Genomic DNA, 56,060 nt, shown 5'->3' on the forward strand with positions numbered 1-56,060 from the left:
CTTCCAGGCGTCCTTATCCTTGCCCAAGGTCACGTTCAATACCTGGCTGTTGTCTTGCGTGGTGCCCAGCACCACGTTTTCCTGTGCGGTGGCGCCCTTGGTGGCGGTTTCGGTGACCTGGATGTGCGTCAGCCAGCTGTCATCGATGTCCTGGGACTTGATGAAGTAGTCCTCATCCAGCCCGTCCTCGCTCTTGGCCTGCTTGTCGATCGCCTTGATCAGGCTGTCGGCCACGTACTGCTGCATTTGCTGGGGGTTGTCATTCAGGGGCACCTTGTCGTCGCTCAGGCGCTTGAGGTACCAGGCGTAGAACGCCTGGGTGGTTTGCTGGGCGGAAGGCGCATCGGCCGCCGCGATGGAAAGATGTAAACCAGCCAGTACACACAACAGCGAAAGCAGACGCTTCATGATCAGTTACCCAATAGATGGACAAGGGTTTGACGCAGCAAGGCGCGATAGACGGCGTTCATAGTACAGAGAGCGGGCAGGGTACGACCAGTTGCACGTCCACCGCCGCGCCACGGCGCCTTAGCGCAATGGGTTGCTGACCCCCTCGATCTGGCGCTTCACCTGCAGCGGGTCATCAATGCCCTTGAGCACCAGGTCACTGATCCCGCGCCCGGTGATGCGCACCGTACCGAAGCCCAACAAGCGCCCCATCACACTCTGGTCCAGGTCCACCGTCTCGATGGACGATAGCTTCATTTCCTCGGTGGTACGGCTGATGATGCCGCGCTTGTGGATAACCCGCTTGTTGGTCACCCCGTTTTCCTGGCAGCGCAGGCTCAGCCACTTGTAGATGGCCACTGGCGACAGAATGCCCACGGTCACCACCGCCAGCAGCACCCACAGCCACACATGTACCCAGTTCAGCCAATGCAGCTTGAACACGGCCTCGATCTGTTCGCCGGCGGAAAGGGAGCTCTGGATGTAGGATTTGTTTGCCACGGGGTAAGCCTCTTGCGGTTGATGGGCGCGACTTTAGCACTCTCCCTGCACGGCAGGGGCACCACGCCCCGTCGGGCAGGCGGTTGCCCCCCACGAACCTGTGCCATGATGGCTACAGGCCTTTATTCAGGGTGACGAGCGTGGACGCTGACTCCGAACAGCCCCCCAAGCCAGACTTGGCAGGTGACGAACGCCAGGTGCTGCATGAACTGGCCCGCCGCCTTCGTCAGGCCGAGCAGCGCGAACAGGCTTTGCTGCAACAGTTGGCCGAACTGCGCGAAAGCCAGAACCGTCTTGCCCTGGCCATCGACAACAGTGGCACCGGCGTGTGGGACCGCGACGTACTGAACGACACGATTCACTACTCCGCCGGCTGGAAAGCCCTGCTGGGCTACGAACCCCACGAGCTCACCCCTGAACTCAAGGACAGCTACAAGCGCGTCCACCCCGAAGACCTGCCCTTCGTGCAAGCGACCATTCAGGCACACTTCCAGCAGCGCACCAGCGCCTACGAGGTAGAGCACCGCGTACGCTGCAAGGACGGCAGCTACAAATGGATCAACAGCCGCGGCCGGGTCGTCACCCGCGACGCCCAGGGCAACCCGCTGCGCATGATCGGCACCACCACCGACATCACCGAGCGCAAGCGCCTGGAAGCCGACCTGCAGGCTCATGCCAGCATGGACTTCCTCACCCAACTGCCCAACCGTCGGCATTTCATGCAACAGCTGGGTGCCCAGCGAAGCCGGGCCTGCGTGCTGATGCTCGACCTGGACCACTTCAAGCACATCAACGACCGCTGGGGCCACGCCACCGGCGACCTGGCACTCAAGCACTTCGCTGGCATCCTCAGTGCCCAATTGCGCAAGACCGACGCGGCGGGCCGCATTGGCGGGGAGGAATTCGCCGTACTGCTGCGCGGCACCGACAGCCGCGAAGCCTGCGCCTTCGCCATGCGGTTGCAGGAAATGCTCGCGGTAACCCCGCTGATGCATGGCGGCCGGGTCATCGGCCTGACGGTCAGCATCGGCGTCAGCGACCTGCGCGAGGGTGATGACAATGCAGAGGCGGCGCTTGGCCGCAGTGACAGGGCGCTATACCGGGCGAAAGCGGGTGGCCGAAACTGCGTAGTGGCTGAGTAGCCCCTCGCACCCAGGCAACCCTGTGGGACCGGGCGAAGCTCGGGAAGAAGCCCCCACACTCCCATCCTCTTACCTTGGGAAATTTCCTACAGCAATCAGCCCCACCCCACCCGAATATCCCTTCCAGCGGACCCAATTCCGCACAGGCGCCGCCCAAATCCTGGGGTCAGGCGCAACTCCACAACCCTGCAATACCCCTGGGAGTATTGGATGCAAATCACCTTCGACCTTACCTTGACCCCTCAAGAGATCGCCGAAATCGCCCAGATCATCGGCTGCCCGACCGGCAACGTCCCCGCAGCCCTGGGCGACTACGGCAAAGCCGCACTACGCGAATACCTGGCCATGATGCGCGGCCAGAAGGCCCTCAAGCGCGGCACCGATATCCATGAGTACCGCCTGTTCCTGCTGGTGGAAACCGTCTTCGCCGGCCATATTCCTGACGAGCAGACCATCAGCAAGATCTTCCAGACCACCGCCACCGAAAGCCGCGGCCTGCTGCGCTCCATCATCTCCAAATACCAATACCTGCTGCGCGACGCCATCGACCAGACCCTCAAGGACATGCTCGAAGGCGCCACCGCCGAAGCCGTCACCGGCCCTTTCCTGGTAACCATGAACAGCGTCAACGTCATCGAAGAGCTGAACAAGAAACTCGCGGCCATCGACGGCACACTCCCCTCCATCGCCAAAAAGCGCGGCAGCGTCGCCACCTACGAAATCCTCAAGTCCTCCTATGACCACCTGTGCACCCAACTGGGAGCAACGCCAGTGGCGTACGTGCCGTGATGGGGGACGCGATATCGGCAGCGAGCCTGCTGATGGCCGTCGTAGCGATTCTCTACGGCGCCTGGTACCAGGAAATCAGCTGTGCCACTCGGGTTACCGTGCCGTTGCATGACAGGTACAAGGAATTGGCCATTGTGCAGCCAGCCTTGTTCGCCCGTTGCCTGCCGCTGGCCTGCATGGCCACCTTGGTGGTGCTGGTGTTTCTACCGGTGATGGTCGGCGTCATATGGCACGCCGTGACCGTGCTGCACGACGCGGGGCTTCAGGCCTACAGCCTGTATAACCCCGCGCGCACCGCCTTCTGCCTGGTGGTAATGGTGGCAGGCGCCATGGCCGCGCACCTGTGGCGCATGACCGCGAAGCTGGTGGGCCTGTGGCGCAAGCTGAAGGCATGAACACGCCTACGCGCAGAGCTGCATTTTCAGATGTTTCCTACAGCAATTCGTCGCGCCCTGTTCGACCATGGTGGTCGCGGGCCCAGAAGCCTGGGCTCGCGACAACCATGGCCCACACGGGAAATATGAATGCCCAACCCTTCCAACCTTGCCTTGACCCCGCAAGAGCAGACCAACGCCGCCAATGGCGAAACCTTCCAACCCCATGCAGGGAGGTCACCCCATGATGGTCGATGACCTGCCGGCGGCGAACCTGCTGATGGCGCTGGTGGCAGTTCTCTATGGGTTCTGGTCCCAGGGCATCAGCAGAGCGACCCGGGTCGTGGTACCGGTGCTCGACAAGAAACAGGCATTGGCCAAGGTAGACCGGATCTTGTTCACCCGTTGCCTGCCACTGGCGTGCATGGCCGCGATAGTCTTCCTGCCGCACATGGTGGACATGCTCTGGAGCGGTGCCAAGGCACTGCAGCAGACAGGGCTTGCGGCCTACGCCCCGCTGGACTCGGCGCGTACCGCCTTCAGCCTGGTCGTGCTGGTGGGCGTCGCCATTGCCTGGCACCTGTGGCGAATGGCCTGGGCGCTGATCCGCCTGCGGCGGAGGCTGAAAGCGTAACCACAACCCCGCGCCCGCAAAAACCAGTGTGGATAAATGCCGCCTTGTAGGACCGGGCGCAAGCTCGGGAAGCAGACGGCGCGGTGTCCCGGCCATCCCGCCAAGCGTCACCTAACCCTCAGCAGCGGACCTGGCCGGGCTCCAGGCGCTGCGGTATCTGATGTAAACATCACCAGCTCAAGCCATGTCCCATGGCGGCCCACCGCAAGGCAATTGTGGGAGCCGCCTGGCTAGCGAGCTTTTCGATGCCATCCCGAACCTGAGACGAGATTTCCACAGGCCATCGATGCATGGTGGTAGGGCATAAGCAAGAACAGATTCCCGCCTACAATACCGGTAACCCAGTCATCCACAAACGGCACGTATCCTACGCAAAGCCATAGTGCTCACATCCATAAAATCTATGTAAATCAGCAATTTATACATGTGGATAACTTATTTATGTCCCAGTTTAAGGGGCTTTTGAGCTGTGAGTAAAATTACCCACAGCCCGAGCCGCCCTTATCCACAACCGGCATAACACACTCGAACAACTGCGAGGCAGCCAGTTATCCACAGCCCTCTACGAGCTCAAAACGATTCCCGGACGTCCTCCACAGTTACCCACAGCCGTTCCCGCAACGGTTCGATCAGGCATCTAACCTGATCGGCATTCAGTCGCTCAGTGTGTGCAGAATCCAACAGCCTAGCCATCAACGCCATCCCGTCATGAACATCCGCAACACCCTGCACAGCCCCTCGTAGCCCCTCCAGAGAGGTCAGCAAAATCCCATGCATGGATTGCCACTCTTTCAGCATTTCAACGCCCACTGGCTCCCCCGATACGATGAAACGTTGCAGCTCGTATTGGAAATCACGCACGTATTTTTCGATATTCACAGCAGCTAATCCTTGCGAAAGCCCGGCATGACCCCGCCACGCTCCTCGTCCTAACAGCGTTGATCGCAGCCGTCCCTTTTCACTGCGCAGGAGTGCCCCAGTAAAGAAAGCACAGATTCAGCCGAATACTAAGTAAGTCTTAGTACATGGTCAACGCGAATCTAAGAATCTCTTAGCCTTTTAGTGGCTAAAAAATGAGCACGTTCAGCAAGCGGTTGAAGGAAGCCAGGAAGGCGGCTGGGATCTCACAGCAGCAACTGGGGATAGAGGCGGGGATCGAGCCTGCGTCGGCGAGTGCGCGAATGAACCAGTATGAAAAGGACAAGCATGCGCCGAACCCGGCGACGGTGCTGCAGATTGCGCAGGTGCTGAAGCTGCCTGCTGCTTACTTTTATAGCGAGGATGATGATGAGGCGCGGTTGCTGGTGGCGTTTCATCGGCTATCGCAGGAGGAGAGGGCGCGGGTGATGGCGGTGGTTGTGGGTAATATGGGGTGACGTTGTACTCGTTAGCCCAAGGGGGAGATGTTGTGTGATCTGTGGGTTGCTCCTTTTCAAATCCCGCAGGCTGCATCCTCCTACTCGAGGCCTGATACTATGCGCACTCACCCGCAACGCTCTGGCGGCATGGTCATGGGGTCATGCGATAAGCAGCGTCCGGGGGAGAAGGTCGAGTATGGTCATCAGGGGCTGCTGGGGCCGCGTCTCTAGCAGGACGGTGTCGGCGCTGATCTGAAAGCCTCCCTGGCCACTCGACCGCCCAGCCTGCATCCCCAATGCGGAGCCCTGAAAAAATCTGACCATTGGCGAGAGGTTTCGCTAAGGGGTAGGGCGGACGGGCGCCGGTTAGCGACCCTGCGTTGACGTCGCGTCCTCGATTAGCCACGGCAACGCGGGTCAAAGCCTCCCCCGAGACACTCGAAACAGCAAATTGACCTGCCATCTTGCTTGGCGGATATTTTCTTGGCCGTTCGAATTTTTCTTTGAGTGGTGCGGGCTGGCCGCGCCTCGGTAACAAAACTAAGAGCCTGTGTTGACTCGACGAGCTTTCAACAGTTTCGGCGAACTTCGTTTTTGCCTCCGGGCCGCGCCAATCATGCAAGTGGGGCGCTGCTATTTTCTGTATCGGCGGCTGAAAGAAGTACTACCGTTGTATAGTCGTTTACACGCTTTCCACGAAAGAACAGAACTCACCGCAAGCACCCCGCCAAACACCCACCATAAAAATGTGGGATTAGTCGATAAGTGATCATGCGCGAATTTTGCGGAAAACCAGGCTGCACCGACGGAAAGAACTGTAAAAACCACAACTGCAGAGAATGGGGTGCCGTAAGAAATCTCAGCATGGCATCCGCGGCAAACCCGAGCGCCCCATGGGACATTGTTGAGACAGTGGGGACAGGTAACGGTATGATCATGTGCCATCGGTTCACTCCATTGAAAAATCCTTGATTTTGAAGTTTACGGTGTGAAACCGCATACGAAAAGGTCGACATAGTCACTATGATTGGCGTTCGGTAAGCTTGATCGGGCGGAATGTGCTTAGCGCCATAGTGTATCCAAGGCCACTACAGCTTGAGCTAGCGCCTCCAAAAACGCCCAGCCGATTGTAACCGGCATAATCATCGGTCATGACGTAGCCACGATAACCATCGAGCAGGCGTGTAGGCCCCCCCTGCGCCCGATTGGTGGCGTAATCAAAAAGGATGAACGGTCTATGGGTCGGCCGCCGGTTTGCACCCTCATCCACGACTGGCTGCCTAGCTCGCGGTCAGGCTCTTTCAACGCCTGTACCTGCGTTTCATCGCAGTGGATGACGCGACTCCCCAACAGGCTATCGCGCATAAAATTCGGCAGCGGCTGGAAGCGCTCACCGCATTGGATAACCCAGCTTGCCAAGGTCTGACGCGGGATATTGATGCCATAGCGGCGCAGTACTTTTTCAAAAGCGGTGAAGCGGCAAACCGTCCACATATTTGGTGGTCAGCAGCATCGCCAGAACGCTGGGCCGGGCCATGCTCTTTTCAATCAATTGAGCGGGTTTGTCTGCACTGACCGGGCGGACTCACAGTTCGTATAGTTCAATGTCGTGTTTGACGGAGTGTAATTATGGGCGCCTACACAATCACGAAATCAAAAAAATTTACCCCGGCGAACAGAACGCTTATTTACAGCATGTCGTCAATGCTGTCTCGCAGGTAGTTCCATGCTTGAAAAGCACGGTTTGCTAACCACAAGAAGCTCAGTACGTTTCGGATTACCTTCCACATACCTTGGCCTCCTTAGCGGTGGCCAAGCCTCCAGCATGCTTACCGGAACACGCATGCCTTCGGACAGTCTGCTGACATGCCCAGTGAAGCGGCCGGGCGGGTAACCCACTGCGCGAGTCCGGCACGGATTAAGAGCCCGTGGAAGTGGGGCTTGAAATCGGGGCGGGATCCGGTCGCCTCATTGAGTGTCAGCACTGAGAGCGGGCAGATAATAATATTTTTTGGAATAGCTGCGGGAAGGATTTCCGTATCAAATATATCTGGTTATTTCGTTCGCTGAGGTTTGGAATTGATGGAATGGTTCGTTAACATATAGCGTTGAGATAAAGAAACATTGTGTTAGATATTTGTGTTGACAGTGAAGTTTATCGAGTCGTAGCATTTGCCTTCTGCTGACGTGCCCAGTGATGAACGTAAATCAGGATTACGACCTGAGTTTACCAGCTAAAAAGTTATCGACAGAACCCGCCGCCAAAGCGGGTTTTTTCGTTTTTGGGGTTCGAGGGTGTACCAGGTGGGTGCGTAGGCGGGCAGAGTTGATGCCTTCAAAACAATGGAAGCGCTCCATCACATCTTTGTATTCGGCTGGATCGTCCAGAGAGGTCCACGCGAAAGGCCCATCTTTGTCTATGCCGCCGAACCGCCAGGAAAAATAGTTGGTTGGCTGGGCGTCTTTGGAGTGCGGCTGCTTCACCGGCCTGTCGGAAGCAAGTGCGGTTCTATGCTTGGCGACCTTCGGCTGTCCTTTAGCCATGGTTTCCTCACAGTGCGCTGTAGTACTCGGCCATGGCGGGGAGGTTATGATTGTTGTTCCGCGAGCTCCATCGGGCAGGCCCGCCTTTTGACGCGCCAACTTCCATGGATCTTCGGCGTGGGTCAAATCGCTGAGCCATTGCGAATGCTTGTCGCCGTAGTGGTTCAGAATGGCCTCCACTGTTTCGACTTCCTCACTGCTCAGTGCTGCTGGATTACCTGCGATCTGCCCTGGGGCGACGCTATAAAGGCCTTTATGTGCGGCATAGAGTTCGGGAACAACCGGACCATTCGCCCATGCCTGCACGTGTTCCTGAAAGAGCGGCGCTTCGTCCCAAACCAGCGACCAAGCCTGGCTGTAGTAAACGAGCTTCTGCAATTTCATCGCCGTCAACTCACCCTGCTTTTCCAGGATGAAGCGGCGACGTCGACCGCACGAACGGGAGTTTTCTGGGCTGGCACGGAGCACCCTCACGAGTAGAGGCGCGACTCTACGCTCGGAGATTTTCGCTGGGAACCTGAAAAGGCCGTGTGGTTACGTCTGGAAAATAAATAGGCACTTAGCCACTGATCACACGTTTTCTGCACAAACAAAAAAGGCCCACCTTTCGGTGAGCCTTCTTCGATACTACGTATGGTGCGGCACCATGAGTCGAAAAATCTTTTAACTATCTAATATATATGTTCTTTACTAATGTGTTTTTAGCTATGTATCTCCAAAAATATCCTTATCTCAGGGTGCTCTTAAGCGTTGATAGAGGGATAAAGCCTAAAAAGGACCGATTTCCCTCAGTGCATAGCTGCCTCTCATCCTTTCCTGAATCTGGGGGGCATGGTATGCGACAGCCAACTACAAAAGGCACCGTCGCTAGGTGGCCGCTACCGGCCAGAACCAGTCATTCGGTCTCTGAGAATCTAGGAGCGATTCAAAGGGGAGCCGGGAAAAACGAATCCACCACATGATGCAAGTGTAATTCTATTAAAAATCATGTAGTTGCAGGTTATATGGCTATGCTTTTTACCTCTCTGCTTTTCCCAGATTGCCACTCTGACGCTTGGTAGGATGGCCAATATGGCCATTTAATGCTACGTATGCTTCTGCCGGATCCGGACACTCGGCGCGCAGATTGCTCTGGGCGCTTGCACCCAAACGCATGAAAGGAGTTGCTAGGCATGAGGGATACCTTTCCAGTAGAACACGGTCTGTCCGCATCTGTGGCCGATGGGTTGGTCTACCGATCCGAGGGGGCGATTTCCCTCACTGATGTTCAGTACCTCGCATTGGAGTCTGGCGTGGCGCATGGACAAAGCATGCTGGTGGTTTCCCCTACCTCCACGGGAAAGACTCAAATTGGGCTCTGGGCTATTGCTGAAGGACTGCTCGCAGGGAATAAAACAGTTTATTTGGTGACCCATCGCGCACTGGCCAAGCAGAAATTTGAAGACTTCAAAACGTTGTTGTTGGACAGATATTTGGAGAGCGATGGTGCCTCCATGGTTATTGCCACGGGGGACTACGTCGAAGATGCCACGGGGCAGTATTCTGCGGCACCTCTTAGTGCTCCCCTGGTAATTGCTACATATGAAAAATATTTAGCGCTACTGTCGGCATCTGGGGTGCCGAAAAGCATGCAAAATACGATTGTCGTATGCGATGAAATTCAGCTGATGGGAGACGAAAACCGCGGGCAAAATGTTGAAGTCCTTTTAACACTTATGCGGAATGCGGGTTGGAAGCAGTTTGTAGGATTGTCAGCAGTGCTAAAAAGCAAGGACGCCCAGGACTTAGCGAACTGGCTGCGGGTTCAGCTTATTTTCGAGCAAAAGCGCGAGAAACATTTACGGTATGAATGTTGGGTTGGCGATCAGGTTTATTCAGTAAGCAGTGCGAAGCCTGATGTGATGGAATCGGACAAGCGACTGCCTGCTGGAGTTAAAGCGGAAACGATTTCAGCTTTAACCTATTTACTTAAGCAAGATAATCCACCGCTTCCAATAATAGTTTTTTGCATGAAAAAGCAAGATACTTATGATCTTGCTGAGGCTTTTGTAGCTTCGTACCACAAGGGTAAGCAAGGACAGTTGTCGTTAGAGTTTGATACCTTGCCCGAAACTTCAGCTAGCACTATGCTGGCGAAAATACTGGATCTCCGAGTAGCGAGTCATAACGCGGACTTGACTGACGAGGAGCGAGGAGTAGTGGAACGTTACTTGTCAGAAAATAAGCTGGATGTTGTATTTGCTACAAGTACTTTAGCAGCAGGTGTGAATTTCCCTCTAGGGGCAGCAGTATTTGCTAATTGGGAGCGTTGGGACGGCCAGCAAAGGCAGTATGTCGCAATAGATAGCGCAGAGTTCCACAACATGTCCGGGCGGGTCGGGCGCATGGGGTTTGAACATGCAGAAGGGCGTGTAATATATTTTAGTACCGGGCCGCAACGCGCATTAGCTACAAGTTATCTATCAATTGAGCAGCTTCCTGAAATCAAAGCACGAATTGTGCCTGCTAGGTTTGGTCAGCTTTCACTGCAACTGATATCTTCAGGGTTGTGCAACAACAGAACCGAACTTGAAGAGCTTGTTTGTACAACGTTCAGTGCGTTAAGAGAAGAAGATAACAACTTAACTGCATTTAAGACGTGGCCGAGTAAAGTCGGTGTTGCTCTGGCCGGGTTGATTGATGCTGGCTTCGTCGTTGAAACATCTGGTGGGGACCTGAGCCCCACGCCAGTGGGGCGAGCGGTCGGGTTCAGTGGTTTGCTACCTGAAACTGGGGTGTTTTTAATCAACTTTCTGTCTAGGAAGTCACTTTATTTGGCAGAACTCATTGGGCATCTTGAATCGGCGGATCTCAAATCCAGGCTAGAGATGCTTATCTTTTCCGCATGCTTATCCAGCCCTGAGTTTCGCCCGAGAAATGGAGTTAAACCTACTCGGTTCCTGCCTCATCAGTTGAAAGATCCCATTTATGATGCGCAGCACCTCGCAGATGACCTAATGGAATCAATTTGGCAAGTTGACCCAGTACCTACTAATGCGGCATGGTTGTGCCAGAAGTGGACTAGCGGTGTTGAGATTAGGGCAATTGAGCGTGAAGTTAAATCTCTGAGTGCTGGCGCTGTTAAAGAAATGAACAGAAACCTATCCTGGGTCCTACAGGGGTTAGCTGGAATAGCTATGTCCGCCGCCGATAAGCGTGTGCCGCCAGTTCTACGTCCGCCACAGTTAAGAGTGGATGATACTTTGCTGCGCTCGATATCCAAGCTAACGCGCTACATTCGACGATTAGCATTCAGAGTCCAAGAGGGATTGCCGGACGACATTCTCTGGATGACAGGTGTATCTGCGGCGGGTAGTGCTTTAAAGCTGTATAGGCATGAAATTTTGCTCTTGAAGCAGCATGGAGTCACAACGCCGCAATTGCTTATGCTTGGCAGCCCTGAGGCGAACTCAGCAAGAATTTTAGCTTTTGTAAAATCTAAGCCTAATGCGCAAGCTAAAGCAAATTGGGTACGAGACGCTTGTCGAGATTGGAAAGTTGACCAGCGAAAGCGAATGTCTGTTAGGCATCTAAAACGAGCTAGCAGATGCGATAGTAAGGTTCTAATTGAGAACTATTATGAGGCAAAAGGTGATGCGTTTGAAGTGGCGTTTGAACAGGTGCTTGCTCAGCTAGGCGTAGCGTTTGAAAAATTAGATGACAAGACAAAAACTGGCGCGCCCGACTATCTAGTCAGATTCTTCGATTCGCCTACGTTTGTGGTCGAGCTAAAATCGAAAGAGGGAGATAAACTTGTCGACTACAATAAAGCGGTAGAGGTTTTAGCAGCTTCCGAAATTCATGGCTTTAGAGATTGTTTTTGCGTGACTCTTTGCCATCCCGGAGTAGATCCGAGTGTGCCACAACAAATTACATCCTGTGGCCGGTTAAGCGTAGTTGAAAGCGGGGATTTGGGTGAGGCTCTATTGCGATTGTGCGAGGGAAGCCTTACACAACAACAAGTGTGGCAGTGGCTCTGCACTCCTGGGCAAGCCGTCGCCGAAGACCTGCCATTTCGTTTATATAATTGATTAGTATCTAAGAGAAACTTGTGAGACCTATAGCCCTGCTATTTCTAGTAGGGCTGAAGGCTTTATATCTAGTGCTTCGGCGATCTTGATGACGCTCAAAATTTTGATGAATCGCCCATGGTTTCGTGGACATATCCGACTGACTGCTTATGGCCGATTCTGTTGAAAAAGTCGATTTTTCAAGAAACGTGACGTTGAGCTTGGCCTCATCGAAGAACCTATTCACCACTGTTAAGTGGCTTTTCGGTACTTCGTTGACCGCTGCTGATGTGTCAGTGGGTTGATTTGAGGGTTTTTGCTTGAAGCAGGCGCACCTATCCTGTGGTGGGCGGCCCTTGAGATGTAAGTTTGGCCAGTCGGCGCAGGTTCTGTACCGCAGCCGCTAACGTGAACTCATCATTCGCGCCACTCCTCCCTCGTAGTCGCAAGCTACCGAAGACTTGCCACATTCAGGATGGGCCATAGAAAGCTGCAACGCTTAGGGGCAAGGTTGGAGCGATATCCTCACGGAGTGCTTCGCCTAGGTGAGGTGGATTGAGCAGACTCATTCATAGGCTCTGAAAAGTTGGTCTAGTCGTGCCTTGGAAGTACTTGGCTTTGGTGCTGTCTGGGTTATTCCCTAGCTTCGCCCGGTGCCACAGGATGAAAGCGATCTACCGAATGAAACGCGCAAATCCAATTCCCTGGCTCGCTTGATCAGGTACTGCTGAAAGAGCGGATTGTTTCAATACTGGTTCGGCGGTCATAGGGTTGCGGACCTGCCCTGCAACAACTCTTGGTCAGCCGTGGTACCGCGTTTCTAGGCTTTAAGCACGAACGAAGCTCGTAGGGTGTGGTTGCCCAAAGTTAGTGTTCCTCCTAGCTCATGCCAAAGTATTCGTGCAGTTCCATTTCAGCACCTTCGCGCCAGTCCTCGACAAAAGGCTGATTAGATCCGTCCCTGCAGACCGGGGAGCTTGAGGGCAATGCCAGTCTCAGAGCGCAGACAACCTCAGGTGCCTTTCAATTTTGAGAGGCACACGCCATGCGCCGCGTCGTACCAGAGCACTCGCATCACGTTGCGTTCGCGGATGCAGAAAACTCGCTTTGGTCCTGTTATGCGGAAGGACATCAATTCATCCACGTCGTCTTGCTGGATATGCTCCAGACGTCGTTGAGCCTCGCGAGAAAGTGAGCTAATGGCTATGGGATGCGATCCGCTCATTTGCAGCTGCTTTTGATCCATGCCTTCAAAACAATGGAGGCGCTCCATCACATCCTTGTATTCGGCGGGATCGTCCAGGGAGGTCCACGCGAAAGGTCCATCTTTGTCTATGCCGCCGAACCGCCAGGAGAAATAGTGGGTTGGCTGGGCGTCTTTGGAGTGCGGCTGCTTCACCGGCCTGTCGGAAGCAAGTGCGGTTCTATGCTTGGCGACCTTCGGCTGTCCTTTAGCCATGGTTTCCTCACAGTGTGCTGTAGTACTCGGCCATGGCGGGGAGGGTTATGATCGTTGTTCCGCGAGCTCCATCGGGCAGGCCAGCCTTTTGACGCGCCAATTTCCACGGATCTTCGGCGTGGGTCAGATCGCTGAGCCATTGCGAATGCTTGTCGCCGTAGTGGTTCAGAACGGCCTCCACTGTTTCGACTTGCTCACTGCTCAGTGCTGCTGGGTCACCTGCGATCTGCCCCGGGGAGACGCTATAAAGGCCTTTATGGGCGGCATAGAGCTCGGGAACGACCGGACCATTCGCCCATGCCTGCACGTGTTCCTGAAAAAGCGGCGCTTCGTCCCAAACCAGCGACCAAGCCTGGCTGTAGTAAACGAGCTTCTGCAATTTCATCGCCGTCATCTCACCCTGCTTTTCCAGGATGAAAGCGGCGACGTCGACCGCACGAACGGGAGTTTTCTGGGCTGGCATGGAGCACCCTCACGAGTAGAGGCGCGACTATACGCTCGGAGATTTTAGCTGGAAACCTGAAAAGGCCGTGTGGTTACGTCTGGAAAATAAATAGGCACTTTGCCATCGATCACAAGTTTTCTACACAAACAAAAAAGGCCCACCTTTCGGTGAGCCTTCTTCGATACTGCGTATGGTGCCGGCACCAGGAATCGAACCCGGGACCTACTGATTACAAGTCAGTTGCTCTACCATCTGAGCTATACCGGCATCTGAGGGCGCTGATTATAGCGACTCAACGCCCCTAGGCAACCCCCAATTTGCACTATTTTATTGCCGTTACCACCCAACCGCAAAAACGCTTATGCACAATCCCCCGGTGAACAGACCAAAGGCCCGCCCAAGCGGCGACGATTTTGCACCCCCCACGCAAACCCCTGTTTTTCCAACCAAATAAATGATGGACAAAAAATAACCAGCCATTAAATCGCAGTGTACCCAGCGATTTTATTAGCTTGCTGGGCATTCTGCCCACAGAGTTATCCACAGGATGTGTTGCTGTCCTGAAACGGTTTGGCGCGTTCTGCCAGCACCATGAGGTTGCGCGGCGTGAGGTTGGCAGTGCAGAAAAGTCCCACTCGCACCTGGTAGCCGTTCTCTTGCAAATAAAGTGCGCGGTCCAGCACCAACCAAAGCTCCAACGGGCGGCGAAACAGGTTGCGGACCAGTTCGAGGTTGCGTACGTGGGCCAGGCGCTGCCAGCCGGCCTTTTCGGCTGCCTGCCAGTCGACCTGCGCGGGCAGGGCCACTTCCTTGAGGTCGGCCAAGCCGGTGCAGTAGTCGGAAAATGGCTTTGCCAGCCAGCCGCTCGGTAACGATGGGGTGGGCAGGTATTCGTCCGAGCCTTGGGCTTCACGCTGCAGCAGGTCAAATCCCAGGCGCCAGGCCATCGACTGGTCGCGCTGGCGGCGAACGCGGGCGCCGGCCGTGACGGTTTCGCTCAGCGGCAGGCCCAGGTCGTCGCGGGATAAATGCAGCGCGCTAGCGGCGGCTGCGCGGGAGAGTGGCTGGTAGTGGTCGGCGGCGGTGCGGTTGTAGCAGCAGGGGGCGATGGCCAGTTGTGGGCAGGCCGTGGCGGTGGCGCGCTGTAGCAGCCTTGTATGCAGGTCGCCGCAGGCATGCAGGGCGACTGCGGCTCGGCCTTCTGGCAGGTGGCAGTTGTCAGCCATGACGTCCTGTAACTGGTGCTCGGCGCTCAAATGGTGGTGCTGGCTGAGGGCTCGGCCTGCCGCGACCAGTTGCGGGTCGTATTCGTAGCAGGTGAGTTCCTGGCCAGGCTGTAGCAGGCGCCGGCCCAGGTGGCCTTTGCCGGCGCACCAGTCCAGCCAGCCGGACACGGGGTGCTGGAAGGTGAGGGCGTCGGCGAAGGCTTCTATCTGTTGCCATTTGCGGCCGGGTACGTCGACGTTCAGGCGGGGGCTGCAGGGGTGCAACCTGCCGGTGGGTAACGTGTCGACGGCGCTGAGGGCGGCGGCCTGGGCGGCGATGGCCGCGTAGGGCGCGGGGGCGGCGAGCAGTTCGGGGTGGTTGTGCTCGGCTTCGGCCTGGGCGAGGGTGCGGGCGCGTAGCCAGTGGGCCAGTTCGGGGTGGGTGGTTTCCCAGGGCAGGTGCAGGCGGGTGAAGGGTTTGGGGCGCCAGAGGGCTTGGTGGGCCAGCAGGAAGGCATCCAGGGCCTGGAAATGGGTGAGCAGGTCGGCTGGGGGTCGGCTCATGGGGTGTGCCCGGCTTGGGGTTGTGGCGCGCTGCGCGCCTTTGCAGCCTGCCGGCAGTGCCTATAGAAGCTGCCGGCAGGTTGGGGTGGGCTCAGCGGCCTTGGGTGGCGTCTACGCGCAGCCAGCGTTCCAGCAGCTTGAAGCCTTGCACCAGCACGAACGATATCAGCAGGTACAGTACGCCGGCGGCGAAGAAGATTTCCACCGGCAGGTAGGTGCGGGCGATGATGGTTCGGGCCATGCCGGTCAGGTCCAGCAGGGTGACGGTGCTGGCCAGGGCGCTGGCCTTGAGCATCAGGATCACCTCGTTGCTGTACGCGGGCAGGCCGATGCGCACGGCACGCGGCAGGATGATGTACACCAGCGCCTTGGTGCGCGACATGCCCAGGGCGCGCGCGGCTTCGATCTCGCCCTTGGGGATGGCCTGGATGGCGCCCCGCAGGATTTCCGCGATGTAGGCAGCGGTATGCAGGGTCATGGTGGCGGCGGCGCACCAGAATGGGTCGCGCAGGTAGGGCCACAGTACGCTGTGGCGTACGGCGTCGAACTGTGCGGCGCCGTAGTACACCAGGAACAGTTGCACCAGCAGCGGTGTGCCGCGGAAGAAGAAGATGTAGCCGTAGGGCAAGGCGCTGACGTACCACTTGCGCGAGCTGCGGGCGATGCCCAGCGGGATGGCCAGGATCAGCCCGGCCAGCACGGCGATAGCCACCAGCTCCAGGGTCACGGTGGCGCCCTGGGTCAGGCGCGGCAGCCATTTGAAGATGACTTCCCAATTCATTGCGCGGCCCTCGTGAAGCCGCGTGCGGCGTATTTTTCCATGAAGTGCATGCCCACCATGGCCAGTACCGTGAGGCCCAGGTACATGACGGCGGCCACCATGTAGAAGTTGAAGGCCAGCTTGGTGTCGGTGACGGCGTTCTGGGCGTTGCGCATGATCTCTTCAAGGCCGATGACCGACACCAGGGCGGTGTCTTTCATCAGGATCATGAACAGGTTGCCCAGGCCCGGCAGGGCGATGCGCCACATTTGCGGCAGGATCAACCGGGTGAAGATGCGCAGCTTCGACAGGCCCAGGGCCTGGCCGGCTTCGCGGTGGCCCTTGGGGATGGCGATGATCGCGCCGCGGAAGACTTCCGTGGCGTAGGAGCCGAAGCACAGGCCCAGGGCGATGACGCCAGCAGCGAAGGGGCTGAGGGTCAGGTCGGGCATGCCCAGCCATGCGCCCAGCGCGGCCATCATGTTGACGGTGCCGAAGTACAGCAGCAGTACCCACAGCAGTTCGGGCACGCCACGCACGATGGTCGAATAGGTACCGCCCAGGGCTTGCAGGGCCTTGTAGGGCGAGGTCTTGGCCAGTGCGCCGAGCAGGCCCAGGACCAGGCCCAGGCACAGGGCCGACAGCGCGAGTTTGACAGTCATCAGCGCGCCAGCCGCCAGGGCCGGGCCGAATCCGTGGAGATCAATGTTCATGGGCAGGCTTTATTGAGGGACCAGCCGCCGCGCACGGGGGCGCAGCGGCGGTCGGGCAGGTCATTCGATGCTGAACGGGAAGTACTTGTCGTTGATCTTCTTGTAGGTGCCGTCGGCCTTGATTTCCTTCAGGGCGGCGTTCAGCTTCTCGCGCAGGGCATCGCCCTTGCGCACGGCGATGCCGATCTTGTCGCTTTGCTCGACCGGGTCACCCTTGAACTCGTAGTCCTTGCCGGCCGGCGATTTCAGCCACTCGTAGTTGGCGTACTTGTCGGCCAGGATGCCGTCCAGGCGGCCCGAGGTCAGGTCCAGGTAGGCGTTTTCCTGGGTGTCGTACAGGCTGACCTGTACGCCAGGCATGTTGTCTTCCAGCCAGGTGCCCGACAGGGTCGAACGCTGGGTGCCGATGATCTTGCCGCTCAGCGCGTCCTTGTCCACCTTGAAGTCGACGTTCTTGGCGGCGATGAACTGCAGCTTGTTGGTGTAGTACGGGTCGGTGAAGTCGACGGCCTGCTTGCGCTCATCGGTGATCGACATGGACGACACCAGGAAGTCGAACTTGCGAGCGGTCAGGGCCGGGATGATGCCGTCCCAGTCGGAGGTGACCACTTCGCACTCGACTTTCATCTTGGCGCACAGGGCCTTGCCGATGTCGGCGTCGAAGCCCACGACGTTGCCGCTGGCGTCCTTGCTGTTGAACGGAGGGTAGGCGGCTTCGATGCCCATCTTCAGGGTGTCGGCCATCACGTTGGCGCTCATCGCCAGGCTGGCGGCAACGGCCAGGATCAATTTCTTGTAGGTCTGCATGCGTGATGCTCCGTTAACGGTTGCTGGACATGAATTGTTTGCATCGTGCCGACACCGGGTTGTCGAATACTTGATCCGGTGTGCCTTGTTCTTCCACCAGGCCCTGGTGCAGGAAGACCACTTCGCTGGACACCTGGCGGGCGAAGCCCATCTCGTGGGTCACCAGCAGCATGGTACGGCCTTCTTCGGCCAGGTTGCGGATGACGGTGAGCACTTCCTGGACCATTTCCGGGTCCAGCGCCGAGGTGGGCTCGTCGAACAGAATGACTTTAGGCTGCATGGCCAGGGTGCGCGCGATGGCGGCGCGTTGCTGTTGGCCACCGGACAGCTGGTTCGGGTACACGTGGCGCTTGTCGGCGATGCCAACCTTGGCCAGCAGGGCTTCGGCCACTTCGGTGGCTTCGGCCTTGCTCTGGCCCAGTACGCGGCGCGGCGCCTCGATGATGTTGTCGAGCACGGTCATGTGGGGCCAGAGGTTGAAGTTCTGGAACACGAAACCGATTTCGCTGCGCATGCGGTTGATCTGCCGGCTGTCGGCCGCCACCAGTTCACCATTGCGCGCGGCCTTGAGCTTGAGCGCTTCGCCCGCCACGATGATCTCGCCCTGTTGCGGGTTTTCCAGCAGATTGATGCAGCGCAGCAAGGTCGATTTGCCCGAGCCGGACGAGCCCAGGATCGAGATCACGGCGCCATCGTGGGCACTCAGGGAAACGCCCTTGAGCACTTCAAGCTGGCCGTAACGTTTGTGCAGGTTGCGGATTTCCAGCGCGGGCGTGGCCTGGGCCATGTGCGGTCCTCATCTATACGGTTGCGTTCCCGCCCCGGTGCGGTGCGCCAAACTAGCATGGCGCCGCCTTTATGGCAGTGGGCGCGGGCGCGAGGTGTCGCATGGTTGTAGCGGCGTGTCGCCGACCAGCGTCATGGGGCCCCGCGCGCAAGCGGGTGCGCGTGAAAAAAGGCGCGATGGTGCCAGTTTTGGCCGCCAATGGAAAGCAACCTTTCATTAAACCGACCGGTGTGCGCACTGCGCGCTCACGTCCGTTGGTTGCACGTTTTTGTCGCCAAACCTTGGTTACGGTTGCACCTTTGGTTGCACTGAATTTGTGCGTTGGTGTTACCAAAGTGAGTTTTTGGTGCGACATTTCGTCCTGTTATTGTGTAGGCCGGTAACCCTTGGTTACAGGTGTACTGAAAATGCATGTTGATCAAGGGCTTGACCTACAAGGCTCAAAAGGCCGTCCTAGCGCTTTGGCATCATTCCTGAAAGGTTTTGGCGCAATATTTGCGTAAAAAATCCGCAACGGCATGTTGCATTCCCACAACACGGGTAGGTGTAACGCCAAATGCTGGACCGAACGCTATTCTCTGCATAGGTAGTTTTATGAGCACTAAGCACAACCATAACGACCTTGGGTCGGGGCTCAAACAGCGTCACGTCACCATGCTGTCGATCGCAGGTGTGATCGGCGCGGGTCTGTTCGTAGGCTCCGGCCACGCCATCGCCGAAGCCGGCCCTGCCGTTCTGCTGGCCTATGCCGCCGCAGGTACCCTGGTGGTGCTGGTCATGCGCATGCTGGCCGAAATGGCCATTGCCCAGCCTGACACCGGGTCGTTCTCCACTTACGCCGACCGCGCCATCGGCCACTGGGCCGGTTTCACCATCGGCTGGCTGTACTGGTGGTTCTGGGTACTGGTTATTCCCCTGGAAGCCAACGCCGCCGCCGGCATTTTGCATGCCTGGTTCCCCGACATCGCCGTGTGGGTGTTCACCCTGGTGATTACCCTGGTGCTGACCGGTACCAACCTGCTCAACGTGAAGAACTACGGTGAATTCGAGTTCTGGTTCGCGCTGATCAAGGTGATCGCGATCGTGGGCTTCATCATTCTGGGCGCCGCCGCCGTGTTCGGTTTCGTGCCGGGCAGCCAGGTCAGCGGTGTCAGCCACATCGTCGACACCGTGGGCTTCATGCCAAACGGCCTGGGCGCCGTGGTTGCGGCCATGCTGACCACCATGTTCTCGTTCATGGGTACTGAGATCGTCACCATCGCCGCTGCCGAATCCAAGGATCCGGGCAAGCAGATCACCAAGGCCACCAACTCGGTGATCTGGCGGATATTCCTGTTCTACCTCGTGTCGATCTTCCTGGTCGTGGCCCTGGTGCCGTGGAACAACCCTGCGCTGCCGGCCATTGGTTCGTACCAGACCGTGCTGAACCTGATCGGCGTGCCTAACGCCAAGATGATCGTTGACGTGGTGGTGCTGGTTGCCGTGACCAGCTGCCTGAACTCGGCGCTGTACACCTCTTCGCGCATGCTCTACTCCCTGAGCAAGCGTGGCGACGCACCGAAAATGGCCCAGCGCACCAGTCAGGGCGGCACGCCTTACTGGGCTGTGCTGCTGTCGACCGCCGCTGCCTTCCTGGCCGTGTTCGCCAACTACGTGGCCCCTGCGCAGGTGTTCGACTTCCTGCTGGCCAGCTCCGGCGCCATTGCGCTGCTGGTGTACCTGGTGATCGCCGTTTCGCAGCTGCGCATGCGCAAGCAACGCGAACTGAAGGGCGAGAAGGTCGAGTTCAAGATGTGGGCTTTCCCGGTGCTGACCTGGGCCGTGATCGTGTTCATCGTTGCGGTGCTGACCGTGATGGCCATCCGTGTGGACCACCGCATCGAGATCGTCGCCACTGGCCTGCTGACCATTGCCGTGGTTGCGGCTGGCTTGCTGGTTGACCGTCGTCGCAAGGGGCAGCCGCAAGGCCGCACTGTGCTGGGTAACTGATACCCGCCTGCCTGCCCGGTCCTGCAGTGCAGGCAGGGCAGTGGGGAGCTGCATCGAGGCCGCTGTGGGCAACCACAGTGGCCTTTTTGTTCAGGAGAATTTCACCATCGGTTGTGCATACTGGCGGCATTCTCCCTGAACCGTGCCTGCGCCCGATGAAACAGATCACCACCACCCTGCTCGACGAACTCACCACCCGCGCCCAGCAATCTCCCCGCCTGCGCGCCCACCACAACATGCACCCTGAGCTGTCCGACCCCACCCAGCGCCTGGCCGTGGCCATGGAGCCGGGCACCTACGTGCGCGCCCACCGCCACCCGCATACCTTCGAGCTGCTGCATTCGCTGCGTGGGCGCTTCGTGGTGCTGCATTTCAACGATGCCGGCGAGGTAACCGACCGGGTGGTGCTGGGGGAAGAGGTGAAGATGGTCGAAACCCCTGCTGGGGTGTGGCACGCTGTTCTGTCGCTCGACGAAGGCGCGGTGATCTTCGAGGTCAAGGATGGCGTGTACACGCCCATTCCAGAGGAAGACTACATGCCCTGGACCGTCGCCGAGGGCGAGCCAGGCATGGAAGCGATCATCGCCTGGTACGCCACGGCGCAGGTCGGCGAGCGCTTCCCGGGCCTGTAGGGGGCGTCAGCGCTTTATCCGCAGTGGCGAGGTGGATACCTGCACCGTCGCATCGCTGAACGGCTTGTGGGGCAGGTTGGCCAGGGCGGCCAGGAACGCCTGCGGGTCTTCGGTGGGCAGTTGGGCCAATTCGCTCTGGTCGTGCTCCCACCAGCGGCTGGCCAGCAGTTGCTCGCGCAGCGGCTCATCGAAACGGTAGCGAATCATTTTCGCCGGTGAGCCGGCGACGATGGTGTAGGGCGGTACATCGCGGGTCACCAGGGACTGGGCGCCGATCACCGCGCCGGTGCCGATGGTGATGCCTTCCATGATGATCACATCGCGGCCCACCCACACGTCATGGCCGAGGGTGGTGGGTTTCACGTCCCAGTGCGCGGGCGGGTTCGGCATCGCTGCCGCGCGGCTTTCGATAAGCGCACCGTTGGTGGAGAGCCAGTCCATGGGGTGCTGCTTGCGGTTTTGGCCTATCACGCAGTTGGTACCGATGGAGCAGTAGCGGCCGATGCTGCTGACGTCGCGCAATTCGGTATTGCTGACGATGTCGGTGAAGGCACCGATGCGCAGGTCCTTGGAGAACACCTTCACTGTATGCAGTTTTACATGGCGTTCCAGGGTGAGCTTCACCTTGCCGCGCAGGCCGCGGGTGCCGCAGTCAACGCGGCAGCTGTGCTGGCGCAAGGCACGTTTGAGGGTGTGGTCCAGCCACATCCGTTTCAGCATGTTCATTGTTGTATGCGTTCTGTTACTTGGCAGAACGCGAATACTGGCGTGCCGGGGCGCACCGCGCAAGCGCTTGCGGCGTGCCAGGCCGGCACGAGATCGTTCCCGCCAGGGGTATCAGGCAGCCTGGGGCTGGATGTGCAGGTTGCCGTCTATGTCCTTGGCCAGGCCGCTGGCAAGGAACAGTGGTACCAGGCGCCGGTGCAGCTCTGGCTCGACGAAGCCTTTGATGGCGCCAAGGTCCAGGATCGCACCGTTGCCCAGTTCGGTCTTGGTGTACGACAGCCAGGCTTTTTTCAGTACCAGCAATACGTCGCTGCCCGCGGTCAGGGCGTAGCGGCGGTTCAGGGCTTGGCCGCCCAGCTCGAAGGTGTGCTGGAATTCATAGCCGGCTTCGTCGCCATTGCTGGTGATGCAGCGCACGCAGGTGCAGCGGCCGTCGCCGAAGGCGGCGCGCAGGTAGGCGTTGAAATCCACCACGGGTTTGAGTGACAGGCGTTTGTCGACTTCGAACAGGTCCCCGGTCATTTTTTCCTGTGTGCTCATTGTCGGCTCCTCGGCAGTCAGTATTCAGCGGTGCACGATACCAGCCGAGGGGGTGCAGCGCTCGCAATCGTTAATGCAGCAGGGTGAACAGCCCCAGGCCGCCAACCTTGTAGTCCAGGTCGCGGGGGCGCTCGCCCATGGGTTTGGCGCCGCTGCCACCGACTATCTTGTAGGGCGCGACATTTTTCGCCACCAGCGTATTGGCGGTCACCACCGCGCCGCGGCCGATGCGGGTGCTGTGGGCAATCAATGCGCGGGAGGCGATCCAGGCGTAGTCGTCGATGTAGATGGGGCCCGATACCGACCAGAACTCTTTCGCCGTGAGGTCGTGGGTGCCGGCGATGATCAGTACATGGGAGGCAATAGCGACATGATCGCCGATTATCAGACCTGCTCGCGCATCAATCTGGCAATGCCAGGCAATCACGCTGTCCTTGCCGATCACCAGGTTCTCCACACCCAGTACTTCGGTGTTGCGCCAGATGGTCGAGCCCTTGCCGATTTTCGCGCCGCCCAGGCGCAACCAGGTCAGGCGCAGGTGGTGGCTGGGTATCTTGTTGATGACGATGTTGTAGGTCTGCTCCCAGATCCGTAGCCAACGGTCCTTGAGGGTGGGCCAGTTTTTTCCGTAGCGGGGCACCAATGTGGTTGGAATGTCGGTGCGCAGGCGTTGGTACAGGCGTTTGGCGAGAGGGTCCGGGATGGTGGTCTCGATGTTGACCGAGCAGATGCTGTAGCGTGCCTGTTCGCCTTCGCCCTCGGCAAACCAGACGTTGTTGGTCATGCCCCAGGAATACACCGCGGTCAGGTCGTCCAGGGAGGCGTTCAGCTCCACGGCCAGCGCAGGCAAGCGTTCGGGCAGGTCGGTGGAGTGAAATATCCGATGCTTCATGCTTGGCAATCCTTGGCGGCCTCTGGGCGGCACGGGGCGAGTGATTGACGAGCACAGGCGGGCCTGCCTCGCGTTTGGTCCATCAACAACAGCCAGAGCAGAGCGTTTATGTGAAGGGAGGGCAGAGCCAAGCTTAGAACAGATCCGCCCATAGTGGCAGAGAGATGGCGACGAATTGCAGACAACAAAAAACCCGCACTAGGCGGGTTTCTTGATTGCTTTCAGGTGATGAAGACACCACCTGAAAACGGAAGGTGGTGCCCAGAGACGGAATCGAACCGCCGACACGGGGATTTTCAATCCCCTGCTCTACCGACTGAGCTATCTGGGCAACGGGGCGCATTAAAAGGCTTTTTCGACCTTGCGTCAAGCGAGATCGCAAAAAATTTTTAATTAATTCCTTCGGTTACGTTTTCTGCCGCTCATTCGCTAGGAGGCACGTAGCCTTCAGCCTGGGCGTAGTCCTCGCCGCTGAAGAACTTGTCCATCTCGCCCTGCAGGTATTTGCGGTCTTCGGCGTTCATCATGTTCAGGCGCTTTTCATTGATGAGCAGTGTCTGGTGCTTCTGCCAGTCGGCCCAGGCCTTCTGGGAAACATGTTCGAAAATGTCCTGGCCCTTGGCGCCCGGGTACGGCGGGCGCTCCAGGCCTGGCAGTTCTTCTTTGTACTTGCGGCACATCACGGTGCGGGTCATGACAACTCTCCTGCATTCAAGGCATCGGCCGCGCGTTTGAGCAGCTTCTTCACAGGGGCGGCTAGGCCCAGGCGCGGCGGGGTGGCGAGGTTATACCAGAGCCAGTCGGCCTCGGCCACGTGGTGGGCCGACTCCTTGACCGGCACCAGCCACGGCGCGATGGCCAGTTGGAAGTGGCTGAAGGTGTGGGTCAACGGCTCCAGGGCGCGGGGGGCGTCCATGGCCAGGGCGTGCTGTTGGGTCAGGTGCTCGATGTCTTCGTAGCGGTCCAGCTCAGGCAAGCTCCACAGGCCGCCCCACAGGCCACTGGACGGGCGTCGGTAAAGCAGAATGGCGCCCTCGCGGTTCATCAGCAGCGGCATCAGCGTGTGCTTGAGCGGTACCGCCTTTTTCGGCTTGGGTACCGGGTAGCGTATTTCCAGGCCGAGCATGTGTGCCTGGCAGCCCGATTCCAGCGGGCACAGCAGGCAGCTGGGCTTGGTACGGGTGCACAGGGTTGCGCCCAGGTCCATCATGGCCTGGGTGTAGTTGTTCACCCGGGTGTGGGGCGTGTAGCGCTCGGCGTTGGCCCACAGCTGTTTCGCCACCTTGGGTTCGCCGGGGTAGCCTTCCTGGGCGGTGTAGCGGGCCAGCACGCGCTTGACGTTGCCGTCCAGAATGGGTGCGCGCAGGCCCATGCTGATGCTGGCGATGGCACCGGCGGTGGAAAGGCCAATGCCTGGCAGTTCGGTAAGCTTTTCGACGTCGCGGGGGAATTCGCCGCCGTACTGCTCGACGACGATCTTCGCGGTTTTCTGCAGGTTGCGTGCACGGGTGTAGTACCCCAGCCCGGTCCACAGGTGCAGCACTTCGTCTTCCGGGGCGTCGGCCAGGGCCTGCACCGTGGGTAGCGAGGCCATGAAACGGTCGAAATAGTTGAGGACGGTGCTGACCTGGGTTTGCTGCAGCATGATCTCCGACACCCACACCCGGTAGGGGGTGATGCCCTGTTGCCAGGGCAGGTCGTGACGGCCGTTGCGGTCGAACCATTCCAGTACCGCGGTGGAAAATTGCTCTGGGTTCATCGTTTGAACAGACCTTTCAGCGTGTTTTTCAGCTCGGGGCTGACCTTGTCGCCGAATTTTTCTTCCAGTTTTTCGGTGATCCTGTCGCCGGCCACCTTGGCAGCTACCTTGCCTATGCCGTCGCGGTCGATACGGCAGGCCTTGGCCCCCAGTTCGATCGGGCCGCGGCAGCGCAGTGGCCATTCAATGCCGGCGAAACGTTCGTTGACCTGGCAGGCCGGGTCGGGCATGTCGCTCTTGTCGCCTTCGATGACCACGCCCACCTTGTAGTCCATGCCAAGCACGCGCAGGTCGATGTCGCCATCGCCGTTCACCGTCAGGCCCGGAATACGCACTTTCAGGTCTGGGTTGCTGGCGACGCCGTTGCGTACCACCACGCTGCCCTTGAGCTCCTGGAACGGCGTGTCCTTGCCGCGTGGGGTGCCGCTCAGGGTTTTGCGGTTGAGGGTGGCGATGCCCTGGCACAGCTGCTGTTCCAGGTTGGCGTTGACCAGCACTCCGTCGGTCAGGTCGAAGTTGGCGGTGCCGTTGAGGCTGTCGATCAGTGCCTTCTGGCTGGCCCCGGCGCCGGTCAGGTTGCTGTTCAGGGTCATCAGGCCGCGTACCGGGGGCGCGCTGCCGTTTTTGCCCTTGATGAAATGCTCCACCGGTACCTTGTTCAGCTGGGTCTGCAGGGCCACCAGCGGTTTGTCCGGGCGCGCATCGAGGCTGCCCTTGGTGTTGAAGGTGCCGTCATAGAGGCCACCCGCCAGGGTTTCCAGGGTGATCAGGCCATCCTGGCCCTGGGCCTTGAGAACAGCGTTGTCGATTGGCCACTGGTTGAGGGTCAGTTTGGCAAAGCTCAGGTCGGCCTGCAGGTTCAGTTTGCGCAGGCGCTCCACCGGCAGCAGGGCGTCGTTGCTCCAGGCGCCTTGGGTAGGGGCGTTGGGCAGCGGCGAGTCGCCAGCGCCGCCAATGGCAGTGGCTTCGGTGGTTTTTACCTCGGCGTCGCGGGCGGCACCGGCGCTGGATGCCTCGGCGCTTTTGGGTTTCATGTAGCGGTCGGCGTCGAAACTGTCGGCCCGCAGTTGAATGCGCAGTGCCTGTTTGGCGAAGTCAGTGATTGCCAGGTTGCCGGCAAAACTGCTGCCATCCAGTTTCACCGCCAGGTCGTTGAGCGCCAGGCTGTTGGGGGTACCCTCCAGGCGGGCGACCATTTCGAACTGGCCCAGGCTGCCGTCGGCCATGGCGGGCAGCGGCTGGTTGAGGCCGTCCATGAACGCTCGCAGGTTCATCTGGGCGATGGACAGGCCGCCAGCGACCTTCGGCTCGGTGTTCAGGTCGCGGGCATTGAGGTCACCCAGTGCACGCAACTGGTTGAACGACAGTTTCAGGTTCTCCCAGTTGGCGACATTGGCGGCCAGGTCGACACTGAGGTTGCCCTGGGCGGAGTAGGTCACGGTCTTGCCTTGCAGCGGGTCGCCGCTGGCTTCGCCTGACAATTTCATGTCGCTGAACTGATAGCGCTTGAGGGCGCGCTCCATGCGCAACTCGCCATTGAGCTCGGTGCGGGCGCGCAGGTTCGGCTGGTTGGTGCCCAGGAATGCGGTGAGCTTGACCGGAATATCGATACCGTCGTGCACGGCGCCGGTGCTCAGCTGGATACTCTCGGCAGTCAGCTCGCGGCCGGTCCTGGCATCGCTGAAATGCACGCTGGCGTTGTTCACGGTCAGGCTGTCGATGTCCAGCTTGACGGGGCGTTCGGCCTTGTCCGGCTTGCTGGCCGGTGCCGGCTCGGGATTGGCGATGTCAGGGGCTGTCACCTCCCCGGCGGCTGGCTCCTTGGGCAGCGGTTTGCCGATGTCTTCCCAGTTGCCATGGCCGTTCTCGTCGCGGGTCAGCGTCAGGTTCAGGCCTTCGACGCGTACGTCGCTCATCTGCACCTCACGGCGCAGCAGCGGCAGCACGCGCACGGAAAGGCCCAGCATCTGCAGGTCGGCAAACGGCGTCTTGGGGTTCTGCAAGGTCGCGATGCTGGCGTCATGCAGCTCCAGGCCCAGCCATGGGAACAGGCTCCAGCCGATGTCGCCATTGAGGGTCAGCTCGACGCGGGCCTTGTCGCGGGCCAGCTTGCGAATCTCGTCTTTGTAGTCGTTGGGATCGAAAAAGTGGGTCACGGCGAAGCCGAGCGCCACCAGGATCAGCAACAGCCCGAGAAAACACAGCCCCAGGATTTTGCCGAACGCTTTCATGGGCGAGTCCTTGTAGTGTTGGATTCAAATTCAGCCCGCGAGTATAGCGCCCCCAGGTGGCGGGTAGGGCACTCGCTGGCCAGCCAGCGGCTTCAGATCCTTGTTTCGTGATGTTTCTACCAATTGCATATGGCGAATAGCCTCCACTGTAACCCTCGGGTGATAATCTCTGTCGTCTCGATGAGCCGATAAGCGCCATCAATGGTCGCGAAAATCACGGTGGTGCCGATAAGACGACTGAAGGCCTGCGTGCTTCAAGGTCGCGAGTAGCCAACGGCGGCCATCGAGCAAAAAACATCCAAGGGGGAACTATAAAAATGAGCAGCACTATTACATCAGGGGGGATCGCCAGCGAACGGCCGGCCTTCTTCTCCAAGGAGCGCATCATCGCCCGGCCAGGTTTCAACCGTTGGCTGGTGCCACCGGCGGCCCTGGCCATTCACCTGTGCATCGGCATGGCCTATGGGTTCTCGGTGTTCTGGCTGCCATTGTCCAAGGCCATCGGCATCACCGCGGCTACCGCCTGCCCCACTGACATGGGCTTTTTCGAGCAGATGTTCGCCACCGGCTGCGACTGGCCGATTTCCATGCTGGGCTGGATCTACACCCTGTTCTTCATTTTCCTGGGCTGCTCGGCGGCTATCTGGGGTGGCTGGCTGGAACATGCCGGGCCACGCAAGGCCGGTACCGTGTCCGCGTTGTGCTGGTGCGGCGGCCTGCTGATTTCGGCGCTGGGGGTGTATACCCATCAGATCGTGCTGATGTGGCTGGGCTCGGGCGTGATCGGCGGTATCGGCCTGGGGCTGGGGTATATCTCGCCGGTGTCGACGCTGATCAAGTGGTTCCCGGACAAGCGCGGCATGGCTACCGGCATGGCGATCATGGGTTTCGGCGGCGGCGCCATGGTTGGTGCGCCGTTGGCGGCAGCGCTGATGAGCCATTTCGCCACCCCGGATAGCGTGGGGGTATGGCAAAGCTTCGTGGCCATGGCGGCGATCTACTTTGTGTTCATGCTCGGCGGCGCGTTGTCTTACCGGGTGCCACCGACCGGCTGGAAGCCCGAGGGCTGGACCCCGCCGGTGAAGAAAGCCAGCAATGCCATGATCACCCACCGCCACGTCCACGTGAGCGTGGCCTGGAAAACCCCGCAATTCGCCCTGGTGTGGCTGGTGCTGTGCCTGAACGTATCGGCGGGTATCGGCATCCTGGGCATGGCGTCGCCGCTGTTGCAGGAAGTGTTCGGCGGCAAGTTGCTGGGCGTCGACCTGACCTTCAGCCAGTTGAATGCCGCGCAGTTGGCGCAAATCGGCGCCATCGCCGCCGGGTTCACCGGCCTGCTAAGCCTGTTCAACATCGGGGGTCGGTTTTTCTGGGCGTCCTGCTCCGACATGATCGGCCGCAAGAACACCTACTTCGTGTTCTTCATTCTGGGCTGCGCGCTGTATGCACTGGTGCCGAGCCTGGGCCACCTGGGCAATGTCACCCTGTTCGTGGCGGCGTTCTGCGTGGTGCTGTCGATGTACGGTGGCGGTTTTGCCACGGTGCCTGCGTACCTCGCCGACCTGTTCGGCACGCAGATGGTCGGCGCCATTCACGGCCGCCTGCTGACGGCCTGGGCCGCAGCCGGGGTGCTGGGGCCAGTGCTGGTGAACTACCTGCGCGAGTACCAACTGAGCGTGGGCGTGCCGCGCGCCGCGGTGTACGACATCACCCTGTACATCCTCGCCGGCCTGCTGGTGCTGGGTTTTGTCTGCAACGCGCTGGTACGCCCGGTGGCCGACAAGCACTTCATGACCGAGGAGCAACTGGCTGCCGAGCAGGCGCTGGGCCATGACAAAGGGGCTGACAGCCGCACCGTGCTGGAGTGGAAAGCCGCCCCGGGCAGCAAGCCGCTGGCCCTGCTGGCCTGGCTGGTGGTGGGTATTCCACTGGCGTGGGGGGTAATCGTGACCCTGCAGAAGACTGCTGTGCTGTTCCACTGACACGCCAGCGTCGCCTGCACGCACCCTGTGTCACACAGGGTGTGCGCAGGCACCCTCGGCCGGTGAAGTGTTCTCACCGGTCAGTTCATGTAAGCCTTTTGTTTCTGTTTGCTGCCCGCACGGCCTATAATGTCTGCCTTTTTCGCCCAATGATTTTGCGGAGCTGGTGATGGCCGAACGTAAGGCGTCCGTCGAGCGCAACACTCTGGAAACCCAGATCAAAGCCTCGATCAACCTGGATGGCACCGGAAAGGCCCGATTCGATATCGGGGTTCCCTTCCTTGAACACATGCTCGACCAGATCGCCCGTCACGGGTTGATCGACCTGGATATCGAGTGCAAGGGCGACCTGCATATCGACGACCACCATACCGTGGAAGACGTCGGCATTACCCTGGGCCAGGCGTTCAACCAGGCCATCGGCGACAAGAAAGGCATCTTCCGCTACGGCCATGCCTACGTGCCGCTGGACGAAGCCCTGTCGCGCGTGGTCATCGACTTCTCCGGCCGCCCAGGCCTGCAGATGCACGTGCCCTACACCCGCGCCAGTGTCGGCGGCTTCGACGTGGACCTGTTCCAGGAGTTCTTCCAGGGCTTCGTCAACCACGCCAACGTTACCCTGCACATCGACAACCTGCGTGGCCACAACACCCACCACCAGATCGAGACCGTGTTCAAGGCATTCGGCCGCGCCCTGCGCATGGCCATCACCCTGGATGAACGCATGGCCGGGCAGATGCCTTCCACCAAAGGTTGCCTGTAATGCAGACAGTAGCGGTTATCGACTATGGCATGGGCAACCTGCACTCGGTGGCCAAGGCCCTGGAGCATGTGGGTGCCGGCAAGGTACTGATCACCAGCGACGCCGCCGTCATCCGCGAGGCCGACCGTGTGGTGTTCCCGGGTGTGGGCGCTATTCGCGATTGCATGGCCGAGATCAAGCGCCTGGGCTTCGACAGCCTGGTGCGTGAAGTGAGCCAGGACCGCCCGTTCCTGGGCATCTGCGTAGGCATGCAGGCGCTGCTGGACCACAGCGAAGAAAACGACGGCGTGGACTGCATTGGCCTGTTCCCCGGCGACGTGAAGTTCTTCGGCAAGGACCTGCACGAAGACGGTGCGCACCTGAAAGTGCCGCACATGGGCTGGAACGAGGTCAGCCAGGCGGTGAACCACCCGCTGTGGCATGACATCCCGGACCATGCGCGTTTCTACTTCGTGCACAGCTACTACATTGCCGCCGCCAAGGCCGGCCAGGTCGTGGGCCGCGGGCACTATGGCGTCGACTTCGCCGCCGCCCTGGCCGAAGGCTCGCGCTTTGCCGTGCAGTTCCACCCGGAGAAGAGCCATACCCATGGCCTGCAACTGCTGCAGAACTTCGCCGCCTGGGATGGCCGCTGGTAATGAGCAAGAAGAAACCGCCGATCCTCACGCTCACCCCCGAGCAGGAAAGCCAGGCCACCACGAAGATCAAACGCTTCATGGAGGACCGCTTCGAGCTGGACCTGGGGTCGTTCGAGGCGGCGGAAATTCTTGAGCTGTTTACCCGTGAAATTGCTCCGCACTATTACAACAGGGCGATTTTCGATGTTCAGGCGCACCTCAAGGAGCGTTTCGAGAGCATTGAAAGCGACCTGTGGGCGCTCGAGAAAAACTGATCTCGAGCATCGCTGAAAAATCGAATTGAAGGCTTGCCAGATGCTGATTATTCCCGCTATCGATCTTAAAGACGGTGCCTGCGTACGTCTGCGCCAGGGCCGCATGGAAGATTCCACGGTGTTCTCCGATGACCCGGTGAGCATGGCTGCCAAGTGGGTGGAGGGCGGCTGCCGCCGTCTGCATCTGGTCGACCTGAACGGCGCGTTCGAAGGTCAGCCGGTCAACGGCGAAGTGGTGACCGCCATCGCCAAGCGTTACCCCAACCTGCCGATCCAGATCGGCGGCGGCATTCGCTCGCTGGAAACCATCGAGCACTACGTCAAGGCCGGCGTCAGCTACGTCATCATCGGCACCAAGGCCGTGAAAGAGCCCGAGTTCGTCGCCGAGGCGTGCAAGGCCTTCCCGGGCAAGGTCATCGTTGGCCTGGACGCCAAGGACGGTTTCGTCGCCACCGACGGCTGGGCTGAAGTGAGCAGCGTGCAGGTCATCGACCTGGCCAAGCGTTTCGAAGCCGACGGCGTCAGCGCCATCGTCTACACCGACATCGCCAAAGACGGCATGATGCAAGGCTGCAACGTACCGTTCACCGCTGCCCTGGCCGCGGCCACCAGGATCCCGGTCATCGCTTCCGGCGGCATCCACAACCTGGGCGACATCCAGGCCCTGTTGGACGCCAAGGCACCTGGCATCATCGGCGCCATCACTGGCCGTGCCATCTACGAAGGCACCCTTGACGTCGCCGAAGCCCAGGCTTTCTGCGATTCCTACAAAGGCTGAGGACTGGACCATGGCGCTGGCCAAACGCATCATCCCTTGCCTGGACGTAGACAACGGCCGTGTAGTGAAGGGCGTGAAGTTCGAGAACATCCGCGACGCCGGTGACCCGGTGGAAATCGCCCGTCGCTACGACGAGCAGGGCGCGGACGAGATCACCTTCCTGGACATTACCGCCAGCGTCGATGGCCGTGATACCACCCTGCATACCGTCGAGCGCATGGCCAGCCAGGTGTTCATCCCGCTGACCGTGGGCGGTGGCGTGCGCACCGTTCAGGACATCCGCAACCTGCTCAACGCTGGCGCCGACAAGGTGTCGATCAACACCGCGGCGGTGTTCAACCCCGAGTTCGTGGGCGAGGCCGCCCAGCACTTCGGTTCCCAGTGCATCGTGGTCGCCATCGACGCCAAGAAGGTCTCCGGCCTGGGTGAAACCCCGCGCTGGGAAATCTTCACCCACGGCGGCCGCAAGCCCACGGGCCTGGATGCCGTGGAGTGGGCCAAGAAGATGGAGGCCCTGGGTGCTGGCGAGATCCTGCTGACCAGCATGGACCAGGACGGCATGAAGAACGGTTTCGACCTGGGCGTTACCCGGGCCATCAGCGATGCCCTGGGCATCCCGGTGATTGCCTCGGGCGGCGTCGGTAACCTGCAGCACTTGGCCGACGGCGTGCTTGAAGGCCATGCCAGCGCGGTGCTGGCTGCCAGCATCTTCCACTTCGGCGAATACACCGTGCCGGAAGCCAAGGCGTACATGGCACAGCGCGGTATCGTCGTTCGTTGACAAGGTTGTGAAGAAACAGGTGTAGGGGCTGGCTTGCCAGCAAGCCAGCCCCTACAGTCGGTAGTGCCATGGATTCGGGGCTCGACTGTCATGAAGCGTTGCGTGTTTGCCTTGTTCGCCGGTGTCTGTCTGTCGTTTGCCTTGGGTGCTCGTGCCGAAGTGCCAGCCGACTACTCCCTGGTCTTGCTCACCGAAAACTTCCCGCCTTACAACATGGCCGCCGACGGCAAGAATTTCGCCCGCGAGGAGAATATCCAGGGCATCGCCGCCGATGTGGTGCGTGAGATGTTCAAACGCGCCGATATTCATTACAGCATGACCCTGCGCTTTCCCTGGGACCGCATCTACAAACTCGCCATGCAGAACCCCGACTATGGGGTGTTCGTCACCGCGCGCCTGCCCGAGCGTGAGCAATCGTTCAAATGGGTGGGGCCCATCGGGCCGGATGACTGGATTCTGCTCGCCCGCCCCGACAGCAAGCTCAAGCTCGACAAGCTGGAACAGGCACGGCACCTCAGGATTGGCGCCTACAAAGGCGATGCCATTGCCGAAACCCTGAGCCGCCAAGGCCTGCACCCGGTCATTGCCTTGCGTGACCAGGACAACGCCCAGAAGCTCATGGATGGCGAGATCGACGTCTGGGCCACGGGTGACCCGGCTGGCCGCTATCTCGCGCGCCTGGAGGGGGTCAGCAACCTCAAGACCGTGTTGCGCTTCAGCAGCGCCGAGCTCTATCTGGCGTTGAACAAGGAGGTACCGGACGAGGTGGTCGCCAGACTGCAAAAGGCCCTCGACCAGTTGCGCGCCGAGGGCCGGGTCGACGATATCCTCAACCGTTATCTGTAGCGACTTCCAGCAGGTCTTCCCGGGGTGGCGATGGGTCGCCGGCCAGGTCCCATACGCGAGTACACAGCTTGGCGGGTAGTAAGTGGGCCGAAAGCGTGAAGTTGTAGAAAGCATGTTTGTAGCCACTGTTGTCACTGCAGTCGGTGCTTTCAGGGGGGCCATACTTGTAGGTGTAGTGGGGTAAGGCATGGCTGCGCTGGAACGCGACGTTCTGCTTGCCGTTGGGCAGGGGGGTGATGATCAGCTGGGAGCTCGGTGGCTGTGCTCCGTCGGGGACCACCTGAATGGGCAAGGTGAACACATTGCTGAGCAACGCGGCCGAAAGGCCGGCCTGAAGGTCGTCCAGGCCCAGTATGCACAGCAGATGAATACCCGCTTCAAGCGAGGCTGGCAGGGTAATCATGGCGGTCTGCCCCGAAGCCCCTGTGCTGTAGCCTTCAGTGTTCTGGCACTGCAATGGGTTTCGTACCAGTTTGTGGTAGACATACTCGGTGTTGGTGGTGAATGGCAGCCGCCAGTCATTGTTGCGCGCGTTGGCGGCTGCCGGCAGGTAGTGCGGGTTCTGCAGCGTCAGAGCAAAGCCAGGCGCCATGTCGCACCCCGGCAGGCTGTTGTCGAACCGGCCGTTGGCGAAGCAGGCCGGCAGCCGCTCGATGGAGCTGGCGTAGTTGGTATCTGCGTACCAGGTGCCTTCACCACTCTCGACCTCGCAGGGGGCATCCGTCAGGCATTGGTCCGCTTCGCGGCTACCTCGGGTGGTGGTTCCGGTAATGCCAAGAATACGGTTGTCTTCCCGGCTGAGCAGCGGGCTGCCCGAGGCGCCGGGTAACAGGTCCTGGCAACGGTTGGTGAGGTTCGCCCGCCATACATAGGGGTGCTCGACAATATCGGTCAGCCGCTCCACGGTGCAGGCCGAGGCGCGAAGGGTATAGCCACTGGTGGTCTCGGGGGCGCCCACGGCCAGGACCGGCATGTTGGGCGTCGCCGGACTGGCGGCCAGCCTCAGCGGCTGCACGCCGTCCTTGATCACCTGCTCCAGGCTGACGGCCAGCTCCACCACGGCCAGGTCAATGTTCTGCTGGCTGCTCCAGGCAAGCGTCTGCAGTGGGTAGACCCGCCGCTGGCCCGCGGTGTCCTTGAAATAATTGAACTCCACGTGCCCCTGAATGGGCAGGTCGTTGGCGATCATGCCCAGCGAGGTGTGGGTGCAATGGCCGCTGGTCAGCAAGTAAGCGGGGGCATGCACGGGGCTGTCCGGTGTACGAGTGTCCAGCAGTACCGCCGAGCAACGCCGGTTGCCCCGGCTTTCCAGGCGGCCGATGCCGGTCCAGTGGTCGTAGCGGCCATCCTTGTTTTCCAGCAGCACCGAGGGGCCCAGGTTGGTCAGGCCTTCGCCGAAGTCGCCTGCGTTGGCGGTAGTGGTCAGCAACAGCAGGCTGGCCAGGGTGGTCAGTGGTCTCATGGTGAAATCCTTACGGTGGAAAAAACCGCAGTAGATCCCATGAGCGAAGGGTGTTTGAGGTAGTTAGTTGTTCTGGGAAAACCGAGAGGCGTGCTCTGTTGCTTATGGGGCCGGGCGAAGCTCGGGCCTGCAGCAGGGGAGAGGGCGTGCGTGCGGCTGGGCTATTTCGGGGTGTAGGTGCCGTTCTTGCCATGGGCGGGCATGGCGCGGTTGGCCCGTTGGGCGATCATCTGGCGGATGGGAATCCAGTCGATGCCATTGGCCTTGAGGTTGGGCAGCTCGCGTTCCAGCATGTCCAGGGTAACCGGGTAGGGGTGGCCGATCACCACCACCGAGCCAAACTTTTTCGCATGGGTGATGGCTGTCTGCAATTGCTTGGCCACCGCTTCAGGGGTACGCACGTCATCCAGGAACACGTCACGCGAGACATGGGCCAGGCCGATGTCCTGGGCCTTGGCGGCCGCGACCGTGGCCGCGCTGGTGCGGCTGTCGACGAAGAACAGGCTGCGCGCCTGCAGCTCGCCCATGAGCATGGCCATCGCCTCTGGCTGCGACGTCATCTTGCTGCCCTCGTGGTTGTTCATGCCGGCGGCGTAGGGCACGGACTTCAGCGCCGCCTGCAGGCGCGCGCGCAGTTCATCCATGGGCAGGTCGGGGTGCCAGGCGAACGGGCCGGTGGCGGGGTCCATGGGCATGTGCACGATCACGGTCTTGCTGGCCTTGTGCGCTTCGCGGGCGAAGTCGGCGGCATGGGGGGTATCGGGCATCACCGCCAGGGTGACCGGGCCGGGCAGCGCCAGGGCGCGACGGTCCCGGGGCAGGTTCTGCCCCAAGTCGTCGATTATCAGCGTGAAGTAGGCTTTGCGCGGCTTGGCGTCACTGCTGTCCGGCGCGGCGTGGGCCAGGCCGGACAGGCAGCAGAGCAGGGCGAGCAGTACGGCGCGTAGAGGCATCACTTGTTGCGGGTGACGCTCAGGCCCTTGAGCAGCGACAGTGCCTGGCTCAGCTGGAAGTCCCCATCTTGCGGGCGGGCCTTGGCCTTGCCGATCGGGTTCTTGCCAGAAGGACGGTCGGCGCCACCGTTGCCGTTGCCCAGGTGGCCCTGCAGGTCGGCTTCCTTGAAGTTTTCGTCGTCCTGGTCGCGGGTCAGCTTGCCTTGGCGTACTTCCACGTCCGGAACGATGCCCTGGGCCTGGATGGAGCGGCCGTTAGGCGTGTAATACAGCGCCGTGGTGATCTTCAGCGCGCGGTCGTTGGCCAATGGCAGCACGGTCTGCACCGAGCCCTTGCCGAAGCTGTCGGTACCCATCAGCACGCCGCGCTTGTGGTCCTGCAGGGCGCCGGCGACGATTTCCGACGCCGAGGCGCTGCCGCCGTTGATCAGCACCACCAGCGGCACACCGTCGCTTTCGTCGTGGCCGGTGGCCGAGAAGCGCAGCTCGGAGTTGGCGATGCGGCCCTTGGTGTACACGATCAGGCCGCTGCTGATGAAGTGGTCCACCACTTCGACGGCGGCTTGCAGCACGCCGCCCGGGTTGTTGCGCAGGTCCAGTACCAGGCCGTTGAGTTTCTTGCCATTGTCCTTGCGCAGCTTGGCCAGGGCCTTGGAGACCTCTTCGCCGGTCTTGACCTGGAATTGGGTGATGCGGATGTAGCCGTAACCGTCTTCGAGCATCTGCGCCTTCACGCTTTTGACCTGCACGATGGCGCGGGCCAGGGTCACGTCAAACGGCGTGCCGCCGCTGCGCACCAGGGTCAGGGTGATCTTCTCGCCGACCTTGCCGCGCATCTTGTCCACGGCCTCGGTCATGGTCTGGCCACGGGTGGGCTGGCCGTTGATCTTGACGATCAGGTCGCCCGCCTCGATGCCCGCCTTGCTGGCCGGGGTGTCGTCGATGGGCGAGACCACCTTGATGAAGCCGTCTTCCACACCTACTTCGATGCCCAGCCCGCCGAATTCGCCACTGGTGCTTTCCTGCAGCTCCTGGAAGTCTTCCGGGCCCAGGTAGGCCGAGTGCGGGTCGAGGTTGCTGAGCATGCCTTTGATGGCGTTCTCCAGCAGGGTCTTGTCGTCCACCGGCTCCACGTAGGCGGCCTTGATGCGGTCCATCACCTCGGCGAATGTGCGCAGCTCGTCGAGCGGCAGCGGTGCTTTGCTCGGGTCCACGGGCGCGGTGGCAGGCGCGGGGGCGGTCGTGGTGGTGGCGGCCAGGCGCGCGGGCTCGGCCGCACGGGCCAGGGGGGCGCCGATCACCACGGCGATCGTCAGGGCCAGCGAGGTAAGGCGGGGCAAGTGCAGCATGACGAACGAACTCCTAATCCTGGTTTTGCGCCTTTCGGGGCATCGGCGTGCCGTCAGTCACGACGGCCATAACGCCCTTGTTGTCGGTGCCCGCGTCAGCCGCGGCACCATTGTGCAGGGTCGCTGGGGCGACCTTGCTGGCGAATGGCAAAATACAGCGCCGGCGTGTCCTGCCCACCACTACTGCCTACCGTCGAGATAGCCTCGCCGGCTTTCACTACATCTCCAGCGCCCTTGAGCAGGCTCTGGTTATGCCCATACAGGCTCAGATAGCCGTCCCCATGGTCGAGAATGACCAGAAGTCCCGCGCCGCGCAACCAGTCGGCGAACACTACGCGGCCACCGTGAACCGCCCGCACCTGGGTGCCGGCCGGTGCACTGATCATGACACCATCCCACTTGGTGCGGGCGTCGTCGCCGCGAGTTTCACCAAAACGCGCCAACAGTCGACCATCGACAGGCCATGGAAGTTTTCCTCGGCCCGCTGCAAATGGGCCGCCAAAATTGGCGCCGCCACTGGAGACTAGTGCACCTGGCACGGTTTTGGGCCGTTTCGGCTCATCATCCGCCTTGGCCTGGGCGTTTTCACGCTGGCGCTGACGTTCGGCTTCCTGCTGGGCCAGCAGGGCCTTCTGCCGCGCTTGCTCGGCCTCGCGCGCCTGGCGCGCCAGGGTTTCCTCGATGGTCTTGAGCACCTTCGCCAGGTCTTCCTGGTCCTGCTGGCGGGAGGCGAGCTTCTGGTCCTGCTGCTTGTAGCTGTCGTTGAGCTTGGCCAGGGCGGCCTGGCGTTCCTTGCGCACCTTGTCCAGGTCCTGGCGCTGGCTGTCCAGGCTGCTTTGCTGGGCAAGCAACTGGGCCTGCTGGCCGGCGATGTCTTTCTCGACATTGCCCAGCTGGCGCAAGGTCTCATTGAACTGCTTGAGCTGCGCCATGCGCGCGTTGCTCATGTAGTCGTAATAGGTCAGCGTCCGGGCGAATTTCTCCGGGTTCTGCTGGTTGAGCAACAGCTTGAGGTATTCCTGGCGGCCGCCCTGGTAGGCGGCGCGGGCCTGGATGGCGATCAGGCGCTGTTGTTCAGTTTTGCTGTGCTGGAGTTGATCTTTTTGCAGGGCCAGGCGATCCAGCTCGCCTTGGGTCTTTTTTAGTTCTTGTTGCAGGGCCTCCACCTGCTTCTCCAGCTTGCCCATTTGGGTTTCAGTTCCGCGCAGGTCTTTCTGCACGCCGTTCTTTTGTTCCTGCACCTGGCTGAGTTGTTTCTTCAGCTCGGCGATGTCCTGCTTCGTGGCATCCAACTGCTGTTGGGTTTGCTCACGGTCGTCGGCGTAGGCCGTACTCAGCAGGCAGGTCAGGGCTAGGGCTATCAGTGCGCGAAGCATGGGGGTGGGCGATACCAGTGTGGAGACGGGCCTAGTATGCCCGCCGCGAGCTGCAAAAAAAACGTCCAAGGGGCAACTGCCCGACGTTTCATCCAGGGCGGGGGCCAGGGCCCCCGCAATGAGCTTAGCCTTCGCTCAGGATCGAGTGGCCAGTCATTTCTTCCGGCTTGGGCAGGCCCATCAGGTACAGCATGGTGGGTGCCACGTCGGCCAGCACGCCGCCTTCGCGGACCTTGAGCTTGCGCTTGCCCACATAGATGAAGGGCACCGGCTCGGTGGTGTGCGCGGTGTGCGCCTGGCCAGTGGACTCGTCTTCCATCTGCTCGCAGTTGCCGTGGTCGGCGGTGATCAGCGCTTCGCCGCCCACTTTCTCCAGCGCGGCGGCGATGCGGCCCACGCAGGTATCCAGGCACTCCACGGCCTTGATCGCCGCGTCCATCACGCCGCTGTGGCCGACCATGTCGCCGTTGGCGTAGTTGACCACGATCACGTCGAAACGCTGGTTTTCGATGGCGTCGACGATCTTGTCGGTGACCTCGGGGGCGCTCATTTCCGGCTGCAGGTCATAGGTGGCGACCTTCGGCGATGGGATCAGGATGCGCTCTTCGCCCGGGAACGGCTCTTCGCGGCCACCGGAGAAGAAGAAGGTCACGTGGGCGTATTTTTCGGTCTCGGCAATGCGCAGCTGGGTCTTGCCGTTGTTGGCCAGGTACTCGCCCAGCACGTTGTGCAGGCTGCTGGGGCCGAAGGCGGCTGGTGCCGGGATCTTCGCAGAATACTGGGTCAGGCCGATGAAACCGGCGGTCTTAGGCTGACGCTTGCGCGGGAAGTCGGCGAAGTTGTCTTCGACGAACACGCGGCTCAGCTCGCGGGCACGGTCGGCGCGGAAGTTCATGAACACCACGGCGTCGCCATCCTCGACGCGCACTTTGTCGCCGATGCTGGTGGCCTTGACGAATTCGTCGCTTTCGCCGCGCTCGTAGGCGGCCTTCAGGCCGTCAACGGCGGTGGCCGCGTCGAATGCGCTGGTGCCGTCGACGATCAGCTCGTAAGCGGCGGCCACGCGGTCCCAGCGGTTGTCACGGTCCATGGCGAAATAGCGGCCGATGATGCTGGCGGTGCGGCCCTTGCCCAGGCGGGCGAAGGTCTTGTCCAGCAGTTCGAGCGGGGCTTCGGCGCTCCTGGGCGGGGTGTCACGGCCGTCGAGGAAGGCGTGCAGGTAGATCTTTTCGGCGCCACGCTTGGCGGCAAGCTCGGCCATGGCCACGATATGGTCCTGGTGGCTGTGTACGCCGCCGTCCGACAGCAGGCCGAGGATGTGCACGGCCTTGCCCGCCTTGACGGCCTTGTCCACGGCGCCGCAGATGATCGGGTTCTCGAAGAACTCGCCGTCGCGGATGGCCTTGGTTACCCGGGTGAAGTCCTGATACACCACGCGGCCGGCGCCCAGGTTCATGTGGCCGACCTCGGAGTTGCCCATCTGCCCGTCGGGCAGGCCCACGTCCATGCCAGAGCCGGAGATGAGGCCGTTGGGCATTTCCTTGGTCAGGCGGTCGAGCGTCGGCTTCCTGGCCGAATAGACAGCGTTGTAGTCGTGGCTTTCGCTGTGACCGAAACCATCCAGGATGATCAGGACCAAAGGTTTAGGCGTGGTTGTCATAGATCCACTCGCGGGTATGTCAGAGGGAAAAGGAGAAGCGTATTTTAGGGCATAGTGGCCGACGCTTGCGAATAACCTTCATCAATCGCACTCATGAACCACAGACAAGGCCCTGGGGGCCCGGTTCCATGAAGGTTGCGCCCGGCGGGCTTTGGCCCACTTTGACGGCTGTGTATACTGGCCGACATTTTAACGCCCTGGAATCCGCTGATGGTCGATCACCTGCTTCAATTCGCCACAAATCACTATCTGCTCGTCGGCGCTTTCGCCATCCTGCTGATCATGCTGCTTGCGCTGGAAGCGAGCCGTGGCGGCAAAAGCCTGAGCCCACGTGAGCTGACCGCACTGGTCAATGCCGAGCAGGGCGTGGTCATCGACATCCGCGCCAAGAAAGACTACGCCACCGGCCACATCGTCGGCGCCCTGAACATTCCGCAGGACAAGCTGGCCTCGCGCATGGCCGAGCTTGAAAAGCACAAGGGCAAGACCCTGATCATCGTCGACAGCATCGGCCAGCATGCTGGCACCACTGCCCGTGAGCTGCTGAAAGCGGGCTACAACGCGGCAAAACTGTCAGGTGGTGTTTCCAGCTGGCGTGCTGACAACCTCCCACTGGTAAAGTGAAATGAGCCACGTCGTCGTCTACTCCAGCGATTGGTGCCCCTACTGCATGCGGGCCAAGGCCCTGCTGGAAAGCAAGGGTGTCGCCTTCGAAGAAATCCGCGTCGACGGCCAGCCGCAGGTTCGCGCTGCCATGGCCCAGAAGGCCGGTCGCACCTCGGTACCACAGATCTGGATCGGCGAGCGCCATGTGGGCGGCTGTGACGATCTGTATGCACTGGAGCGCGCCGGCAAGCTCGACGCGCTGCTCCAGGCCTGAATTCAAACCACGTTACGACTTAATGTAAGAAGGATCTGCGATGACTGATCAACAGAACACCGGCGCGGCCAACGAAGCAGCCAACGCCCCGCAATTCTCCCTGCAGCGCATCTACGTGCGCGACCTGTCGTTCGAAGCGCCGAAAAGCCCGGCCATCTTCCGCCAGCAGTGGGAACCAAGCGTCGCCCTGGACCTGAACACCCGCCAGAAGGCGCTGGAAGAAGGTTTCCACGAGGTGGTGCTGACCCTGTCGGTTACCGTCAAGAACGGTGAAGAAGTGGCCTTCATCGCTGAAGTTCAGCAGGCCGGCATCTTCCTGATCCAGAACCTGGACGATGCGTCCATGAGCCACACCCTGGGTGCTTTCTGCCCGAACATCCTGTTCCCGTATGCCCGCGAAACCCTGGACAGCCTGGTGGTTCGTGGTTCGTTCCCGGCCCTGATGCTGGCCCCGGTGAACTTCGACGCCCTGTACGCGCAAGAGCTGCAGCGCATGCAGGAAGCTGGCGAAGCACCGAAGCCGTCGCTGCAGTAACCCTGCCGCCACGCAAAAAGCGCCCCACGGGGCGCTTTTTTTGTAGCCGCTGCCGCCAGGCTACAGCGCCTCAGGCGAAACCGAGTTGGCGCCAGGCTTCGTACACGGCGATGGCCACGGTGTTGGACAGGTTCAGGCTGCGACAGCCTTCGCGCATCGGCAAGCGCAGGCGCTGGTCGCTGCCCAGCGGGTCGAGCACCTCGGGTGGCAGCCCGCGGCTTTCCGGGCCGAACAGGAAAGCGTCGCCATCGGCGAAGCTGACCTCGTGGAACGGCTTGGAGCCCTTGGTGGTGAAAGCGAACAGCCGCGGGTTGCCCAGCGACTCCAGGCAGCTGGCAAGGTCGGCGTGGCGCTTGAGCGTGGCGTACTCGTGGTAGTCCAGCCCGGCACGGCGCAGGCGCTTGTCATCGAGCTCGAAGCCGATCGGTTCGATCAAGTGCAGGTGGCAGCCGCTGTTGGCGCATAGCCGTATAATGTTGCCTGTATTGGGCGGTATCTCTGGTTGAAAAAGGATGACGTGAAACATGCACGGCTCCGAACTGAAAGACGGGCAGCATTCTACCCCTGAACCGGACCCGCGTCCGAGCCTGTTCCCGCGCGTACTGTTTTCGCTGGCGATCATTGGCTTGATGGTGGGCCTGATGATCGGCAAATTGACCAACCCCGACACCCTGGAACTGATCAAGATCGAAGAACAGCCCGCGGCCCTGGTGCTGTGGTTCACCGGGGAGCCCAAGGTGCAGGCCACCACCGTGGACGGCGCCCTGGTGGTGCAGTTCCAGGCGCATGGCCTGACCCGTAACGGCCAGGTGGACATCGACGGCAAGAAGGCCAACTGGCGTACCCAGCCCGGTGACAATGGCCTGTTGCTGAACGTGATCGCGGCTCGCCCCTTGCAGGGTGATATCAGCGGTGAGAAAGAAGAAGGGCGCTGGAGGCTGAAGCTCAGCCTCCGGGAGGAATAAAAGAGGGAATCCCCGGCCTGCCTGTACCAAGGTCCCCAAAAGCGGGATGGGAACGCAGCGCTGGTCGCGTGCTGCGTGCCCCGTTGTAAAGAAGGGGAATCCCCGGCCTGCCTGTACCAAGGTCCCCAAAACGGGTGTGGGACCGCTGCGCTCGTCGAGTGCTGCGCGTCCCGGTGTAAAGAGGGGATACCCCGGCCTGCCTGTACCAAGGACCCCAAAACTGGGTTGTGTCGCTGTTCTTGCCTTTGCCCTTAGTACATTGCAGCGTGCGTGCCAGTTTTGAAAAAATGCGCTCATCAGGTTGCGGTTTTGTGATGCTCTGGCCTGTAGCCCTTGTATTACGCGGGTTGTGTGACGAAAGGTATTTTCCTGGCGGGTGCGAGGCAGGCCATTTTTCACCTCCAGCAGGGCAAAAATGCCTTCTGCCGGTGCACGAAAAATGCGCAGTGCACACTGTGGGAGCTGGCACGAAAAAGCCCGCCAGGGTCGCTGGCGGGCTCTTTTTCAACGGTCCGGCGGATCAGGCGTCGTCGCCCTCATCGTCATCCCCACCGTCGACCTTCATGCCCAGCTCCTTGATCTTGCGCGTCAAGGTATTGCGGCCCCAGCCCAGCAGCACGGCGGCGTCGCGGCGGCGGCCCGCGGTGTGCTTCAGGGCGGTTTCGATCATGATGCGCTCGAAGCTTGGCACCGCGCTATCCAGCAGGCTCGACTGGCCACGGGCCAGGGCCTGGTCAGCCCATTGGCGCAGGGCCTGTTCCCAGTTGGTCACCGGCGCGGCGTCTTGCGGCAGGCTGAGCAGCTCGGGCGGCAGGTCGCCGATGTGCACTTCGCGGCCCGAAGCCATCACCGTGATCCAGCGGCAGGTGTTCTCCAACTGGCGCACGTTGCCTGGCCAAGGCAGGTTTTTCAGGTATTCCTCGGTCTCGGCCTTGAGCAGCTTGGGCTCCACGGCCAGCTCCTGGGCGGCGCGGCTGAGGAAGTGCTTGGCCAGGGTCGGGATGTCTTCGCGGCGGTCCGACAGGCGCGGGATGTGGATACGGATCACGTTGAGGCGATGGAACAAGTCCTCACGAAACTTGCCCGCATGCACCAGGGTTTCCAGGTTCTGGTGGGTGGCGGCGATAATGCGCACGTCCACTTTCACCGGCGTGTGGCCGCCCACACGGTAAAACTCGCCGTCGGCCAGCACGCGCAGCAGCCGGGTCTGGGTGTCGGCCGGCATATCGCCGATCTCGTCCAGGAACAGGGTGCCGCCGTCGGCTTGCTCGAACCGCCCGCGGCGCAGGTTGGCCGCGCCCGTGAATGCCCCCTTCTCGTGGCCGAACAGCTCGGACTCCATCAAGTCCTTGGGAATCGCCGCCATGTTCAACGCAATGAACGGCGACGCAGCCCGCGGGCTATGGCGGTGCAGGGCATGGGCGACCAGCTCTTTACCCGTACCCGATTCACCGTTGATCAGCACGGTGATATTGGAGTGGCTGAGGCGGCCGATGGCGCGGAAGACTTCCTGCATCGCTGGCGCTTCGCCAATGATTTCCGGGGTGCGGGTCAGCGTCGGAACTTCGGTGAGGCCCTGCTGCTCCTGGGCGTGCTGGTTGGCACGCTTGACCAGGGCCACGGCCTCGTCCACGTCGAATGGCTTGGGCAGGTATTCGAACGCGCCACCCTGGTAAGACGCCACGGCGCTGTCCAGATCTGAATGGGCGGTCATGATGATCACCGGCAGGCGCGGGAACTGCTCGCGGATGCGCGCCAGCAGGTCCAGGCCGCTGGCACCCGGCATGCGAATATCGGAGATGATCACGTCGGGCTGCTGGCGGGCCAGCCGGCTCATCACGCCGTCGGCACTGTCGAAGCTTTGGGTGGTCATGCCTTCCTGTTGCAAGGCCTTTTCCAGTACCCAACGGATGGAACGGTCGTCATCGACGATCCAGACAGTTTCACTACGGCTCATGACGAAGCGGCTCCTTGTTCCAGCGGCAGGAAGATCGAGAAAGTGGTGTGGCCGGGGTGGCTTTCACACTCGATCAGCCCTTGGTGCTGGCTGATGATGTTCTGGGTAATGGCCAGGCCCAGGCCTGTACCGTCGGGGCGCCCACTGACCATCGGATAGAAGATGGTTTCCTGGAGCTCGGCGGGTATACCGGGTCCGTTATCGGTGATTTCAATCTTGGTCACCAGCCGGTGGCGAGTGTGGCCAATGGTGAACTGGCGCATGGTGCGGGTACGCAGGCTGATGCGGCCCAGGCGCAGCTCGTTTTGGCCACTGATGGCCTGCATGGCATTGCGCACGATATTGAGCACTGCCTGGATCATCTGTTCGCGGTCGATCAGTACGTCCGGGATGCTAGGGTCATAATCGCGCACCAGTGTGATACCGCCCTGGGCTTCGGCTTCCACCAGGCTGGACACGCGCTCGAGCACCTCGTGCACGTTGGTCATGGCCAGCGATGGCAGCTTGTTGGAACCGAGCATGCGGTCCACCAGGTTGCGCAGGCGGTCGGCCTCTTCAATGATGACGTTGGTGTAGTCCTTGAGGCTCTCCTCGGGCAGTTCGCGCGCCAGCAACTGCGCGGCGCCCCTGATGCCGCCCAAGGGGTTCTTGATCTCGTGGGCCAGGCCCCGCACCAGCATCTTGGTGGTTTCCTGCTTGGACAGCTGGGCCTCTTCCTTGGTGATGCGCAACAGTCGGTCGCGGGGGTGCACCTCAAGCAGCAGCAGGGTGGCGCCGTTGCTCAGGATGGGCGTTACCGCGTAGTCGACGGTCAGGGTCTGGCCGGTCAGCGCGGTCAGCATGGCTTCGCGCTTGGTGAACGGGTGTGCCTGCTCCACGGCCTGGCGCAGGGAGTTGAGCGCTTCGGCCGACTCCGTGAACAACTCGCTGATGAATTGCCCATGGCTGCGCTGGCCGCTGATGGCCAACAGCATCTCGGCGGCCGGGTTCATGTATTCCAGGCGCAGTTCGGCATTGAGCAGAATGGTGGCGGTGGTCAGGTTGTCCAGTAGCAGTCGGTGCAGTGCATCACTGATGGTCATTTGCTGTCGTTGACCTCTTTTGGCTCACGGCCGCCGGGTTTCGGTCCGAAGCGGCGCGGGCTGGTAATCCGCTGATACAACTAAAATGCAAGAACTAAACCAAGGCTCCGAAAAGAAGCGCGGCCAACGAAAAATAGCGCTTTCCCTGCTCATTAAGTGACGCAGCGGGGGCGCTCTCGTTCAGGTTTGACCCAAAATGGGCTGTTAGTGCGCAAATGCCAGCTTATTGCGCACCAAAATGATGCGCCATTCATCACTATAGCGCCTCTGTCACTCGTCGTCCTCGGGCTTGTCTGCCAGTGGGCATTCCGGGCGCACGCCGTAGTCGTCGGTGGTGCAGGGGTTGATGCGGCGCTTCTGGATCAGTGAAATGCGCTGCATGTGGAAAGGCTGCGCCGGCGTGCGTTCAATCACCGTTTCCTGGTTATCGATGACCTCCGCCGCGAGTTGGTGCGTGCCGCGGTCAATGTTCTGCAAGGGGAACACCGGGCTCACGGTGGGGCCGGCGATGACCTTGCCGTCCAGCAGCAGCCGGTAGCCGTGGTTGGGTTGCAGCGCAGGTTCGCTGGTCACGGTGACGATCAGGTTGCCGGCGCCATCGTGAATGGTGGCGTCGGGTTCCGGAATCAGGATGCGCAGCATGTCGTAGTGGGTGATGGCCTGTTTGCGCTTCACCTTGCGTGCCGGGGCAGGCAGGGGCGGCGATGCGCTCATGTTGTTGCTGGGGCGGATGTCCACACGGGTGGCGTTGGCGTGGGGTTTATCGGTATAGACGCGGTTGCCCTGGGCATCGACGTAGGTATAGACCTCGGCTGCCGCGCTGGCTGACAGCGCCAGTAGCAGGGCAGCCAACAGCAGGCGGTTCATGGGCGTTTTCCGGCAGGGGGCAGGTGGAAGCGTTGCAAGGTGAAGGTCACGGTGGGGCTTTGCTGCACCACCCGGTCATTGAGCAGTACCTGTACCGCCAGGCGGTGGTCGCCGCGATCAATGTTGACCAGTTGCAGGCGCGGCACATTGGCGGGCTGGCCGTAGGGCTGGTCGTCCAGCAGCAGGCGCAGCCGGTGTTCGTGGCGCAGGCGCGGGTCGATCAGCACGCCCACGGTAAAGGTGCCGTTGTTGGCGCGCAGGGCTTCCTCGCTCGGGATGTCCGTCAATTGCAGGGTGCGGTAGGCCTGCACGTTGTCATCGTTGCGCTGGCGCGGCGCCGGGGCCATGGGGGCTACGGGGGCCTGTTGCTGCACGCTGTTGAGTGGCGGCAGGTCCACCGTCTGCGCGGTGGTGCCCTGGGGGGGCTGGTTGGAATAGGCGGTATTGCCCTCGGCATCGGTGTATTTGTAGATCTCGGCGGCTGCGGGCAGGGCCACCAGCATCAGTAAACACATGAGGCATGAACGCATGAGCGCTTCCTGTCGACCATGGAAAGACGAGCCCGGCGGGCCAAGCTCGCAGCATAGAACAGAATGGCCGGGCGCAGTTGCGCCAGATGGCCCGCTTTGCCTGCAGCGGACCCGGCCGCGTCACTTGCACCGCGCAGTATCAGGCGCACCGCATGCACCGCCGACGCGGCCAGCGTGAGAAGCCTGCGAAGACAATTGCGTGACTCAGGATGGTGCGCTGCACAGCTCCCCAGTGGCGCGAACCAGCGCCTGATGCTGCAACGGGTCCGCTTTTCGTGCACCGATGGCAGCCGCCAGCCAGCGTGGGCATTGGGTATCCGTGCGCGATGGGGCGAACGCGGCCAGGCGTTCCAGCAGTTGTTTCTGCAGCACATCCAGTTGCGGGCGGATTTCCTTGGCCAGGTCTGCGCGTGGCGTGGCCGGCGCACTGCCTTGTTGGTTCCATTGCGACAGCAGGCTGTATTGCACCAGCTTGTTGGCTTCGATCTGCGCGGCGAAGAACTGCTCGGCCAGGGTGCCGTCCAGCTTGTAGTCGGCGGCGAGCTTGCCAGCGCCAGCGATCACGTCCCGTTCGCGGGGCGCATCGAGCACCGGCTTGTGGCTGTCCCATTTGGTCAGGGCTACCTTGGGGGCGATCTCCAGGCGTTGCGCCACGCTATCGAGCAGTGGTGCAAGGGTGGCTGGGGCATCGGCGAAGGCGGGCAGGGTGATGGCTGTGGCGCACAGCAGCAGGCTGCGGGCAATGAAAGGGGGCATGGGCTTTCCTTGTTTTTATACGAATGACGGGCTTTATTGACGCATAAAAAAGACCTCCCGAAGGAGGCCTTTTTCAAATCACGCGGCTTGCGCCAGCGTCACGGGATCAGCAGCTGTAGTACAGCTCGTATTCCAGTGGGTGTACGAAGGTACGAACCTTGATTTCTTCTTCGCTTTTCAGGGCGATGTAAGCGTCGATGAAGTCGTCGCTGAAAACGCCGCCTTTGGTCAGGAACGCACGGCCTTTGTCCAGCTCTTCCAGGGCTTCTTTCAGGCTGCCGCAAACTTGTGGGATCTCTTTCGCCTCTTCAGGCGGCAGGTCGTACAGGTTTTTGTCAGCAGCGTCGCCAGGGTGGATCTTGTTCTGGATACCGTCCAGGCCGGCCATCAGCAGTGCTGCGAAGGCCAGGTACGGGTTGGCAGCCGGGTCCGGGAAGCGCGCTTCGATACGACGGCCGCGTGGGCTGTTGACGTAAGGAATACGGATGGAGGCGGAACGGTTGCGAGCCGAGTAGGCCAGCATCACGGGTGCTTCGAAACCTGGGACCAGACGCTTGTACGAGTTGGTCGACGGGTTGGTGAAGCCGTTCAGGGCCTTACCGTGCTTGATGATACCGCCGATGAAGTACAGGGCGGTGTCGGACAGGCCGGCATAGCCTTCGCCAGCGAAGGTGTTCTTGCCATCTTTGGCGATGGACATGTGCACGTGCATGCCCGAGCCGTTGTCGCCGTACAGAGGCTTTGGCATGAAGGTAGCGGTGCGACCGTAAGCGTCGGCAACGTTGTGCACGACGTACTTCAGGGTCTGGACTTCGTCAGCCTTCTTCACCAGGGTGTTGAACTTGACGCCGATTTCGTTCTGGCCGGCAGTCGCCACTTCGTGGTGGTGAACTTCAACGACCTGGCCCATTTCTTCCAGTGCGTTGCACATGGCAGTACGGATTTCGTGGTCGTGGTCGAACGGTGGAACCGGGAAGTAGCCGCCTTTGATACCAGGGCGGTGGCCCTTGTTGCCGCCTTCGACGTCCTGGTCGGACATCCACGAACCTTGTTCGGAGAAGATCTTGAACATGGAACCGGAAATGTCGGACTTGAACTTCACTTCGTCGAAGATGAAGAACTCTGGCTCCGGGCCGGCGAATACAGTGTCACCGATACCGGTCGACTTCAGGTATTCTTCAGCGCGGTGAGCGATGGCACGTGGGTCGCGATCGTAACCTTGCATGGTCGAAGGTTCGATGATGTCGCAAACCAGGATCAGCGTTGGCTCTTCGGTGAACGGGTCCAGAACGGCGGTTTCGTCGTCCGGCAGCAGGATCATGTCGGAGGCTTCGATGCCTTTCCAGCCAGCAATGGAGGAACCGTCGAACATCTTGCCGACTTCGAAGAAGTCATCTTCCAGCGCGTCACGGGCTGGCATGGTGACGTGGTGCTGGGTGCCTTTGGTGTCAGTGAAGCGCAGATCAATCCACTTGACGTCATGATCTTTGATGAGTTGAACCGACTTCGACATGTTGTCCTCCGGGGTGAATAAGGGCTGGTAGTGGTGAGCCCTGTAATTTGGGTGATGCCGGGCGCGATAGTCTGCCAAGGCAACCTGCCTCACAAGGGAGCAATTTGCATGCCAGTGCCCCGAGATGGGTTTTTTGCCCCAAACCCAGGCGTTTCGGCGTTTTTTTGGCAAATTGCGCCGTTTTGTCGCACTGATTTGATGCGCTAGCAATCCGTGGCGCACCATAATGACGCACAGAAAACCTTCTGTACGATAGTTGGTCAAACCTTGAGCAATTTCCGCTATAATCCTGCCCCCTCTTTTTCGGCTGGCACCTGGCGCGCTGTTTTTTCATGAAACTAATCGTAAAAGTCTTCCCAGAGATCACTATCAAGAGCCGGCCGGTTCGCAAGAACTTCATCCGCCAGCTCGCCAAGAACATCCGCGTCGTGCTCCGTGAACTGGACCCGAAGCTGGTGGTCGAGGGCGTGTGGGACAACCTCACGGTCGTCACCCGCGTTGAAGATGCGAAAATCCAGCGCGAAATGATCGAGCGGCTGCGCTGCGTCCCGGGCATCACCCATTTCCTTCAGGTGGACGAATACCCCTTAGGCGAAATGGATGACCTGGTCGAGCAGTGCCGCAAGCATTTCGGTGACCAGCTGCCGGGCAAGATGTTCGCGGTGCGCTGCAAGCGCGCCGGCAGGCATACCTTTACCTCCATGGACGTGGACCGCTACGTGGGCAGCCAGCTGCGCCGCCTGTGTGGTGCGGCCGGCATCGAGCTGAAGAACCCGGACGTCGAAGTGCGCCTGGAGATCCGCGACAAGCGCGTGTTCATCATCCACAGCCAGCACCAGGGCATCGGCGGCTACCCGCTGGGTTCGCTGGAGCAGACCCTGGTGTTGATGTCCGGTGGTTTCGACTCCACCGTGGCCGCCTACCAGATGATGCGCCGCGGCCTGATGACCCACTTCTGCTTCTTCAACCTGGGCGGCCGCGCCCACGAGCTGGGCGTGATGGAAGTCGCGCACTTCCTGTGGAAGAAGTACGGCAGTTCCCAGCGCGTGCTGTTCATCAGCATTCCGTTCGAGGAAGTGGTGGGCGAGCTGCTGAGCAAGGTCGACAACAGCCACATGGGCGTGATTCTCAAGCGCATGATGCTGCGCGCCGCCAGCCGCATGGCCGATCGTCTGCAAATTGATGCCCTGGTGACCGGCGAAGCCATCTCGCAAGTGTCGAGCCAGACGCTTCCGAACCTGTCCGTCATCAGCGCGGCAACCGACAAGCTGCTGCTGCGTCCATTGCTTGCCAGCCATAAGCAGGACATCATTGACCAGGCCAACGAAATCGGCACCGCCGACTTCGCCAAGCACATGCCTGAATATTGCGGGGTGATTTCGGTCAACCCCACCACCAAGGCCAAGCCTCACCGCGTTGCCCATGAAGAACAGCAGTTCGACATGGCCGTGCTGGAGCGGGCCCTGGAACGCGCCAAGCTGGTCTCCATCGACAATGTAATCGATGAACTGGGCCAGGATATCGAGATCGAGGAAGTTGGCCAGGCACTGGCCGGCCAGGTGATCGTCGATATCCGTCATCCGGACGCCCAGGAAGACGAGCCCCTTGAACTCGAAGGCATCGAGGTCAAGGCATTGCCGTTCTATGCACTGAACAGCCGTTTCAAGGAACTGGACCCCACCCGTCAGTACCTGCTGTATTGCGACAAAGGCGTGATGAGTCGCCTGCATGCCCACCACTTGCTCAGTGAGGGACATGCCAATGTGCGCGTTTATCGACCGAGCTAAGCGCCCGGGGCTGTTTGCCTGTGGCCTGCGTCACCGGCCCCCCGACGCCAACGACAAGCTGTAACGGCTTTGTCGGACTCTAAGTCAAATCGCTGTCACAACCTGTCAGCACACCGAATCCTCTGATCGAGATACACAAGTGATCGAAAATCTACGTAACATCGCCATCATCGCTCACGTTGACCATGGTAAAACCACCCTGGTAGACAAACTGCTGCGTCAATCGGGCACCCTGGAGCGCAACGAGCTCAACGACGAGCGCGTGATGGACTCCAACGACCAGGAGAAAGAGCGCGGTATTACCATTCTGGCGAAAAACACCGCCATCAACTGGAATGGTTACCACATCAACATCGTCGACACCCCCGGCCACGCCGACTTCGGCGGTGAAGTAGAGCGCGTGATGTCGATGGTCGACTCCGTTCTGCTGCTGGTTGACGCTCAAGACGGCCCTATGCCGCAAACTCGCTTCGTGACCAAAAAGGCGTTCGAAGCCGGTCTGAAGCCGATCGTGGTCATCAACAAGGTTGACCGTCCGGGCGCGCGTCCTGATTGGGTTCTGGACCAGATCTTCGATCTGTTCGACAACCTGGGTGCCACCGACGAACAGCTGGACTTCAAAGTCGTCTACGCCTCGGCCATCAACGGCATCGCCGGCCTGGACCACACCGACATGGCCGAAGACATGACCCCGCTGTACCAGGCGGTCGTGGACCACGTTCCGGCTCCGGCCGTTGACCGTGACGGTCCGTTCCAGATGCAGATCTCGGCACTGGACTACAACAGCTTCCTGGGCGTCATCGGTGTTGGCCGTATCGCTCGCGGTCGCGTCAAGCCGAACACCCCGGTTGTGGCCATCAGCGCTGACGGCAAGCGTCGCAACGGTCGTATCCTGAAGCTGATGGGTCACCACGGCCTGCACCGCATCGACGTTGAAGAAGCAGCAGCCGGCGACATCGTGTGCATCAGCGGCTTCGAAGAGCTGTTCATCTCCGACACCCTGTGCGACCCACTGAACGTCGAAGCGATGAAGCCGCTGACCGTCGACGAGCCAACCGTTTCCATGACCTTCCAGGTCAACGACTCGCCTTTCTGCGGTAAGGAAGGCAAGTTCGTGACGTCCCGCAACATCAAGGACCGTCTGGACAAAGAGCTGCTGTACAACGTTGCACTGCGCGTTGAAGAAGGCGACTCGGCTGACAAGTTCAAGGTTTCCGGCCGTGGTGAGCTGCACCTATCGGTACTGATCGAAACCATGCGTCGCGAAGGCTTCGAGCTGGCCCTGGGCCGTCCGGAAGTGATCATTCGTGAAGTCGACGGCGTCAAGCAGGAACCGTTCGAAAACGTCACCATCGACATCCCTGAAGAATCCCAGGGCAAGGTCATGGAAGAGATGGGCCTGCGTAAAGGCGACCTGACCAACATGGTGCCGGATGGTAAAGGCCGTGTTCGTCTGGAATACAACATCCCTGCTCGCGGTCTGATCGGTTTCCGTAACCAGTTCCTGACCCTGACCAACGGTGCTGGCATCCTGACCTCGATCTTCGACCGTTACGACACCGTCAAGTCGGGCCACATGTCGGGCCGTCAGAACGGCGTTCTGGTTTCGGTTGAAACCGGCAAGGCGCTGACCTACTCGCTGGAAACCCTGCAGGCTCGTGGCAAGCTGTTCGTTGAACACGGCCAGGAGATCTACAACGGTCAGATCGTCGGCCAGAACAGCCGCGACAACGACCTGGGCGTCAACCCTACCAAGGGCAAGAAGCTCGACAACATGCGTGCTTCGGGTAAAGACGAAACCATCGCTCTGGTTCCACCTGTTCGCTTCACCCTGGAACAGGCCCTGGAATACATCCAGGAAGACGAGCTGTGTGAAGTCACTCCCAAGTCCATCCGTCTTCGCAAGAAGATCCTGGACGAAAGCGAGCGTACCCGCGCTGCCAAGAAAGCCAAGGCTTGATCTAGCCTTAGCTGAATGAAAAACGCCCCCGGTCGAAAGGCCGGGGGCGTTTTTTTATGCCCTGGGGTTTTGTCTGAAACCTTCGGGTCGGTAGTGCTGGCCTCTCGCGAGCAAGCTTTGCTCCCACGGGTGAAAGGCGCTGTGGGAGCAAAGCTTGCTCGCGATGAGGCCCTTCAATAAGACACGGGCTTTGGCTTGTAGGCGCAGTACCCTGGGCGCGGGCCTACGCGGGGGTGGTTGCGGCAGGTGTCCGGGCGCTTGTCGTAGATGGTGCACATGCGGCTTTTGCGGTCCAGGTACAGGCAGTCGTTGTTGCTCATGCGCTGCAGGGTGAAGATGCCCGATTTCTGGTTGAAGCGCTCGACGATGCCGTCCTTCTGCAACCGCTTGGCGATATTCTTCGGTGGGTCGCCCAGTTCGAATTCATCGACCACGCCAATGCGCACCAGATCCTTGATCTTCACTTCCACGGGCAGGGTGCAGCAGGACGAAATACAGGCGCCGCACATGGGCTGGGTGAATTTCTGCCAGGTTTCGAGGCGGTCAATCTCGGCAGCGGCTATCAGGGTGCTTTTCATCAGGTTCGGGTTTCGGCGTGATCGGGCGCGCGATCATACCGGGACTGGTGAAATTGTGAACAACCATTTGCCGGTTAAATTTTAACCTGTTTCGCCGTTATTACAGAAAACCGCGAACCAGCCCTTTCACCTTGTGTCGAACCGTCTAGGCTCAGACAACCCCCTCCTAAAAAATCCGTCAACTTCCCCGAGGACGCATCAATGTCTCAGGAACCGCTTGTCCGTGACGCAGAGGTGGCAGAATTTCGCGCCGCTGTACTCGCTAAACTCACATACGCGGTGGGCAAAGACCCCGATCATGCCTTTGATCATGACTGGTTCGAAGCCATCGCCCTGGCGGCCCGCGACCATATGGTCGAGCACTGGATGGACCACACCCGGCAGATCTACCGCAAGGCGCAGAAGCGGGTGTATTACCTGTCCCTGGAGTTTCTGATCGGCAGGTTGCTGTACGACAGCCTGAGCAACCTGGGGCTGTTGGACGTCGCCCGCGAAGCACTCACCGACCTGGGCGTGGACCTGGAACGCATCCGCCTGCTGGAGCCTGACGCCGCATTGGGCAACGGCGGCCTGGGCCGCCTGGCGGCGTGTTTCATGGAGAGCATGTCGACCCTGGGTGTGGCGGCCCACGGTTACGGCATTCGCTATGAGCATGGGCTGTTCCGCCAGGCCATTGTCGACGGCTGGCAACAGGAGCAGACCGAGAACTGGCTGGACTTCGGCAACCCCTGGGAGTTCGAGCGCCCGGAAGTGATCTACCCCATCAGCTTCGGTGGTCATGTGGAAACCGTGCAGGACGCCGGGGGCCAGCAGAAGCAAGTGTGGTGGCCGGCAGAGACCGTGCGTGCGGTGGCCTATGACACCCCGGTGGTGGGCTGGCGCGGCTCCAGCGTGAATACCTTGCGCCTGTGGCGTGCCCGCGCCCTGGAAGAGTTGCACCTGGAGCGGTTCAACGCCGGTGACCACCTGGGGGCCGTGGCCGAAGTGGCCCGGGCCGAAAGCATTTCCCGGGTCTTGTACCCGGCCGACAGCACCGAGGCCGGGCAGGAACTGCGTCTGCGCCAGGAGTACTTCTTCGTGTCAGCGTCGTTGCAGGACCTGCTGCGCCGCCACCAGAACATTCACCCCTCGCTGCTCAACCTGGCCGACGGCGCCGCCATCCAGCTCAACGACACCCACCCCTCCATCGCCGTGGCCGAGTTGATGCGTTTGCTGGTGGATACCCATGCCATCCCTTGGGACACCGCCTGGGACATTACCGTCAACACGCTTGCCTACACCAACCACACACTGCTGCCCGAGGCCCTGGAAACCTGGCCGGTGGGCTTGATGGAGCGCATGCTGCCGCGGCACATGCAGATCATCTATCTGATCAACGCCTACCATATCGATTCGCTGCGAGCCAAAGGCATCCACGATTTCGACGTGCTGCGCGCGGTGTCGCTGATCGAGGAAGACAACGGCCGGCGGGTGCGCATGGGCAACCTGGCGTTCCTGGGTTCCCATAGCGTCAATGGTGTGTCCGGGTTGCACACCAAGCTGATGCGCAGCACCGTGTTCTCCGAGATGCACAAGCTGTACCCCGACCGCATCAACAACAAAACCAACGGCATCACCTTCCGCCGCTGGCTGTTCCAGTCCAACGGCGAGTTGACCTCGATGCTGGTGGATGCCCTGGGCGAGGATGTGCTCGACCATCCCGAGCAGCGCCTGGTGGACCTGGAACCTTTCGCCGACAAGCCCGATTTCCGCAAACGTTTCGCCGCCCAGCGCCTGAGCAGCAAGAAAGCCCTGGCACGCATCATCCAGGAGCGCCTGGGGGTAGTGGTGAACCCCGAGGCGATGTTCGACGTGCAGGTCAAGCGTATCCACGAGTACAAGCGCCAGTTGTTGAACCTGCTGCACACGGTGGCGCTGTACCAGGCTATCCGTGCCGAGCCTGGCACCAACTGGGTGCCGCGGGTGAAAATCTTCGCCGGCAAGGCGGCCGCCAGCTACCACCAGGCCAAACTGATCATCAAGCTGGCCAACGACATCGCGCGCACGGTGAACAATGACCCGACCGTGCGGGGCCTGCTCAAGGTGGTGTTCCTGCCCAACTACAACGTCAGCCTGGCCGAAAGCATCATTCCGGCAGCCGACTTGTCCGAACAGATCTCCACGGCCGGCTACGAGGCGTCGGGTACCAGCAACATGAAGTTCGGCCTCAATGGCGCACTGACCATTGGCACCATGGACGGCGCCAACGTGGAGATGTGCGACCGGGTAGGGGCCGAGCACATGTTCATCTTCGGCCTGACCTCCCAGCAGGTCGAGGCCCGCAAGCGCAGTGGCGAATTCAACGCCAGTGGCGACATCGCGGCCTCGCACCGCCTCAATGATGTATTGCAGGCAATTCGTGGCGGGGTGTTCTCGCCGGATGACTCCTCGCGCTATGCAGGGTTGATCGACGGCCTGATCG

The 56,060-nt window shown here is 60.5% G+C and carries 52 protein-coding genes, 2 tRNA genes and 1 pseudogene (2 of these 55 cut by a window edge); 22 read left to right on the top strand and 33 right to left on the bottom strand.

Going from position 1 to position 56,060, the window contains the following annotated elements:
• Together QBK88_RS09725 and QBK88_RS09730 are read right to left on the bottom strand one after the other, a co-directional pair.
• Positions 1-408 carry the 5' portion of a DUF3828 domain-containing protein gene (locus QBK88_RS09725; RefSeq protein WP_277961891.1) on the bottom strand. Its footprint begins 36 nt before the window's first position, so the window shows 408 of its 444 coding nt (coding positions 1-408); it begins with the start codon at positions 406-408; the stop codon falls past the left edge of the window.
• Between the two features lie 120 nt (positions 409-528).
• Complete coding sequence (locus tag QBK88_RS09730) at positions 529-948, bottom strand: PH domain-containing protein (RefSeq protein ID WP_268146200.1); 420 nt, start codon at positions 946-948, stop codon at positions 529-531.
• A gap of 140 nt (positions 949-1,088) precedes the next feature.
• Between QBK88_RS09730 and QBK88_RS09735 the strand changes: the two genes are divergently transcribed.
• The 4 genes from QBK88_RS09735 (at position 1,089) to QBK88_RS09750 (ending at position 3,887) form a co-directional block, all read left to right on the top strand.
• Positions 1,089-2,090 (top strand): sensor domain-containing diguanylate cyclase, encoded by a 1,002-nt coding sequence (locus QBK88_RS09735; RefSeq protein WP_445764918.1) that lies wholly within the window; start codon positions 1,089-1,091, stop codon positions 2,088-2,090.
• Between the two features lie 210 nt (positions 2,091-2,300).
• Positions 2,301-2,879 (top strand): hypothetical protein, encoded by a 579-nt coding sequence (locus QBK88_RS09740; RefSeq protein ID WP_277961892.1) that lies wholly within the window; start codon positions 2,301-2,303, stop codon positions 2,877-2,879.
• Between the two features lie 32 nt (positions 2,880-2,911).
• A complete protein-coding gene (locus QBK88_RS09745; protein WP_268146190.1) occupies positions 2,912-3,274 on the top strand; it encodes a hypothetical protein in 363 nt (120 codons plus the stop codon).
• A gap of 223 nt (positions 3,275-3,497) precedes the next feature.
• Entirely contained in the window at positions 3,498-3,887 is a 390-nt protein-coding gene (locus tag QBK88_RS09750; RefSeq protein WP_277961893.1) for a hypothetical protein, read from the top strand.
• Between the two features lie 570 nt (positions 3,888-4,457).
• Here QBK88_RS09750 and QBK88_RS09755 read toward each other — a convergent pair.
• The gene (locus QBK88_RS09755; protein ID WP_277961894.1) at positions 4,458-4,766 is read right to left on the bottom strand and encodes a hypothetical protein; all 309 of its coding nucleotides are present in this window, start codon (positions 4,764-4,766) and stop codon (positions 4,458-4,460) included.
• A gap of 194 nt (positions 4,767-4,960) precedes the next feature.
• Here QBK88_RS09755 and QBK88_RS09760 point away from each other — a divergent pair, with 194 nt between their 5' ends.
• Positions 4,961-5,263: a helix-turn-helix domain-containing protein gene (locus tag QBK88_RS09760; protein ID WP_277961895.1), complete on the top strand. Its 303-nt coding sequence runs from the start codon at positions 4,961-4,963 to the stop codon at positions 5,261-5,263.
• 1,087 nt (positions 5,264-6,350) lie between these two features.
• Here QBK88_RS09760 and QBK88_RS09765 read toward each other — a convergent pair.
• Positions 6,351-6,824 (bottom strand): annotated as a pseudogene (locus tag QBK88_RS09765) (IS66 family transposase); the annotation flags it as partial.
• Positions 6,825-7,459: 635 nt separating this feature from the next.
• The gene (locus QBK88_RS09770) at positions 7,460-8,173 is read right to left on the bottom strand and encodes a type II toxin-antitoxin system antitoxin SocA domain-containing protein (RefSeq protein ID WP_277961896.1); all 714 of its coding nucleotides are present in this window, start codon (positions 8,171-8,173) and stop codon (positions 7,460-7,462) included.
• A gap of 788 nt (positions 8,174-8,961) precedes the next feature.
• Between QBK88_RS09770 and QBK88_RS09775 the strand changes: the two genes are divergently transcribed.
• Positions 8,962-11,859: a DEAD/DEAH box helicase gene (locus QBK88_RS09775; RefSeq protein WP_277961897.1), complete on the top strand. Its 2,898-nt coding sequence runs from the start codon at positions 8,962-8,964 to the stop codon at positions 11,857-11,859.
• 991 nt (positions 11,860-12,850) lie between these two features.
• Here QBK88_RS09775 and QBK88_RS09785 read toward each other — a convergent pair.
• The 8 genes from QBK88_RS09785 to QBK88_RS09820 all read right to left on the bottom strand — a co-directional run bounded on the left by QBK88_RS09785 (position 12,851) and on the right by QBK88_RS09820 (position 18,578).
• On the bottom strand, positions 12,851-13,297 hold the full coding sequence (locus QBK88_RS09785) for a hypothetical protein (protein WP_277961898.1): 447 nt from the start codon (positions 13,295-13,297) through the stop codon (positions 12,851-12,853).
• 7 nt (positions 13,298-13,304) lie between these two features.
• Positions 13,305-13,760: a type II toxin-antitoxin system antitoxin SocA domain-containing protein gene (locus tag QBK88_RS09790; RefSeq protein WP_277961899.1), complete on the bottom strand. Its 456-nt coding sequence runs from the start codon at positions 13,758-13,760 to the stop codon at positions 13,305-13,307.
• A 173-nt stretch (positions 13,761-13,933) separates the two neighbouring features.
• Positions 13,934-14,009: transfer RNA gene (locus QBK88_RS09795), tRNA-Thr, on the bottom strand.
• 269 nt (positions 14,010-14,278) lie between these two features.
• A complete protein-coding gene (locus tag QBK88_RS09800) occupies positions 14,279-15,511 on the bottom strand; it encodes a methyltransferase (RefSeq protein WP_277961900.1) in 1,233 nt (410 codons plus the stop codon).
• 91 nt (positions 15,512-15,602) lie between these two features.
• Positions 15,603-16,292, bottom strand: coding sequence for an ABC transporter permease (locus tag QBK88_RS09805; protein ID WP_277961901.1), 690 nt, complete (start codon positions 16,290-16,292; stop codon positions 15,603-15,605).
• Positions 16,289-16,984, bottom strand: a complete 696-nt coding sequence (locus QBK88_RS09810) for an ABC transporter permease (RefSeq protein ID WP_176569654.1) — start codon at positions 16,982-16,984, stop codon at positions 16,289-16,291. The genes QBK88_RS09805 and QBK88_RS09810 overlap by 4 nt, the downstream gene beginning before the upstream one ends.
• 60 nt (positions 16,985-17,044) lie before the next feature.
• Positions 17,045-17,791, bottom strand: a complete 747-nt coding sequence (locus QBK88_RS09815; RefSeq protein ID WP_277961902.1) for an ABC transporter substrate-binding protein — start codon at positions 17,789-17,791, stop codon at positions 17,045-17,047.
• Between the two features lie 13 nt (positions 17,792-17,804).
• Positions 17,805-18,578, bottom strand: coding sequence for an ABC transporter ATP-binding protein (locus QBK88_RS09820; protein ID WP_277961903.1), 774 nt, complete (start codon positions 18,576-18,578; stop codon positions 17,805-17,807).
• Positions 18,579-19,172: 594 nt separating this feature from the next.
• Between QBK88_RS09820 and gabP the strand changes: the two genes are divergently transcribed.
• Positions 19,173-20,567: a GABA permease gene (gene gabP, locus QBK88_RS09825; protein WP_277961904.1), complete on the top strand. Its 1,395-nt coding sequence runs from the start codon at positions 19,173-19,175 to the stop codon at positions 20,565-20,567.
• 155 nt (positions 20,568-20,722) lie between these two features.
• Complete coding sequence (locus tag QBK88_RS09830; RefSeq protein WP_268146157.1) at positions 20,723-21,199, top strand: WbuC family cupin fold metalloprotein; 477 nt, start codon at positions 20,723-20,725, stop codon at positions 21,197-21,199.
• A 6-nt stretch (positions 21,200-21,205) separates the two neighbouring features.
• On the opposite strand, the gene QBK88_RS09835 is transcribed toward QBK88_RS09830, so the two are convergent.
• The 7 genes from QBK88_RS09835 to QBK88_RS09865 all read right to left on the bottom strand — a co-directional run bounded on the left by QBK88_RS09835 (position 21,206) and on the right by QBK88_RS09865 (position 27,347).
• Positions 21,206-21,925 (bottom strand): CatB-related O-acetyltransferase, encoded by a 720-nt coding sequence (locus tag QBK88_RS09835; protein ID WP_277961905.1) that lies wholly within the window; start codon positions 21,923-21,925, stop codon positions 21,206-21,208.
• Between the two features lie 111 nt (positions 21,926-22,036).
• The gene (locus QBK88_RS09840) at positions 22,037-22,465 is read right to left on the bottom strand and encodes a hypothetical protein (protein WP_277961906.1); all 429 of its coding nucleotides are present in this window, start codon (positions 22,463-22,465) and stop codon (positions 22,037-22,039) included.
• Positions 22,466-22,535: 70 nt separating this feature from the next.
• Positions 22,536-23,357 (bottom strand): acyltransferase, encoded by an 822-nt coding sequence (locus QBK88_RS09845; RefSeq protein WP_277961907.1) that lies wholly within the window; start codon positions 23,355-23,357, stop codon positions 22,536-22,538.
• Positions 23,358-23,612: 255 nt separating this feature from the next.
• A tRNA-Phe gene (locus QBK88_RS09850) sits at positions 23,613-23,688 on the bottom strand.
• Between the two features lie 91 nt (positions 23,689-23,779).
• Positions 23,780-24,052: an oxidative damage protection protein gene (locus QBK88_RS09855; RefSeq protein WP_008367870.1), complete on the bottom strand. Its 273-nt coding sequence runs from the start codon at positions 24,050-24,052 to the stop codon at positions 23,780-23,782.
• The gene (gene mutY / locus QBK88_RS09860; RefSeq protein ID WP_277961908.1) at positions 24,049-25,116 is read right to left on the bottom strand and encodes an A/G-specific adenine glycosylase; all 1,068 of its coding nucleotides are present in this window, start codon (positions 25,114-25,116) and stop codon (positions 24,049-24,051) included. Before mutY ends, QBK88_RS09855 begins: the two co-directional genes overlap by 4 nt.
• The gene (locus tag QBK88_RS09865) at positions 25,113-27,347 is read right to left on the bottom strand and encodes an AsmA family protein (protein ID WP_277961909.1); all 2,235 of its coding nucleotides are present in this window, start codon (positions 27,345-27,347) and stop codon (positions 25,113-25,115) included. Before QBK88_RS09865 ends, mutY begins: the two co-directional genes overlap by 4 nt.
• A 317-nt stretch (positions 27,348-27,664) precedes the next feature.
• Between QBK88_RS09865 and QBK88_RS09870 the strand changes: the two genes are divergently transcribed.
• The 7 genes from QBK88_RS09870 to QBK88_RS09900 all read left to right on the top strand — a co-directional run bounded on the left by QBK88_RS09870 (position 27,665) and on the right by QBK88_RS09900 (position 33,389).
• Positions 27,665-29,329 (top strand): OFA family MFS transporter, encoded by a 1,665-nt coding sequence (locus QBK88_RS09870; protein WP_268146145.1) that lies wholly within the window; start codon positions 27,665-27,667, stop codon positions 29,327-29,329.
• A gap of 169 nt (positions 29,330-29,498) precedes the next feature.
• A complete protein-coding gene (gene hisB / locus QBK88_RS09875) occupies positions 29,499-30,092 on the top strand; it encodes an imidazoleglycerol-phosphate dehydratase HisB (RefSeq protein ID WP_008367877.1) in 594 nt (197 codons plus the stop codon).
• On the top strand, positions 30,092-30,730 hold the full coding sequence (gene hisH, locus QBK88_RS09880; RefSeq protein ID WP_268146143.1) for an imidazole glycerol phosphate synthase subunit HisH: 639 nt from the start codon (positions 30,092-30,094) through the stop codon (positions 30,728-30,730). Before hisB ends, hisH begins: the two co-directional genes overlap by 1 nt.
• Positions 30,730-30,984, top strand: coding sequence for a DUF2164 domain-containing protein (locus QBK88_RS09885; protein WP_027979891.1), 255 nt, complete (start codon positions 30,730-30,732; stop codon positions 30,982-30,984). Before hisH ends, QBK88_RS09885 begins: the two co-directional genes overlap by 1 nt.
• 40 nt (positions 30,985-31,024) lie before the next feature.
• The gene (gene hisA, locus QBK88_RS09890; protein WP_277961910.1) at positions 31,025-31,762 is read left to right on the top strand and encodes a 1-(5-phosphoribosyl)-5-[(5-phosphoribosylamino)methylideneamino]imidazole-4-carboxamide isomerase; all 738 of its coding nucleotides are present in this window, start codon (positions 31,025-31,027) and stop codon (positions 31,760-31,762) included.
• Positions 31,763-31,772: 10 nt separating this feature from the next.
• Positions 31,773-32,543: an imidazole glycerol phosphate synthase subunit HisF gene (gene hisF / locus QBK88_RS09895; RefSeq protein ID WP_277961911.1), complete on the top strand. Its 771-nt coding sequence runs from the start codon at positions 31,773-31,775 to the stop codon at positions 32,541-32,543.
• Between the two features lie 90 nt (positions 32,544-32,633).
• Entirely contained in the window at positions 32,634-33,389 is a 756-nt protein-coding gene (locus tag QBK88_RS09900) for a substrate-binding periplasmic protein (protein WP_277961912.1), read from the top strand.
• Here QBK88_RS09900 and QBK88_RS09905 read toward each other — a convergent pair.
• From QBK88_RS09905 to gpmI, 5 genes are all read right to left on the bottom strand, one after another.
• Entirely contained in the window at positions 33,373-34,851 is a 1,479-nt protein-coding gene (locus tag QBK88_RS09905; protein ID WP_277961913.1) for a S1 family peptidase, read from the bottom strand. The two genes, QBK88_RS09900 and QBK88_RS09905, sit on opposite strands and share 17 nt — an antisense overlap.
• 161 nt (positions 34,852-35,012) lie before the next feature.
• On the bottom strand, positions 35,013-35,804 hold the full coding sequence (locus QBK88_RS09910; protein WP_277961914.1) for a divergent polysaccharide deacetylase family protein: 792 nt from the start codon (positions 35,802-35,804) through the stop codon (positions 35,013-35,015).
• Positions 35,804-37,153 carry a S41 family peptidase gene (locus QBK88_RS09915; protein ID WP_277961915.1) on the bottom strand — a complete coding sequence of 450 codons (1,350 nt, stop codon included), beginning with the start codon at positions 37,151-37,153 and terminating at the stop codon, positions 35,804-35,806. The genes QBK88_RS09910 and QBK88_RS09915 overlap by 1 nt, the downstream gene beginning before the upstream one ends.
• A gap of 95 nt (positions 37,154-37,248) precedes the next feature.
• Complete coding sequence (locus QBK88_RS09920; protein WP_268146129.1) at positions 37,249-38,529, bottom strand: murein hydrolase activator EnvC family protein; 1,281 nt, start codon at positions 38,527-38,529, stop codon at positions 37,249-37,251.
• A 124-nt stretch (positions 38,530-38,653) separates the two neighbouring features.
• A complete protein-coding gene (gene gpmI / locus QBK88_RS09925; protein ID WP_277961916.1) occupies positions 38,654-40,189 on the bottom strand; it encodes a 2,3-bisphosphoglycerate-independent phosphoglycerate mutase in 1,536 nt (511 codons plus the stop codon).
• A 210-nt stretch (positions 40,190-40,399) separates the two neighbouring features.
• Between gpmI and QBK88_RS09930 the strand changes: the two genes are divergently transcribed.
• Genes QBK88_RS09930 through secB form a run of 3 tightly spaced genes read left to right on the top strand, consistent with a single transcriptional unit; the run spans position 40,400 to position 41,604 of the window.
• The gene (locus QBK88_RS09930) at positions 40,400-40,813 is read left to right on the top strand and encodes a rhodanese-like domain-containing protein (protein WP_268146125.1); all 414 of its coding nucleotides are present in this window, start codon (positions 40,400-40,402) and stop codon (positions 40,811-40,813) included.
• A 1-nt stretch (position 40,814) separates the two neighbouring features.
• Positions 40,815-41,069: a glutaredoxin 3 gene (gene grxC, locus QBK88_RS09935; protein ID WP_158156284.1), complete on the top strand. Its 255-nt coding sequence runs from the start codon at positions 40,815-40,817 to the stop codon at positions 41,067-41,069.
• 40 nt (positions 41,070-41,109) lie between these two features.
• On the top strand, positions 41,110-41,604 hold the full coding sequence (gene secB / locus QBK88_RS09940; RefSeq protein ID WP_268146121.1) for a protein-export chaperone SecB: 495 nt from the start codon (positions 41,110-41,112) through the stop codon (positions 41,602-41,604).
• 70 nt (positions 41,605-41,674) lie between these two features.
• On the opposite strand, the gene trmL is transcribed toward secB, so the two are convergent.
• Entirely contained in the window at positions 41,675-42,130 is a 456-nt protein-coding gene (trmL, locus tag QBK88_RS09945; protein ID WP_008367899.1) for a tRNA (uridine(34)/cytosine(34)/5-carboxymethylaminomethyluridine(34)-2'-O)-methyltransferase TrmL, read from the bottom strand.
• Here trmL and QBK88_RS09950 point away from each other — a divergent pair.
• Positions 42,129-42,569, top strand: coding sequence for a hypothetical protein (locus QBK88_RS09950; protein WP_277961917.1), 441 nt, complete (start codon positions 42,129-42,131; stop codon positions 42,567-42,569). The two genes, trmL and QBK88_RS09950, sit on opposite strands and share 2 nt — an antisense overlap.
• Positions 42,570-43,089: 520 nt before the next feature.
• Here QBK88_RS09950 and ntrC read toward each other — a convergent pair.
• The 6 genes from ntrC to glnA all read right to left on the bottom strand — a co-directional run bounded on the left by ntrC (position 43,090) and on the right by glnA (position 49,274).
• Positions 43,090-44,526, bottom strand: a complete 1,437-nt coding sequence (gene ntrC, locus QBK88_RS09955) for a nitrogen regulation protein NR(I) (protein ID WP_158156292.1) — start codon at positions 44,524-44,526, stop codon at positions 43,090-43,092.
• Positions 44,523-45,608 (bottom strand): nitrogen regulation protein NR(II), encoded by a 1,086-nt coding sequence (gene glnL, locus QBK88_RS09960; RefSeq protein ID WP_158156294.1) that lies wholly within the window; start codon positions 45,606-45,608, stop codon positions 44,523-44,525. Before glnL ends, ntrC begins: the two co-directional genes overlap by 4 nt.
• A 270-nt stretch (positions 45,609-45,878) precedes the next feature.
• Positions 45,879-46,475, bottom strand: a complete 597-nt coding sequence (locus tag QBK88_RS09965) for a DUF4124 domain-containing protein (RefSeq protein WP_268146114.1) — start codon at positions 46,473-46,475, stop codon at positions 45,879-45,881.
• The gene (locus QBK88_RS09970) at positions 46,472-47,005 is read right to left on the bottom strand and encodes a DUF4124 domain-containing protein (RefSeq protein WP_277961918.1); all 534 of its coding nucleotides are present in this window, start codon (positions 47,003-47,005) and stop codon (positions 46,472-46,474) included. The genes QBK88_RS09965 and QBK88_RS09970 overlap by 4 nt, the downstream gene beginning before the upstream one ends.
• Before the next feature lie 204 nt (positions 47,006-47,209).
• Positions 47,210-47,761, bottom strand: coding sequence for a chorismate mutase (locus QBK88_RS09975; protein WP_277961919.1), 552 nt, complete (start codon positions 47,759-47,761; stop codon positions 47,210-47,212).
• A 106-nt stretch (positions 47,762-47,867) separates the two neighbouring features.
• Positions 47,868-49,274 carry a glutamate--ammonia ligase gene (gene glnA, locus QBK88_RS09980; protein WP_268146108.1) on the bottom strand — a complete coding sequence of 469 codons (1,407 nt, stop codon included), beginning with the start codon at positions 49,272-49,274 and terminating at the stop codon, positions 47,868-47,870.
• 332 nt (positions 49,275-49,606) lie between these two features.
• On the opposite strand from glnA, the gene thiI reads away from it, so the two are divergent.
• Both thiI and typA read left to right on the top strand, forming a co-directional pair.
• Entirely contained in the window at positions 49,607-51,061 is a 1,455-nt protein-coding gene (gene thiI, locus QBK88_RS09985; protein WP_268146106.1) for a tRNA uracil 4-sulfurtransferase ThiI, read from the top strand.
• Between the two features lie 139 nt (positions 51,062-51,200).
• Complete coding sequence (typA, locus tag QBK88_RS09990; protein WP_268146104.1) at positions 51,201-53,021, top strand: translational GTPase TypA; 1,821 nt, start codon at positions 51,201-51,203, stop codon at positions 53,019-53,021.
• 173 nt (positions 53,022-53,194) lie between these two features.
• On the opposite strand, the gene QBK88_RS09995 is transcribed toward typA, so the two are convergent.
• On the bottom strand, positions 53,195-53,602 hold the full coding sequence (locus QBK88_RS09995) for a YkgJ family cysteine cluster protein (protein WP_268151234.1): 408 nt from the start codon (positions 53,600-53,602) through the stop codon (positions 53,195-53,197).
• A 198-nt stretch (positions 53,603-53,800) separates the two neighbouring features.
• Between QBK88_RS09995 and QBK88_RS10000 the strand changes: the two genes are divergently transcribed.
• A protein-coding gene (locus QBK88_RS10000) for a glycogen/starch/alpha-glucan phosphorylase (RefSeq protein ID WP_277961920.1) crosses the window boundary here: on the top strand, positions 53,801-56,060 show its 5' portion. It continues 191 nt past the right edge of the window; 2,260 of the gene's 2,451 nt are visible here — the first part of the coding sequence; its start codon is at positions 53,801-53,803; its stop codon lies beyond the right edge, outside the window.

The organism is Pseudomonas sp. RIT-To-2, from assembly GCF_029623465.1.
Lineage (GTDB): Bacteria > Pseudomonadota > Gammaproteobacteria > Pseudomonadales > Pseudomonadaceae > Aquipseudomonas > Aquipseudomonas silvicola.

What these genes read in the sequence shown, in the direction of transcription:
- QBK88_RS09740 (WP_277961892.1), top strand. Translation starts at nt 2,301, where the DNA reads ATGCAAATCACCTTCGACCTTACCTTGACCCCTCAAGAGATCGCCGAA.
- QBK88_RS09745 (WP_268146190.1), top strand. Translation starts at nt 2,912, where the DNA reads ATGGCCGTCGTAGCGATTCTCTACGGCGCCTGGTACCAGGAAATCAGC.
- QBK88_RS09750 (WP_277961893.1), top strand. Translation starts at nt 3,498, where the DNA reads ATGATGGTCGATGACCTGCCGGCGGCGAACCTGCTGATGGCGCTGGTG.
- QBK88_RS09760 (WP_277961895.1), top strand. Translation starts at nt 4,961, where the DNA reads ATGAGCACGTTCAGCAAGCGGTTGAAGGAAGCCAGGAAGGCGGCTGGG.
- QBK88_RS09770 (WP_277961896.1), bottom strand. Translation starts at nt 8,173, where the DNA reads ATGAAATTGCAGAAGCTCGTTTACTACAGCCAGGCTTGGTCGCTGGTT.
- QBK88_RS09775 (WP_277961897.1), top strand. Translation starts at nt 8,962, where the DNA reads ATGAGGGATACCTTTCCAGTAGAACACGGTCTGTCCGCATCTGTGGCC.
- QBK88_RS09785 (WP_277961898.1), bottom strand. Translation starts at nt 13,297, where the DNA reads ATGGCTAAAGGACAGCCGAAGGTCGCCAAGCATAGAACCGCACTTGCT.
- QBK88_RS09790 (WP_277961899.1), bottom strand. Translation starts at nt 13,760, where the DNA reads ATGCCAGCCCAGAAAACTCCCGTTCGTGCGGTCGACGTCGCCGCTTTC.
- QBK88_RS09800 (WP_277961900.1), bottom strand. Translation starts at nt 15,511, where the DNA reads ATGAGCCGACCCCCAGCCGACCTGCTCACCCATTTCCAGGCCCTGGAT.
- QBK88_RS09805 (WP_277961901.1), bottom strand. Translation starts at nt 16,292, where the DNA reads ATGAATTGGGAAGTCATCTTCAAATGGCTGCCGCGCCTGACCCAGGGC.
- QBK88_RS09810 (WP_176569654.1), bottom strand. Translation starts at nt 16,984, where the DNA reads ATGAACATTGATCTCCACGGATTCGGCCCGGCCCTGGCGGCTGGCGCG.
- QBK88_RS09815 (WP_277961902.1), bottom strand. Translation starts at nt 17,791, where the DNA reads ATGCAGACCTACAAGAAATTGATCCTGGCCGTTGCCGCCAGCCTGGCG.
- QBK88_RS09820 (WP_277961903.1), bottom strand. Translation starts at nt 18,578, where the DNA reads ATGGCCCAGGCCACGCCCGCGCTGGAAATCCGCAACCTGCACAAACGT.
- gabP (WP_277961904.1), top strand. Translation starts at nt 19,173, where the DNA reads ATGAGCACTAAGCACAACCATAACGACCTTGGGTCGGGGCTCAAACAG.
- QBK88_RS09830 (WP_268146157.1), top strand. Translation starts at nt 20,723, where the DNA reads ATGAAACAGATCACCACCACCCTGCTCGACGAACTCACCACCCGCGCC.
- QBK88_RS09835 (WP_277961905.1), bottom strand. Translation starts at nt 21,925, where the DNA reads ATGAACATGCTGAAACGGATGTGGCTGGACCACACCCTCAAACGTGCC.
- QBK88_RS09840 (WP_277961906.1), bottom strand. Translation starts at nt 22,465, where the DNA reads ATGAGCACACAGGAAAAAATGACCGGGGACCTGTTCGAAGTCGACAAA.
- QBK88_RS09845 (WP_277961907.1), bottom strand. Translation starts at nt 23,357, where the DNA reads ATGAAGCATCGGATATTTCACTCCACCGACCTGCCCGAACGCTTGCCT.
- QBK88_RS09855 (WP_008367870.1), bottom strand. Translation starts at nt 24,052, where the DNA reads ATGACCCGCACCGTGATGTGCCGCAAGTACAAAGAAGAACTGCCAGGC.
- mutY (WP_277961908.1), bottom strand. Translation starts at nt 25,116, where the DNA reads ATGAACCCAGAGCAATTTTCCACCGCGGTACTGGAATGGTTCGACCGC.
- QBK88_RS09865 (WP_277961909.1), bottom strand. Translation starts at nt 27,347, where the DNA reads ATGAAAGCGTTCGGCAAAATCCTGGGGCTGTGTTTTCTCGGGCTGTTG.
- QBK88_RS09870 (WP_268146145.1), top strand. Translation starts at nt 27,665, where the DNA reads ATGAGCAGCACTATTACATCAGGGGGGATCGCCAGCGAACGGCCGGCC.
- hisB (WP_008367877.1), top strand. Translation starts at nt 29,499, where the DNA reads ATGGCCGAACGTAAGGCGTCCGTCGAGCGCAACACTCTGGAAACCCAG.
- hisH (WP_268146143.1), top strand. Translation starts at nt 30,092, where the DNA reads ATGCAGACAGTAGCGGTTATCGACTATGGCATGGGCAACCTGCACTCG.
- QBK88_RS09885 (WP_027979891.1), top strand. Translation starts at nt 30,730, where the DNA reads ATGAGCAAGAAGAAACCGCCGATCCTCACGCTCACCCCCGAGCAGGAA.
- hisA (WP_277961910.1), top strand. Translation starts at nt 31,025, where the DNA reads ATGCTGATTATTCCCGCTATCGATCTTAAAGACGGTGCCTGCGTACGT.
- hisF (WP_277961911.1), top strand. Translation starts at nt 31,773, where the DNA reads ATGGCGCTGGCCAAACGCATCATCCCTTGCCTGGACGTAGACAACGGC.
- QBK88_RS09900 (WP_277961912.1), top strand. Translation starts at nt 32,634, where the DNA reads ATGAAGCGTTGCGTGTTTGCCTTGTTCGCCGGTGTCTGTCTGTCGTTT.
- QBK88_RS09905 (WP_277961913.1), bottom strand. Translation starts at nt 34,851, where the DNA reads ATGAGACCACTGACCACCCTGGCCAGCCTGCTGTTGCTGACCACTACC.
- QBK88_RS09910 (WP_277961914.1), bottom strand. Translation starts at nt 35,804, where the DNA reads ATGCCTCTACGCGCCGTACTGCTCGCCCTGCTCTGCTGCCTGTCCGGC.
- QBK88_RS09915 (WP_277961915.1), bottom strand. Translation starts at nt 37,153, where the DNA reads ATGCTGCACTTGCCCCGCCTTACCTCGCTGGCCCTGACGATCGCCGTG.
- QBK88_RS09920 (WP_268146129.1), bottom strand. Translation starts at nt 38,529, where the DNA reads ATGCTTCGCGCACTGATAGCCCTAGCCCTGACCTGCCTGCTGAGTACG.
- gpmI (WP_277961916.1), bottom strand. Translation starts at nt 40,189, where the DNA reads ATGACAACCACGCCTAAACCTTTGGTCCTGATCATCCTGGATGGTTTC.
- QBK88_RS09930 (WP_268146125.1), top strand. Translation starts at nt 40,400, where the DNA reads ATGGTCGATCACCTGCTTCAATTCGCCACAAATCACTATCTGCTCGTC.
- grxC (WP_158156284.1), top strand. Translation starts at nt 40,815, where the DNA reads ATGAGCCACGTCGTCGTCTACTCCAGCGATTGGTGCCCCTACTGCATG.
- secB (WP_268146121.1), top strand. Translation starts at nt 41,110, where the DNA reads ATGACTGATCAACAGAACACCGGCGCGGCCAACGAAGCAGCCAACGCC.
- QBK88_RS09950 (WP_277961917.1), top strand. Translation starts at nt 42,129, where the DNA reads ATGCACGGCTCCGAACTGAAAGACGGGCAGCATTCTACCCCTGAACCG.
- trmL (WP_008367899.1), bottom strand. Translation starts at nt 42,130, where the DNA reads ATGTTTCACGTCATCCTTTTTCAACCAGAGATACCGCCCAATACAGGC.
- ntrC (WP_158156292.1), bottom strand. Translation starts at nt 44,526, where the DNA reads ATGAGCCGTAGTGAAACTGTCTGGATCGTCGATGACGACCGTTCCATC.
- glnL (WP_158156294.1), bottom strand. Translation starts at nt 45,608, where the DNA reads ATGACCATCAGTGATGCACTGCACCGACTGCTACTGGACAACCTGACC.
- QBK88_RS09965 (WP_268146114.1), bottom strand. Translation starts at nt 46,475, where the DNA reads ATGAACCGCCTGCTGTTGGCTGCCCTGCTACTGGCGCTGTCAGCCAGC.
- QBK88_RS09970 (WP_277961918.1), bottom strand. Translation starts at nt 47,005, where the DNA reads ATGCGTTCATGCCTCATGTGTTTACTGATGCTGGTGGCCCTGCCCGCA.
- QBK88_RS09975 (WP_277961919.1), bottom strand. Translation starts at nt 47,761, where the DNA reads ATGCCCCCTTTCATTGCCCGCAGCCTGCTGCTGTGCGCCACAGCCATC.
- glnA (WP_268146108.1), bottom strand. Translation starts at nt 49,274, where the DNA reads ATGTCGAAGTCGGTTCAACTCATCAAAGATCATGACGTCAAGTGGATT.
- thiI (WP_268146106.1), top strand. Translation starts at nt 49,607, where the DNA reads ATGAAACTAATCGTAAAAGTCTTCCCAGAGATCACTATCAAGAGCCGG.